General features: G+C 69.5%; 53 protein-coding genes and 2 pseudogenes (1 of these 55 running past the window's edge). 23 read left to right on the top strand and 32 right to left on the bottom strand.

Going from position 1 to position 56,798, the window contains the following annotated elements:
• From dapA to FCI23_RS63230, 3 genes and pseudogenes are all read right to left on the bottom strand, one after another.
• A protein-coding gene (gene dapA / locus FCI23_RS35745; protein ID WP_136728336.1) for a 4-hydroxy-tetrahydrodipicolinate synthase crosses the window boundary here: on the bottom strand, positions 1-125 show its start. 775 nt of this gene lie to the left of the window's left edge; 125 of the gene's 900 nt are visible here — the first part of the coding sequence; the start codon lies at positions 123-125; its stop codon lies beyond the left edge, outside the window.
• A 161-nt stretch (positions 126-286) separates the two neighbouring features.
• Positions 287-1,408, bottom strand: a complete 1,122-nt coding sequence (gene thyX, locus FCI23_RS64050) for an FAD-dependent thymidylate synthase (RefSeq protein WP_407646072.1) — start codon at positions 1,406-1,408, stop codon at positions 287-289.
• Between the two features lie 45 nt (positions 1,409-1,453).
• Positions 1,454-1,741, bottom strand: a pseudogene (locus FCI23_RS63230) (FAD-dependent thymidylate synthase); the annotation flags it as partial.
• Positions 1,742-1,910: 169 nt separating this feature from the next.
• On the opposite strand from FCI23_RS63230, the gene FCI23_RS35735 reads away from it, so the two are divergent.
• Positions 1,911-2,456: a hypothetical protein gene (locus tag FCI23_RS35735; protein WP_136728334.1), complete on the top strand. Its 546-nt coding sequence runs from the start codon at positions 1,911-1,913 to the stop codon at positions 2,454-2,456.
• Positions 2,457-2,479: 23 nt separating this feature from the next.
• Here the strand turns inward: FCI23_RS35735 and FCI23_RS35730 are convergent, their stop codons facing one another.
• The 6 genes from FCI23_RS35730 to eccD form a co-directional block, all read right to left on the bottom strand.
• Positions 2,480-2,932 carry a tetratricopeptide repeat protein gene (locus FCI23_RS35730; protein ID WP_136728333.1) on the bottom strand — a complete coding sequence of 151 codons (453 nt, stop codon included), beginning with the start codon at positions 2,930-2,932 and terminating at the stop codon, positions 2,480-2,482.
• Between the two features lie 11 nt (positions 2,933-2,943).
• The gene (gene dapB, locus FCI23_RS35725; protein ID WP_136728332.1) at positions 2,944-3,696 is read right to left on the bottom strand and encodes a 4-hydroxy-tetrahydrodipicolinate reductase; all 753 of its coding nucleotides are present in this window, start codon (positions 3,694-3,696) and stop codon (positions 2,944-2,946) included.
• Between the two features lie 18 nt (positions 3,697-3,714).
• Positions 3,715-5,094, bottom strand: a complete 1,380-nt coding sequence (locus FCI23_RS35720) for a M16 family metallopeptidase (protein ID WP_136728331.1) — start codon at positions 5,092-5,094, stop codon at positions 3,715-3,717.
• On the bottom strand, positions 5,091-7,319 hold the full coding sequence (locus FCI23_RS35715; protein ID WP_136728330.1) for a polyribonucleotide nucleotidyltransferase: 2,229 nt from the start codon (positions 7,317-7,319) through the stop codon (positions 5,091-5,093). Before FCI23_RS35715 ends, FCI23_RS35720 begins: the two co-directional genes overlap by 4 nt.
• A gap of 356 nt (positions 7,320-7,675) precedes the next feature.
• Positions 7,676-7,963: a 30S ribosomal protein S15 gene (gene rpsO / locus FCI23_RS35710; RefSeq protein ID WP_136728329.1), complete on the bottom strand. Its 288-nt coding sequence runs from the start codon at positions 7,961-7,963 to the stop codon at positions 7,676-7,678.
• A 342-nt stretch (positions 7,964-8,305) separates the two neighbouring features.
• A complete protein-coding gene (eccD, locus tag FCI23_RS35705; RefSeq protein WP_136728328.1) occupies positions 8,306-9,778 on the bottom strand; it encodes a type VII secretion integral membrane protein EccD in 1,473 nt (490 codons plus the stop codon).
• A 258-nt stretch (positions 9,779-10,036) separates the two neighbouring features.
• Between eccD and eccCa the strand changes: the two genes are divergently transcribed.
• On the top strand, positions 10,037-13,981 hold the full coding sequence (gene eccCa / locus FCI23_RS35700; protein WP_136728327.1) for a type VII secretion protein EccCa: 3,945 nt from the start codon (positions 10,037-10,039) through the stop codon (positions 13,979-13,981).
• A gap of 185 nt (positions 13,982-14,166) precedes the next feature.
• Here eccCa and FCI23_RS35695 read toward each other — a convergent pair whose 3' ends face one another.
• The gene (locus FCI23_RS35695) at positions 14,167-14,622 is read right to left on the bottom strand and encodes a tellurite resistance TerB family protein (protein WP_136728326.1); all 456 of its coding nucleotides are present in this window, start codon (positions 14,620-14,622) and stop codon (positions 14,167-14,169) included.
• 154 nt (positions 14,623-14,776) lie between these two features.
• On the opposite strand from FCI23_RS35695, the gene FCI23_RS35690 reads away from it, so the two are divergent.
• The 9 genes from FCI23_RS35690 to FCI23_RS35650 all read left to right on the top strand — a co-directional run bounded on the left by FCI23_RS35690 (position 14,777) and on the right by FCI23_RS35650 (position 22,327).
• Positions 14,777-16,033, top strand: coding sequence for an SLC13 family permease (locus FCI23_RS35690; RefSeq protein WP_136728325.1), 1,257 nt, complete (start codon positions 14,777-14,779; stop codon positions 16,031-16,033).
• Positions 16,034-16,110: 77 nt separating this feature from the next.
• Positions 16,111-17,016 (top strand): helix-turn-helix domain-containing protein, encoded by a 906-nt coding sequence (locus FCI23_RS35685; RefSeq protein WP_136728324.1) that lies wholly within the window; start codon positions 16,111-16,113, stop codon positions 17,014-17,016.
• 196 nt (positions 17,017-17,212) lie between these two features.
• A complete protein-coding gene (locus FCI23_RS35680) occupies positions 17,213-17,506 on the top strand; it encodes a hypothetical protein (protein WP_246144381.1) in 294 nt (97 codons plus the stop codon).
• Entirely contained in the window at positions 17,503-18,804 is a 1,302-nt protein-coding gene (locus FCI23_RS35675; RefSeq protein ID WP_136728322.1) for a hypothetical protein, read from the top strand. The genes FCI23_RS35680 and FCI23_RS35675 overlap by 4 nt, the downstream gene beginning before the upstream one ends.
• Positions 18,794-19,552 carry a hypothetical protein gene (locus FCI23_RS35670; RefSeq protein WP_136728321.1) on the top strand — a complete coding sequence of 253 codons (759 nt, stop codon included), beginning with the start codon at positions 18,794-18,796 and terminating at the stop codon, positions 19,550-19,552. Before FCI23_RS35675 ends, FCI23_RS35670 begins: the two co-directional genes overlap by 11 nt.
• Before the next feature lie 5 nt (positions 19,553-19,557).
• Positions 19,558-19,803, top strand: a complete 246-nt coding sequence (locus FCI23_RS35665) for a hypothetical protein (RefSeq protein ID WP_136728320.1) — start codon at positions 19,558-19,560, stop codon at positions 19,801-19,803.
• Positions 19,804-20,319: 516 nt separating this feature from the next.
• A complete protein-coding gene (locus FCI23_RS35660; RefSeq protein WP_136728319.1) occupies positions 20,320-20,634 on the top strand; it encodes a hypothetical protein in 315 nt (104 codons plus the stop codon).
• Positions 20,631-21,644: a WXG100 family type VII secretion target gene (locus FCI23_RS35655; protein ID WP_136728318.1), complete on the top strand. Its 1,014-nt coding sequence runs from the start codon at positions 20,631-20,633 to the stop codon at positions 21,642-21,644. Before FCI23_RS35660 ends, FCI23_RS35655 begins: the two co-directional genes overlap by 4 nt.
• 236 nt (positions 21,645-21,880) lie before the next feature.
• Complete coding sequence (locus tag FCI23_RS35650) at positions 21,881-22,327, top strand: hypothetical protein (protein WP_136728317.1); 447 nt, start codon at positions 21,881-21,883, stop codon at positions 22,325-22,327.
• A gap of 157 nt (positions 22,328-22,484) precedes the next feature.
• Here FCI23_RS35650 and FCI23_RS35645 read toward each other — a convergent pair whose 3' ends face one another.
• Positions 22,485-22,934 (bottom strand): ATP-binding protein, encoded by a 450-nt coding sequence (locus tag FCI23_RS35645; protein ID WP_136728316.1) that lies wholly within the window; start codon positions 22,932-22,934, stop codon positions 22,485-22,487.
• Positions 22,935-23,167: 233 nt separating this feature from the next.
• Between FCI23_RS35645 and FCI23_RS35640 the strand changes: the two genes are divergently transcribed.
• Together FCI23_RS35640 and FCI23_RS35635 are read left to right on the top strand one after the other, a co-directional pair.
• Positions 23,168-24,052, top strand: coding sequence for a helix-turn-helix domain-containing protein (locus tag FCI23_RS35640; protein WP_136728315.1), 885 nt, complete (start codon positions 23,168-23,170; stop codon positions 24,050-24,052).
• A 10-nt stretch (positions 24,053-24,062) separates the two neighbouring features.
• A complete protein-coding gene (locus tag FCI23_RS35635; protein WP_136728314.1) occupies positions 24,063-24,263 on the top strand; it encodes a DUF397 domain-containing protein in 201 nt (66 codons plus the stop codon).
• A gap of 78 nt (positions 24,264-24,341) precedes the next feature.
• On the opposite strand, the gene FCI23_RS35630 is transcribed toward FCI23_RS35635, so the two are convergent.
• The 7 genes from FCI23_RS35630 to eccB all read right to left on the bottom strand — a co-directional run bounded on the left by FCI23_RS35630 (position 24,342) and on the right by eccB (position 31,288).
• On the bottom strand, positions 24,342-25,682 hold the full coding sequence (locus FCI23_RS35630) for a S8 family serine peptidase (RefSeq protein ID WP_246144378.1): 1,341 nt from the start codon (positions 25,680-25,682) through the stop codon (positions 24,342-24,344).
• An 86-nt stretch (positions 25,683-25,768) separates the two neighbouring features.
• Complete coding sequence (locus FCI23_RS35625) at positions 25,769-27,109, bottom strand: hypothetical protein (RefSeq protein WP_136728313.1); 1,341 nt, start codon at positions 27,107-27,109, stop codon at positions 25,769-25,771.
• 52 nt (positions 27,110-27,161) lie between these two features.
• The gene (locus tag FCI23_RS35620) at positions 27,162-27,479 is read right to left on the bottom strand and encodes a hypothetical protein (protein ID WP_136728312.1); all 318 of its coding nucleotides are present in this window, start codon (positions 27,477-27,479) and stop codon (positions 27,162-27,164) included.
• Complete coding sequence (gene mycP, locus FCI23_RS35615) at positions 27,476-28,684, bottom strand: type VII secretion-associated serine protease mycosin (protein ID WP_246144377.1); 1,209 nt, start codon at positions 28,682-28,684, stop codon at positions 27,476-27,478. Before mycP ends, FCI23_RS35620 begins: the two co-directional genes overlap by 4 nt.
• 210 nt (positions 28,685-28,894) lie before the next feature.
• A complete protein-coding gene (locus tag FCI23_RS35610) occupies positions 28,895-29,185 on the bottom strand; it encodes a WXG100 family type VII secretion target (RefSeq protein ID WP_136728310.1) in 291 nt (96 codons plus the stop codon).
• A 64-nt stretch (positions 29,186-29,249) separates the two neighbouring features.
• Positions 29,250-29,570, bottom strand: a complete 321-nt coding sequence (locus FCI23_RS35605; protein ID WP_136728309.1) for a WXG100 family type VII secretion target — start codon at positions 29,568-29,570, stop codon at positions 29,250-29,252.
• Positions 29,571-29,752: 182 nt separating this feature from the next.
• Positions 29,753-31,288 carry a type VII secretion protein EccB gene (gene eccB / locus FCI23_RS35600; protein WP_136728308.1) on the bottom strand — a complete coding sequence of 512 codons (1,536 nt, stop codon included), beginning with the start codon at positions 31,286-31,288 and terminating at the stop codon, positions 29,753-29,755.
• Between the two features lie 215 nt (positions 31,289-31,503).
• On the opposite strand from eccB, the gene eccE reads away from it, so the two are divergent.
• The 3 genes from eccE (at position 31,504) to FCI23_RS35585 (ending at position 36,646) form a co-directional block, all read left to right on the top strand.
• Positions 31,504-32,820, top strand: coding sequence for a type VII secretion protein EccE (gene eccE / locus FCI23_RS35595; RefSeq protein WP_136728307.1), 1,317 nt, complete (start codon positions 31,504-31,506; stop codon positions 32,818-32,820).
• On the top strand, positions 32,820-33,653 hold the full coding sequence (locus tag FCI23_RS35590; RefSeq protein ID WP_211265585.1) for a hypothetical protein: 834 nt from the start codon (positions 32,820-32,822) through the stop codon (positions 33,651-33,653). Before eccE ends, FCI23_RS35590 begins: the two co-directional genes overlap by 1 nt.
• Before the next feature lie 341 nt (positions 33,654-33,994).
• On the top strand, positions 33,995-36,646 hold the full coding sequence (locus FCI23_RS35585) for an SCO5717 family growth-regulating ATPase (protein ID WP_407646071.1): 2,652 nt from the start codon (positions 33,995-33,997) through the stop codon (positions 36,644-36,646).
• A 25-nt stretch (positions 36,647-36,671) separates the two neighbouring features.
• Here the strand turns inward: FCI23_RS35585 and FCI23_RS56995 are convergent, their stop codons facing one another.
• A complete protein-coding gene (locus FCI23_RS56995; RefSeq protein ID WP_169317083.1) occupies positions 36,672-36,824 on the bottom strand; it encodes a hypothetical protein in 153 nt (50 codons plus the stop codon).
• 193 nt (positions 36,825-37,017) lie between these two features.
• Here FCI23_RS56995 and FCI23_RS35580 point away from each other — a divergent pair, with 193 nt between their 5' ends.
• Genes FCI23_RS35580 through FCI23_RS35565 form a run of 4 tightly spaced genes read left to right on the top strand, consistent with a single transcriptional unit; the run spans position 37,018 to position 40,755 of the window.
• Complete coding sequence (locus FCI23_RS35580; RefSeq protein WP_136728305.1) at positions 37,018-37,935, top strand: ATP-binding cassette domain-containing protein; 918 nt, start codon at positions 37,018-37,020, stop codon at positions 37,933-37,935.
• Complete coding sequence (locus FCI23_RS35575; protein ID WP_136728304.1) at positions 37,932-38,759, top strand: ABC transporter permease subunit; 828 nt, start codon at positions 37,932-37,934, stop codon at positions 38,757-38,759. The genes FCI23_RS35580 and FCI23_RS35575 overlap by 4 nt, the downstream gene beginning before the upstream one ends.
• Before the next feature lie 56 nt (positions 38,760-38,815).
• Positions 38,816-40,096: a sensor histidine kinase gene (locus tag FCI23_RS35570; protein WP_322973934.1), complete on the top strand. Its 1,281-nt coding sequence runs from the start codon at positions 38,816-38,818 to the stop codon at positions 40,094-40,096.
• A complete protein-coding gene (locus FCI23_RS35565; RefSeq protein ID WP_136728303.1) occupies positions 40,093-40,755 on the top strand; it encodes a response regulator in 663 nt (220 codons plus the stop codon). Before FCI23_RS35570 ends, FCI23_RS35565 begins: the two co-directional genes overlap by 4 nt.
• A 143-nt stretch (positions 40,756-40,898) precedes the next feature.
• On the opposite strand, the gene FCI23_RS35560 is transcribed toward FCI23_RS35565, so the two are convergent.
• From FCI23_RS35560 to rimP, 9 genes are all read right to left on the bottom strand, one after another.
• Positions 40,899-41,864, bottom strand: a complete 966-nt coding sequence (locus tag FCI23_RS35560) for a bifunctional riboflavin kinase/FAD synthetase (RefSeq protein ID WP_136728302.1) — start codon at positions 41,862-41,864, stop codon at positions 40,899-40,901.
• Positions 41,865-42,254: 390 nt separating this feature from the next.
• Entirely contained in the window at positions 42,255-43,433 is a 1,179-nt protein-coding gene (locus tag FCI23_RS63225) for a hypothetical protein (protein ID WP_211265584.1), read from the bottom strand.
• 300 nt (positions 43,434-43,733) lie between these two features.
• Positions 43,734-44,618, bottom strand: a complete 885-nt coding sequence (truB, locus tag FCI23_RS35550) for a tRNA pseudouridine(55) synthase TruB (RefSeq protein ID WP_136728301.1) — start codon at positions 44,616-44,618, stop codon at positions 43,734-43,736.
• Complete coding sequence (gene rbfA, locus FCI23_RS35545) at positions 44,615-45,091, bottom strand: 30S ribosome-binding factor RbfA (RefSeq protein WP_136728300.1); 477 nt, start codon at positions 45,089-45,091, stop codon at positions 44,615-44,617. Before rbfA ends, truB begins: the two co-directional genes overlap by 4 nt.
• A 90-nt stretch (positions 45,092-45,181) precedes the next feature.
• Positions 45,182-45,475: a DUF503 domain-containing protein gene (locus tag FCI23_RS35540; RefSeq protein ID WP_136728299.1), complete on the bottom strand. Its 294-nt coding sequence runs from the start codon at positions 45,473-45,475 to the stop codon at positions 45,182-45,184.
• Positions 45,476-45,600: 125 nt separating this feature from the next.
• A complete protein-coding gene (gene infB / locus FCI23_RS35535; RefSeq protein WP_136728298.1) occupies positions 45,601-48,783 on the bottom strand; it encodes a translation initiation factor IF-2 in 3,183 nt (1,060 codons plus the stop codon).
• Positions 48,784-48,952: 169 nt separating this feature from the next.
• Positions 48,953-49,231, bottom strand: a complete 279-nt coding sequence (locus FCI23_RS35530; protein ID WP_136728297.1) for a YlxR family protein — start codon at positions 49,229-49,231, stop codon at positions 48,953-48,955.
• Positions 49,232-49,297: 66 nt separating this feature from the next.
• Positions 49,298-50,359 (bottom strand): transcription termination factor NusA, encoded by a 1,062-nt coding sequence (gene nusA / locus FCI23_RS35525; RefSeq protein ID WP_136728296.1) that lies wholly within the window; start codon positions 50,357-50,359, stop codon positions 49,298-49,300.
• A 2-nt stretch (positions 50,360-50,361) separates the two neighbouring features.
• The gene (gene rimP, locus FCI23_RS35520) at positions 50,362-50,898 is read right to left on the bottom strand and encodes a ribosome maturation factor RimP (protein ID WP_136728295.1); all 537 of its coding nucleotides are present in this window, start codon (positions 50,896-50,898) and stop codon (positions 50,362-50,364) included.
• A gap of 295 nt (positions 50,899-51,193) precedes the next feature.
• On the opposite strand from rimP, the gene FCI23_RS35515 reads away from it, so the two are divergent.
• Genes FCI23_RS35515 through FCI23_RS35505 form a run of 3 tightly spaced genes read left to right on the top strand, consistent with a single transcriptional unit; the run spans position 51,194 to position 53,153 of the window.
• On the top strand, positions 51,194-51,748 hold the full coding sequence (locus tag FCI23_RS35515) for a hypothetical protein (protein ID WP_136728294.1): 555 nt from the start codon (positions 51,194-51,196) through the stop codon (positions 51,746-51,748).
• 4 nt (positions 51,749-51,752) lie between these two features.
• Positions 51,753-52,184, top strand: a complete 432-nt coding sequence (locus tag FCI23_RS35510) for a ferritin-like domain-containing protein (RefSeq protein WP_136728293.1) — start codon at positions 51,753-51,755, stop codon at positions 52,182-52,184.
• A 51-nt stretch (positions 52,185-52,235) separates the two neighbouring features.
• A complete protein-coding gene (locus tag FCI23_RS35505; RefSeq protein ID WP_136728292.1) occupies positions 52,236-53,153 on the top strand; it encodes an aminoglycoside phosphotransferase family protein in 918 nt (305 codons plus the stop codon).
• A 153-nt stretch (positions 53,154-53,306) separates the two neighbouring features.
• Here FCI23_RS35505 and FCI23_RS35500 read toward each other — a convergent pair whose 3' ends face one another.
• The 4 genes and pseudogenes from FCI23_RS35500 to FCI23_RS35485 form a co-directional block, all read right to left on the bottom strand.
• The gene (locus tag FCI23_RS35500; protein ID WP_136728291.1) at positions 53,307-54,992 is read right to left on the bottom strand and encodes a proline--tRNA ligase; all 1,686 of its coding nucleotides are present in this window, start codon (positions 54,990-54,992) and stop codon (positions 53,307-53,309) included.
• Positions 54,993-55,063: 71 nt separating this feature from the next.
• Entirely contained in the window at positions 55,064-55,597 is a 534-nt protein-coding gene (locus tag FCI23_RS35495) for a GNAT family N-acetyltransferase (RefSeq protein WP_136728290.1), read from the bottom strand.
• Positions 55,598-55,611: 14 nt separating this feature from the next.
• A complete protein-coding gene (locus tag FCI23_RS35490) occupies positions 55,612-56,457 on the bottom strand; it encodes a GNAT family N-acetyltransferase (protein ID WP_136728289.1) in 846 nt (281 codons plus the stop codon).
• Between the two features lie 160 nt (positions 56,458-56,617).
• A pseudogene (locus FCI23_RS35485) lies at positions 56,618-56,798 on the bottom strand (flavodoxin-dependent (E)-4-hydroxy-3-methylbut-2-enyl-diphosphate synthase); the annotation flags it as partial.

Here is a 56,798-nt window from a genome sequence, read left to right as displayed (position 1 = left end):
TCCACCAGATGAGCGGCGAGCCGCTGCGCGCCCTCGAGGTCGAGAGCGCCGTCCGCGGCGAACGGGGTGACCATTGCGGTCAGGACCCGCCCGAAGGGGGTCTGCGGAGTGGAGGTCGGAGCCATAAGGACAACGCTACTCGGTCAAGGTGTGGGGGTGTCCCCTCGGGACCTGCGAAGAGGACTCCGGCGCCGCCTGCTCGGGGGTTCAAGCGGCGCCGGGGTCCGTGTCTGTAGCCTAAATGAACTTCACGAAAGCCCGCAATCGGAACATTGCGGGCGCGACCTCATGGTGCGACGCGGCCCTGAGCGTTGTATGCGGCGTGGGTGAGCGGCATCAGCCCAGCCCAGAGCGTCTCCATCTGCTCAGCCACCATCTCGATCTCGCGCTGGGGGAACGAGGGAGTCTTCGCCCGCTCGTCCTTGGTCCGGAGGGAGAGGAAGTGCATCAGCGACCGGGCATTGCACGTGGCGTACATCGACGAGAACAGGCCCACCGGCAGGACCGCGCGCGCCACCTCACGGGCCACCCCCGCCTCCAGCATCTGCTGGTAGGAGGCATAGGCCTGCCGGTACGCGGCTTCCATTTCCTCGGTCACCAGCTTGTGCTGCTCCGGGGTACCGGGCACGAACTCGTACTTGCCGGGCCTCCCCTGCTGCACCAGGTGCCGGCTTTCCGCGGGAGTGTAGAAGACCGGCTGCAATTCGCGATACCGCCCGCTCTCCTCGTTGTACGAGTTGTGCACGACGATCCCGTCGGCGAGGAAATTGTGCCAGGGCCCCTCCACCGAAAGGTCGTAGGTCATCTCCTCACCGTCGTCAGCGACGGACACGATCATGTCCGGGCGGGCGACTGCCAACTCGCCGCCGCGCTGTGCCAGTGCCTGTTCTGCCGCGCTCTTCCTTTCGTGGCACTCCGGGCAGGCCGGAGCGAGATTCTTCTCATCGAGTGCCTTCATCAGGTCAGCCGCGACCGGCACGACATGGTCGAGTTCCAGCGCCTCGCGGGGGAACAGACGTGAGCACAGGTAGCAGACGTCCATCTCCTTGATCAGGCGCTTGTGCTGCATGGACGCCCATGCCCCGACCCCCTGGCGCAGGCCGGGCGGCACCAGCGCCTCGGACGGACGCACAGCGGCCGCTTGCGCCATGACCGAGTCACCGACTTCCAGCTCTCCCGCCTTCCGCCAGCCATCGGGCGTGAACACGGCGTGATCCTTCGTGCAGCGCAAGGTCCTGCCGCTCACTGTCGTCATACGCAGCAGCGGTTTCACCCCCGACTCGATGACGTCCGCGATCTCTGCCCGCTGAGCCACCAGAGTCCGCTCGTCATAACACCGGACGTGCCGGTCTTGAGCCCCGTGCTGCCGCTGCTCGAACAATTCCTTGATCGGCTTGTGCCGGAGAATTCCATCCTCGCCCTCCAGGGTGATCTCCGTATCGCCGGCGAGACACCATCCCGCGCGATGGCGATGAAACTCCCGGAAGACAAAGATCGGAGCGCTCACGAAGAAGGTCATCGAGTTGTGCTCGAACGGAGTGCCATGCCGGTCGCGCATCAAATAATTGATCAGGCCCTTGGACCGCTCGGGGTCCTTCGTCAGCTCTTCGAGGGACTGCTCTCCGGCTGTGGACACACGCGCCGCCCACAACACGTCCGAGTCCGCCGCGCTGTGCTTGATCAGTTCGACAGTGACGTCGCTACGGAACTGAACTGCGGTTTCGGTGGGGGTGTCGGTCACCGGAGGTCCTTCCTCGTGGGCGTTCGGGGCGGCGCCAAGCCTATGCGCTGGCACTGACAACGCCGCCACTCGGTGCAAAGCGGACAGACGCAGTGCTGCGGCTGGCCGCGCGCACAGGTCCCCGATAGCCTCCGGTCAGAACTTCCCCCGCCCGATAAGGATCCTGAGCGTGCCCCTGCCCTTCCTCGCCGCGGACGGCGGCCACGACCAGCAAGTGACAGACACCCCTTTGCCGTACTCGGCGCAGGACAAGTGGATGCGCCCGTACCGCCCGGGTCCCTGGCGGGTGGCGACGGCGGCGCTGATGCTGATGCTCGCCGCGTATCTGCTCTTCGCCGGCATGATCATCGGAGTGGCGAAGGGGCTGTCCGGCGCCGAGGCCTGTCTGGGCGCGTCCGTCCTGGTGATCGTGAGCGCGCTGCGGCTGCTGCGGGTGGGCTTCTGGGTGAGCGGGCGGGGGCTGCGCCAGTGCCGGCTCTTCAGTACCGTGACCGTGCCGTGGGACCAGGTCGGCAGCGTACGGACGGCTCAGCAGCCGGTGCGGGTACTGGAACTGCCCCGGACCGTGCAGGGGCAGGCGCTGATCGTCACGCGGGCGAACGGGCAGCAGCTGCGCCCGCTCATGACCGATCACAACGCGGACTTCCTGGGCCGCAGGGAGGCCTTCGACATGGCGGCCGACGCCATAGAGGGCCGGGCGGCGGAGCTCCGCTAGCGCCTGCACGGCGGGCCATCACGCTACGGGCGTACGGGCCTGCCGTCGTGCAGGGCGATCGCGCGCTGCATGGCCTTGCGGGCGCGCGGGGTGTCGCGGGCGTCGAAGTAGGCGACGGCGAGCCGGAACCAGCTGCGCCAGTCGTCGGGGGCGGCTTCGGTCTCCGCCTGGCGCTTGGCGAAGACCAGGTCCGCCGAATCGCGGTCGATGCGTCCGCCGGGGGTACGTACGAGCTCGTCGACGGGGAGGCCGCCCTCGGCCTCCAGCTCGCGGGCGAGGCGGCCGGCGTTGCGGGCGAAGGCCGTGGTGTGCCAGAGGAACCAGAGGCCGATGAGCGGCAGGACGAGGACGGCAACGCCGAAGGTGACGGTGACCAGGGTGGCGTCCTGGATCAGCATGACGCCCCGGCTGCCGACGAGGACGAAGTAGAAGAGCAGGACCGCCGCGAGGACGAAGTAAGTGATTTTGGCGCGCATGGCGGCGGTCCTCAGTCCAGGTCCATGAAGTTTTCGAGCCCGAAGGTGAGACCGGGCGCCGAGACGATGCGGCGTACGCCGAGGAGCACTCCGGGCATGAAGGAGCTGCGGTTCATCGAGTCGTGCCGGAGGGTGAAGATCTCCCCGGCGTCGCCGAACAACACCTCCTGGTGGGCGACAAGGCCGCGCAGCCGTACGGCGTGCACCGGCACCCCGTCGACATCCGCGCCACGGGCCCCCTCCAGGGCGGTGGTGGTGGCATCCGGCTGGTCGCCCAGACCGGCCTCGCGGCGGGCCCGGGCGATCAGCTGAGCGGTGCGGACCGCGGTGCCGCTGGGGGCGTCGGCCTTGCCCGGGTGATGCAGCTCGACGACTTCGACGGACTCGAAGAAACGGGCCGCCTGCTGTGCGAAGCGCATGGTGAGGACGGCACCGATGCCGAAGTTCGGGGCGATGAGCACGCCGGTTCCCGGTGCGGAGTCGAGCCGGCCCTTGAGCGTGGCCAGCCGGTCGTCGGTCCAGCCGGTGGTGCCGACGACGGCGTGGATGCCGTTGGTCACGCAGAACTCGAGGTTGCCCATCACCGAGTCCGGATGGGTCAGCTCGACCGCGACCTGGGCTCCGGCCTCGGTGAGCGTCTCCAGCTTGTCACCGCGGCCGAGCGCGGCCACCAGTTCCAGGTCGTCCGCGGCGCCGACAGCCTTGACGGCCTCGGAGCCCATACGGCCGTGGGCGCCGATGACCGCGACGCGGATCTTGCTCATCGTACGAACTTCTTTCGGTTAGGCGACGGATTCCTGCAGCCGGGCGGCCTGCTTGTCCTTCAGGGGCCCGATGACGGCCAGCGACGGACGCTGTCCCAGTACATCGCGGGCTACCGCGCGCACTTCGTCCGGGGTGACGGCGGCGATGCGCTCAAGGGTGGCGTCGACGGACAGCTGCTCCCCCCAGCAGAGCTCGCTCTTGCCGATGCGGTTCATGAGCGCGCCGGTGTCCTCCAGGCTGAGCACCGTGGAACCGGAGAACTGGCCGATGGCGCGGTGCAGCTCCTCGTCGGCCAGGCCGTGCTCAGCGACCTGCTGAAGCTCGTCGCGGCAGATCTTGAGCACTTCATGGACGCGCCGCGGCTGGCAGCCGGCATAGACGCCGAAGAGGCCGCAGTCGGCGAACGAGGAGGTGTACGAGTACACCGAGTAGGCCAGGCCGCGCTTCTCGCGCACTTCCTGGAAGAGCCGGGAGCTCATCCCGCCGCCCAGTGCGGTGTTCAGCACGCCGAGCGCCCAGCGGCGGTCGTCGTGCCGTGAGAGGCCGGGCATGCCGAGGACGACATGGGCCTGCTCGGTGCGGCGCTCCAGCAGCTCGACCCGGCCGGCGGCGCGTATGGAGCGGGCGCCGGACCGCGGGGCGCGGGGGTCGGCGTCCGGGACCCGGAGGGCGCCGGCCTGGTCGAAGGCCTCGCGGACCTGTCGTACGACGGCGGCGTGGTCGAGGTTGCCGGCTGCGGCGACGACGAGACGCGTCGGGTCGTAGTGCTTGCGGTAGAAGCGCGAGACCTGGTCACGGGTGAGGGCGTTGATGGTGTCGACGGTGCCCAGCACCGGGCGGCCCAGCGGGGAGTCGCCGAGGAGGGCGGTGGCGAAGAGGTCGTGGACCTGGTCGCCGGGGTCGTCCTCGGTCATGGCGATCTCTTCGAGGACGACTCCGCGCTCGGCGTCGATGTCCTCCTGCCGGATGAGCGAGCCGGTGAGCATGTCGCTGACGACGTCGATCGCGAGCGGCAGGTCGGTGTCGAGCACACGTGCGTAGTAGCAGGTGTACTCCTTGGCGGTGAAGGCGTTCATCTCGCCGCCCACCGCGTCGATGGAGGAGGAGATGTCGAGGGCGCTGCGCCGATCGGTGCCCTTGAAGAGCAGGTGCTCCAGGTAGTGCGTGGCGCCGTTGAGGACCGGGGTCTCATCGCGGGAGCCGACGCCGACCCAGATGCCGAAGGTCGCGGAGCGTACGGTCGGCAGGGTCTCGGTGACGACGCGGAGGCCGCCGGGGAGGACGCTGCGGCGCACCGTGCCGATGCCGTCGACGGTGCCGGGCAGGACAGTCTGCGTGCGGACGGCCCGCCCCTTGGTGGAGGGGCGGGCCGTCTCACGGGTTGAGCGTGAGGTCACGAGTTCGGCTCGTCCTTGTCGGTGGCGGAGCCGCTGTCGGACTCTTCGCCCTCGATGACCGGAATCAGCGAGAGCTTGCCGCGCTGGTCGATCTCGGCGATCTCGACCTGGACCTTGGAGCCCACGGCGAGAACATCCTCGACGTTCTCGACTCGCTTGCCGCCGGCCAGCTTGCGGATCTGCGAGATATGAAGCAGGCCGTCCTTGCCCGGGAGCAGCGAGACGAAGGCGCCGAACGTCGTCGTCTTCACGACCGTGCCCAGGTAGCGCTCGCCGACCTCGGGCATCGTCGGGTTGGCGATGCCGTTGATGATCGCGCGGGCGGCCTCGGCAGCCGGGCCGTCGGCCGCACCGATGTAGATGGTGCCGTCGTCCTCGATGGTGATCTCGGCGCCGGTGTCCTCCTGGATCTGGTTGATCATCTTGCCCTTGGGGCCGATGACCTCACCGATCTTGTCCACCGGGATCTTGACGGTGATGATGCGCGGGGCGTTCGGCGACATCTCGTCCGGAGTGTCGATCGCCTCCATCATCACGTCGAGGATGTGCAGCCGGGCGTCGCGGGCCTGCTTGAGGGCGGCGGCCAGGACCGAGGCCGGGATGCCGTCGAGCTTGGTGTCCAGCTGCAGCGCGGTGACGAAGTTCTTCGTACCGGCGACCTTGAAGTCCATGTCGCCGAACGCGTCCTCGGCGCCGAGGATGTCGGTCAGCGCGACATAGTGCGTCTCGCCCTCGATCTCCTGGGAGATCAGGCCCATGGCGATACCGGCGACCGGGGCCTTGAGCGGCACACCGGCGTTCAGCAGCGACATCGTGGAGGCGCAGACCGAGCCCATGGACGTCGAGCCGTTGGAGCCGAGCGCCTCGGAGACCTGGCGGATGGCGTACGGGAACTCCTCGCGGGTCGGCAGGACCGGGAGGATCGCCCGCTCGGCGAGCGCACCGTGGCCGATCTCGCGGCGCTTGGGCGAGCCCACGCGGCCGGTCTCACCGACGGAGTACGGCGGGAAGTTGTAGTTGTGCATGTAGCGCTTGCGCGTCTCGGGCGCCAGCGTGTCGAGCTGCTGCTCCATACGGAGCATGTTGAGGGTGGTGACGCCCAGGATCTGGGTCTCGCCACGCTCGAACAGCGCCGAACCGTGCACGCGCGGGATCGCCTCCACCTCGGCGGCGAGCGTACGGATGTCCGTGACGCCACGGCCGTCGATGCGGATCTTGTCCTTGATGACGCGCTCGCGGACCAGCTTCTTGGTCAGCGAGCGGTACGCCGCCGAGATTTCCTTCTCGCGGCCCTCGAACTGCGGGAGCAGCTTCTCGGCGGCCAGCGCCTTGACCCGGTCCAGCTCGGCCTCGCGGGCCTGCTTGCCGGGGATGGTCAGCGCCTGCTTGAGCTCGTCGGTGACGGAGGCCTCGAGCGCCTCGAACACGTCCTCCTGGTAGTCCAGGAAGCGCGGGAAGTCGGCGGTCGGCTTGGCGGCCTTCGCGGCGAGGTCGGCCTGGGCCTTGACCAGCACCTTGATGAACGGCTTGGCGGCTTCGAGGCCAGCGGCCACGACCTCCTCGGTCGGCGCCTCGGCGCCGCCCTCGACCAGCTTGATGGTCCTGGCGGTGGCTTCGGCCTCGACCATCATGATCGCGACGTCGCCGTCGTCCAGGACACGGCCGGCGACGACCATGTCGAAGACGGCGCTCTCCAGCTCGCTGTGGGTCGGGAAGGCCACCCACTGGCCGCTGATCAGCGCGACGCGGACGCCGCCGATCGGGCCGGAGAACGGCAGGCCGGCCAGCTGCGTGGAGGCGGAGGCGGCGTTGATCGCGACCACGTCGTACAGGTGGTCCGGGTTGAGCGCCATGATCGTCGCGACGACCTGGATCTCGTTGCGCAGGCCCTTGGCGAAGGACGGGCGCAGCGGGCGGTCGATCAGGCGGCAGGTGAGGATGGCGTCCTCGGACGGGCGGCCCTCGCGGCGGAAGAACGAGCCGGGGATGCGGCCGGCCGCGTACATGCGCTCCTCGACGTCCACCGTGAGGGGGAAGAAGTCGAGCTGGTCCTTCGGGTGCTTTGAGGCTGTGGTGGCCGACAGCACCATGGTGTCGTCGTCCAGGTAGGCGACGGCGGAGCCGGCGGCCTGACGGGCCAGACGGCCCGTCTCGAAACGGATGGTACGGGTGCCGAAGGCGCCGTTGTCGATCACGGCTTCGGCGTAGTGGGTCTCGTTCTCCACTATGGGGTTTCTCCTCTTCCATGCCCCCGGGCGTTTCCCGTGGGGCCATCGGTGGAGGTGCGTCGCTCCCGCCGGGCCGGTCTTCGATCGAAGCCACCGGGGGACTCGTTCTCCCGGGGACCACTACCGAGGACCGGCTCTGGAGGCGTCAGAGGTTGAAGGGCGACGCGCCTCACTCATGCTCTATGGCGTTATTGGACCAGACTACGCAGCTTCTGCGCACGTCCTGCGCAAGCGGATCATCTGGTGTACAAGGTGTAGCGGATCCAGCGGGGTGCCGGTGCGGCAGCTGTACCGGGCTGTATATGGCGAAGGGAGCGGCCCCATCGCAGGAACCGCTCCCCTTGTGTGGCTTCTTAGCGGACGCCTGCGGCACCGGCGCGGATGCCGAGCCGCTCGCGCAGCTCACGGAAGCGCGTGATGTCCTTCTTGGCCAGGTACTGCAGCAGACGACGGCGCTGGCCGACCAGGATCAGCAGACCCCGGCGGGAGTGGTGGTCGTGCTTGTGGAGCTTCAGGTGCTCGGTGAGGTCCGAGATCCGGCGCGAGAGCATTGCGACCTGGACCTCGGGGGAGCCGGTGTCGCCCTCCTTGGTACCGAACTCGGCGATGATCTGCTTCTTCGTTGCGGCATCGAGCGGCATACGGACTCCTTGGTGTCGGATTGCCTCCGAGCGCCCCTGGTCTGGATCACAGAGGGAACTTCGACTACTCGGAAGGCGGTGCGGGCGCGCTGCGCGCATGCGTAGACGGCCGTCACACAGAGTACCACCGGGGCCTGGACCCGATTACCACGATGCCGGGCTCCGGCGGGCTTACGCGACTGCCGCCGGGACCCGGCGCCGCGCCTTGGCCTCGTCCTCAAACGCCGGACGGGCCGGGAACGGCCGGCGGCGCAGCTTACCTCCGGCGCGGGCGCCGCCGCTGCGGACCGCCGCCTGCCCTGCGGCGCCGGGCAGCCCGGGCCGGGAGCCTGCCACTCAGCGTCAGCCGCTGGTCATGCCACGGGCTTCGGCGTACAGGTCCAGGACGGCCAGCGCGAGCGGGATGAGCGCCAGGAGGATCGCGCCGTCGGCGAGGTCGAGCATGCGACCCCAGAAAGGGGTGACGCCCTTGCTCGGGACGATGAGGGCGATGGCGACGAGGAGGGTGGCGCCGAGGGCGACAGCAGCGGTGAGCCAGATGGTACGGACGTCGAGCGGAGAGCCGTTGTGGTTGACGGTGAGCTCCTGGACGATGTCCGGGGGCGGATTGAGGGAGAGCCCGAGGACGAGGAGGCCGATGGTGATGACACCGGCCACCATGAGGCAGACGACCTGCGCCGTGTAGCGGAAGAGGCGGGCGCGCATCACCGTGGCGAGGCCGACCGTGAGGGCGAGCGCCTGGGCCCAGCCGCTGGAGGAGAAGCCCAGTACGGCACCGGCAGAGCCGACGATCGCGGCGGAGCAGCCCGCGACGAGACCGAGGAGGAGTTCGTGACCGCGGCGGGCCTGGTTGGTGATCCGCTCGAAGTCGACCGGGTCCTCCTCCTGCCGGTCGCCGTCGCCACCACGGTTGCGTCCGGCGATCTGGTCCGGTGAGCGGAAGCCGATGGGCAGTCGGGCGAAGCGCGCGGACCAGCCGGGCAGGAAGCCGATCACTGCGATCATGACGACGGCGGTGATGCCGGCGGCCTCGCGCGGCTGAGCGTCGGTGAGGATGGCCACGAAGGTGGCCATGGTGCCCACGGCGGCTGTGAAGGCGGCGGCGACGAAGGGGGCGTCGCCCTGCGGCAGCATCATGACCAGCAGGACGGCGGCGATCAGTACGGTGACGCAGCCGATGAGGAAGTGCAGCCTGCCCGGTCCCTCGCCGGCGTCGACCGGCATGATGCCGGAGCCGGCGACCAGCAGCAGCGGCAGCGCGGCCAGGCCGAGGGCGACGGAGGAGTACCGGTCGTCGTAGACCCGGGCGCGGACCGACGCGAGGGTGACCAGGACGAGGCCGGCGGCACCGGCGAGAATGCCGGGGAGCCCGTGCATGTCGTGCTTGACCGGCTCGGAGAACCACAGCAGGAACGCCATCAGCGCCAGCAGGACGAAGCCGGCGGTCAGGCCGACACCGCGCATCAGAGTGTCGTTCCAGCTGCGGCGGTCGGTCTCGACGGCGGCGGCGACGGCGTCCACGACATCGTCGAAGACAGCCGGCGGCAGGGAGTCCGCGAAGGGCCGCATGAGCAGCAGTTCGCCGTCGCGGATCTGGTGCTCGGCGAGGGAGAGCCCGTCGTCGAGAACGGTGCCGTCCCGGCGGACCAGGTTGTAGCCGGTCGGCGCGGCTTCCTCCGGGGTCTGGCCCGAGAGCCGGAGGATCTCCGGGTACACATCGGACAGCGGCACGTCCTCGGGGAGTGCGACATCTATCCGGCTGTTGGGCGCCGCGACCGTGACCCTGCAGAATCCGGTTGCTGAAACCGTGCTCACCTGGCGGTTCCCCCTCGTCCGGTGTGTGGGTGGGCCCACTCCTGGTTCAGCGGCGGGGCCCCGTTCCGCGAAGCGTCACCCTACCCCTTGGCGTCAACTCCCCTGGTCCCGCCCGTCCCTGGCAGCGGGCGGTCACCAGTAGTATCGGCGCCTGCCATGTGCGTTAGAAGCCCCGCGCCTTCTCGGCGCGCGGCTTACGGGGGGCCGTCACAACGGGGGCGGTCCGAACTGCGAGTTGCGTGAAGGACTGGTGCATCGGTGAGCGTTGTCGTCATCAAGCGCCCGCCGCGGGTTTTCCCGCCGGAGGTGCCGAGTGAGGAGGTACGGCTGGTAACCCCGCCCGAACTGCCGCGTGGCGAGGATTCCGGGCTGATGATGAACCTGCTGCCCATGCTGGGGATGGGCAGCTCTGTGGTCTTCTTCTTCATGCCGGGCACTCAGGCCATCATGAAGATCATGGGCGGTCTGATGGCCGTCTCCACCGTGGCGATGGTGATCGCGCAGATCGTGCGCTCCCGGCAGGGTCCGTCCGGGCAGATGGCGGAGAACCGCCGCGACTACCTCAAGTACCTGGCGCAGATCCGGCGTCAGGTGAGGCGTACGGCGCACAAGCAGCGCGACGCGCAGTATTACCTGCACCCGGCGCCCGAACAGCTCTGGGCGCTGGTCACCGAGGGCTCGCGTGTGTGGGAACGGCGGTCGACCGACGAAGATTTCGCACAGATCCGGGTCGGTCTCGGCCCGCAGCAGTTGAACACCCCGCTGATCGCCCCGGAGACCGCTCCGGTGGACGAGCTGGAACCGCTGACCGCGCACGCGATGCAGCAGTTCCTCGCCGCACACGGGTCGTTGGACAATCTGCCGCTCGCGGTGGGCCTGCGGTCCTTCTACCACGTGACGATCTCCGGCGACCCGGACACCGTCTACGGCCAGACCCGGTCGATCGTCGGCCAGCTGGCCTCGCTGCACTCCCCGGAGGACCTGGTGATCGCGGTGGTCGCCGCCCCGGGGGCCGTACCGGACTGGGAGTGGACGAAGTGGCTGCCGCACGCCCAGCACCGGGAGTCCGACGGCGCCGGTTCGCGCCGGCTGATCTGCGGTGACCTCGGTGAGGTGGAGGAGCTGCTCGCCGAGGAGCTGGAGGACCGCCCGCGCTTCAACCGGGACGGCCAGCCGGTGCTGGACGAGCCGCATGTCGTCATCGTCCTCGACGGCGGCGGCGTCCCCGCGGACTCCGTGATCGCCTCGGCCGAGGGGCTGCAGGGCGTCACCATCCTGGAAGTCGTACCGGGCGACCTGGACGAGCTGCGGGGTTCGCTGTCCATCCAGGTCCGCCCGGACAAGCTGGTGCTGGAGGCCGGCACCGGGGTGTTCACCGGCGTACCGGACGTCCTGTCGCAGATCCAGGCCGAGTCGCTGGCGCGGCAGCTCGCGCCGCTGCGCCTCGGCGCGGCCGACGCGGACGAACCGCTGCTCGCCAACCTGGACTTCACCGACCTGATGGGCATAGGCGACGCCGGAAGCGTGGATGTCTCGCGCACCTGGCGCCCCCGGACCCTCCATGAGCGCCTCCGCGTCCCGATCGGCCTCGGCGAGACCGGCGAGGCCGTCATGCTGGATCTCAAAGAAGCTTCGCAGGAGGGCATGGGCCCGCACGGGCTCTGCGTCGGCGCCACCGGTTCCGGCAAGTCCGAGCTGCTGCGCACGCTCGTGCTGGGCCTGGCGGTGACCCACTCCTCCGAGACGCTCAACTTCGTACTCGCCGACTTCAAGGGCGGTGCGACCTTCACCGGCATGGGCACTATGCCGCATGTGTCGGCGGTCATCACCAACCTCGCCGACGAGCTCACTCTCGTCGACCGGATGCGTGACTCCATCACCGGTGAGCTGACCCGCCGCCAGGAGCTGCTGCGCCAGGCCGGCAACTACGCGAACATCACCGACTACGAGAAGGCGCGGGCGGCCGGCGCTGCCCTCGACCCGCTGCCCTCGCTCGTCCTGATCATCGACGAGTTCAGCGAGCTGCTCGCCGCCAAGCCCGACTTCATCGAGATGTTCATCCAGATCGGCCGGATCGGCCGTTCGCTGGGTGTGCACATGCTGCTCGCCTCGCAGCGCCTGGAGGAGGGCAAGCTCCGCGGGCTGGACACATTCTTGTCCTATCGCATCGGGCTGCGCACCTTCTCCGCCGCCGAGTCCCGTACCGCGATCGGCGTGCCCGACGCGTACCACCTGCCCAATGTTCCGGGCGCGGGCATCCTCAAGTACGACACCGAGACAATGGTGCAGTTCAAGGCCGCGTATGTGTCGGGCACCTACCGGTCGGGCGGCGCCCGTACGGTGGGCGGCGCCCGGATCGACCGCTCCCCGGTGCTCTTCACAGCCGCCCCGGTGCCGGTACGGATCCTCGCCGAGACCGAACCGGACGCCGATACGCGCAGTGCCCATCTCGACGACGCGCTCTCCGACACGGTGCTGGATGTCATCGTGCAGCGCCTGGAGGGCCAGGGGCCGCCCGCCCACCAGGTGTGGCTGCCGCCGCTGGACGACCCGTTCAGCGTCGACCAGGTCCTCCCGCCGCTGACCGTCAGTCCCGAGCGCGGCCTGCACGCCGACGGCTTCACCGCCGCCGGGAAGCTCGCCGTCCCGGTCGGCCTCGTCGACAAGCCCTTCGAGCAGCGGCGTGACGTCATGTACGCCGACCTGTCCGGCGCTTCCGGCCACGCGCTCGTCGTCGGCGGTCCGCAGTCCGGCAAGTCGACCCTGGTCCGTACGATGGTGGCGTCCTTCGCGCTCACCCACACCCCCCGCGAGGTGCAGTTCTACGCCCTCGACTTCGGCGGCGGCGGCATGCTCGCGCTGGACGGGCTCGCCCACATGGGCGGGGTCGCCTCGCGCCTGGACGCCGAGAAGGTCCGTCGTACAGTCGCCGAGGTACACGGCATTCTGGGCGCCCGCGAGGAATTCTTCCGGGCCAACGCCGTCGACTCCATGGGGACCTTCCGGCAACGCCGGGCAGCCGGCCACTACCCGGACCAGCCCTGGGGCGATGTCTTCCTGATCATCGACGGCTGGGCCACCTTCAAGACCGACTACGAACTCCTCGACCCGGTCATCACCGACATCGCCACCCGCGGTCTCGGCTTCGGCATCCACCTCATCATCACCGCCACCCGCTACACCGAGATGCGGCCGGCGCTGCGTGACCAGGTGCTCAGCCGCCTGGAGCTGCGGCTCGGCGACGCCATGGAGTCCGAGTTCGACCGCAAACGCGCCGAGAACGTGCCGATGGGCAAGCCCGGCCGCGGCCTGTCCCCCGACAAGCTCGACTACCTCGCCGCCCTCCCCCGTACCGACGGCTCGTCGAGCATCGAGGACCTCTCCGACGGCATGGCGCAGCTCGTGGCAGGCGTCAACTCCAACTGGTCCGGCCCCGTCGCGCCCCGCGTCCGTATGCTGCCGACCATGCTCCCGGCCCACGACCTGCCCAAGGGCGGGGACTTCTCCGACCGAGGCATCGCGATCGGCGTCGACGAGCTGACCCTCTCCCCGGTCTTCGTCGACTTCGAGACGGACCCGCTCTTCGTCATCTACGGCGAGAGCGAGTCCGGCAAGTCCTCACTGCTCCGGCTGATCGCCAAGCAGGTCAGCGAGCGCTACGCGCCGGGCAAGGCGCTCTTCGTGGTCTCCGACTTCCGCCGCGCCCTGCTCGGCCAGGTCCCCGAGAGCCATATGTACAAGTACTGCGCCTCCGGGCCGCAGCTCCAGGAGGTCATGGAATCGCTCGCCGGCTCCATGAGCCGCCGTATGCCCGGCTCCGACGTCACACCCGACCAGCTGCGCAACCGCAGCTGGTACTCCGAGCCGGACGCCTTCATCTTCATCGACGACTACGACCTGGTCGCCACCTCCATGGGCAACCCGGTGTCGGTGCTGATGGAGTACCTGCCCTTCGCGCGCGACCTCGGTCTGCGCATCGTCCTGGCGCGCAGCACCTCCGGCGCCTCCCGGTCGTCCTTCGAGCCGGTGCTCACCCGGATCAAGGAGCTCGGCGCCCAGGGCGTCGTCCTGTCGGGCGACCCGAACGAGGGCCCGGTCTTCGGCTCCACGAAGGCGACCCGGATGCCGCCGGGCCGGGGGCAGTTCATCACCCGGCGCCGCGGCGCCCAGCTCATCCAGACCGGTCACCTGCCGGAGAGCTGACGGTACCGCGACCAGCATTGCGGCGGCGGTGCCCCTTCCTACGCGGAGGGGCACCGCCACCGAGCGGCAGTGATCGGGGCCGTGGTCTGCGACACGCCCGAACCGGGCGGTGCGCCCCGTAGCCCGGCGCGATCAGTTGTGCAGGGGCTGGACATCCGAGGGCCGAACGCTCGGAGGCCGAACGCTCAGAGGTCGAACTCGGCCGGCGGCAGGCCCAGGGCGTAGCAGGCCTCACGGACGACGGCCTGCTCGGTCTTGTCGAAGTCACCGTCGGCACCACCGATGATGATGCCGATCTGGATGACGGCTCGTGCCTCGGCAGGCTTCTTCTTGGCCTTGGCGACCTCCTGGAGGACGCTGACCTTGCCGAAGTCGAAGTCGGCGGTGAGCTTGTTCAGGTAGTCGTCGAAGCGCCGCTGCAGATCGTCGGCGGGGAAGTTCTGCAACACCTCGTTGGTGGCGATCAGGCCGGCGACACGGCGGCGCTCCGACGGGTCGATCGAACCGTCCGCGGCGGCGACCAGGGCACAGATCGCCATGCTGGCGTCACGAAAAGCCCCGCTCTTGAGGTCGTTCTTCTTCGTGTTGAGCTGGGTCTGCATCGTCGATGCGGATTCCTTGAGCCGGTCCCACAGAGCCATCCGTGATCTCTCCTCTTGTCATGTAGGTGCTCAGGGAACAACGGACGGGGAAGGCGTACCGTGCCCCGAGGACATCCGAAGATCGACACAGCCTTCGTACACCCCCGGCGTACACCCTCGGAGAGCCGCCGGCGCCGCGCAGGAGGACCTGATTGTGAGCACACCGTTCGCCGAGATTCTTTCCATCGGCCTACTGGTGCTGGTGCTGGTCTGCGCGGTGGTACGTCCCTGGGGCCGGTCGGAGGCCGTCGTCGCCGTCCCGGCGGCCGGTCTGGTGATCGCTACCGGCGCGATCTCGCTGGACCACGCCCGGGCGGAGGCCGAGCGGCTGGGGCCGGTCATCGGCTTCCTGGCGGCGGTGCTGGTGCTGGCGAAGCTCTGTGACGACGAGGGGCTGTTCCGCGCCTGCGGGGCCTGGATGGCCCGGAGCGCGGCGGGCCGGCCGCGGCGGCTGCTGGCACAGGTCTTCGTGGTCGCCTCGGTGATCACGGCGGTGCTCAGCCTGGACGCGACCGTAGTGCTGCTCACCCCGGTGGTGTTCGCCACCGCCGCTCGCCTCGGCGCACGGCCCAAGCCGCATGTCTACGCCTGCACGCACCTGTCCAACACCGCGTCCCTGCTGCTGCCGGTCTCCAACCTCACCAACCTGCTGGCGTTCGCGGCCAGCGGGCTGAGCTTCACCCGTTTCGCCGCTCTGATGGCGCTGCCCTGGCTGGCCTCGATCGGCGTCGAGTACCTGGTCTTCCGCCGTTTCTTCGCCGCCGATCTGAACGCCGGTGCCCAGGCGCCGCCCGGTACCGAAGCGCCCGAGGTGCCGCTGTTCACGCTCGTGGTCGTCGCCTGCACGCTGGCCGGGTTCGTGCTCACCTCCGGTGCCGGGGTGAACCCGGCGTGGGCCGCCCTGGCGGGCGCCGTGGTGCTCGCCGCCCGCGCACTCGCCCAGCGCCGTACGACTCCCGTCGCCGTCCTGCGGTCCGCGGGCGTGCCCTTCCTCTGCTTTGTGCTGAGCCTGGCCATCGTGGTCCGGGCGGTCGTCGACAACGGCCTCGCGCACGGGCTGGACCAGCTGGTCCCGGACGGGACCAGTCTGCCGGAGCTGCTCGCGCTCACCGCGCTGGCCGCCCTCCTCGCAAACGTCATCAACAACCTGCCCGCCGTTCTCGTGCTGCTGCCGCTGGCCGTCCCGGCGGGCCCGGGCGCGGTCCTCGCGGTGCTGCTCGGGGTGAACATCGGCCCCAACCTCACCTACGCCGGCTCACTGGCGACCCTGCTCTGGCGCCGTATCCTGCACGACCACGACACCGACGCCAACCTGGGCGAATTCACCCGGCTGGGGCTGCTCACCGTGCCCGCGGCCCTCGGCGTCTCGGTCGTGGCCCTGTGGGCGGGGCTGAACCTCATCGGAACCTGAGCCCCCGTACCGGCCCCGTAAAACCGGCTCCGAGCTCCTCTTGAGTCTCCAGCCGCTGTCAGGTCCACACTGCGGACATGAACGACGACGGCCCCGAACCGCTCACCATCGGCCGGCTCGCCCGCCGTACCGGCATGCCGGTGCGCACCATCCGGTACTGGTCCGACATCGGCGCCCTGCCCCCGGCCGGCCGCAGCAGCGGCGGCTACCGGCTCTACGACGCCGAGTCCGTCGCCCGGCTTGAGCTCATCCGCACGCTGCGGGAACTGGGGCTCGGCCTGGAGGACGTACGCCGGGTGCTGGAGCGGGAGACCACCGTCGCGGCCGTCGCCGCCGTCCAGGTGAAGGCCCTGGACGTACAGATCCATACGCTGCGGCTGCGCCGCGCGGTGCTCAGCACCGTGGCGAAGCGGCAGTCCGACACCGAGGAGATGACCCTCTTGAACAAGCTCGCACGGCTGTCCGCCGAGGAACGCCGCCAGATCATCGAGGAATTCACCAGCGAGGTCTTCGGCGGAGTGGACGCCGACCCGGAGATCAAGGAGCGGATGCGTCACACCGCCGTCGAGCTGCCCGACGATCCCACCCCCGAGCAGGTGGACGCCTGGGTGGAGCTCGCCGAGCTGGTTGGTGACCCGGGGTTCCGGCAGCGTATGCGCGGCATGGCCGAGTTCAACGCCGCCCAGGGACGGGAGCCCGGCGGGTACCAGTGGTTCGCCAAGAAGGTCACCTGGCTGGTCGGCGGGGCGCGCGAGCGCGGTGTCGCCCCGGACTCCCCCGAGGCCGCCGACGTACTCGGCCGGCTGCTCGGCGGAACCGACTCCCACCGCCACGCCGAGATCCTCCAGCGCCTGGAAACGGGCGCGGACAGCGACGCCGAGCGCTACCGCCAGCTGCTGGCCGTCGTCAACGGGCAGCCGCCCCAGCCCTCCCACACCCCGGATTACGTGTGGCTCATCACCGCTCTGCGCGCCCACGGCTGAGCCGGGGCTGGGGTTTCGTGCGTCGCCTTCTCCTCGCCCTCCCAAAACCTTCACAGGATGAGCGCAAGGTCGGCTACGGGCCGACGCAAACGCGCCGCACACCTCACGGCATCCCGGCCGGACGCACCGATAAGATTTCCCCGAAAAACAGACGGGACGATCGGTTCGGGAGGACCGTATGGGGGATCAATTCTCCGTGGACACCGGTGAGCTGGGGAATTTTCTCCGTACCCTGGAGGAAGCCCATTCGTCGCTGGACGAAGTACGCAAGAAGATGCAGGACGTGACGCCCGACGGCATCGGCACCAAAGACCTCGACTCCGCCTGTAACGACTTCCAGGAGCACTGGAAGTACGGCTCTGAACAGTTAGCCGAACAAACCGGCAAATTCGCCGATGCCGTCGGGCAGAGCAAGTCCAATTACGAAGAAATCGAAATCGCCCTCGAAGGAGCGTTCAAGCGGGCCGCCGCAAAGGGCGTTGCCAAGTGACCCAGCCCTACCCCAATCTCGGCTTCAACCCCACACCCGGCACCCTCGACGCCGTCACCGGTATGCAGACCAAACTCGCGTCCTCCGCCGAAACCCTCGAACAGGCCTACCGCATGGTGGAGCGGCTCCGGGCCGGCGTCTCCTGGGAGGGCGACGCCGCCGTCGCCTTCCGCGAGCAGCTCGACGGCTCACTCAGCAACAACCTCAAGAACGCCCACGCCTCCCTCCTCAAGGCCGCCACCACCCTCGGCGGCTGGCAGCAGGACCTCTCCGGCTTCCAGGACCGCGCCAAAACCCTCGAAGGCGACGCCAAAGCCGCCCACGACAAGCTCACCACGGCCCGGGACCGCGAGAGGGCCGCACAGGCCGACCCCGACCTCAAACTCGCCGGGCAGAAGTTCGCCACCGACAGCGAGCTGCAGAGCGCCCAGTCCCGCCTCGACAGGGCCGCCGAAGCGCTCAGCAGCGCCAACCGTGCCGTCACCAACGCCCAGAGCGATCTCAACGGCATCATCAAACGCGCCCACGACTTGGCAGAGGAACACTCCGCCACCGCCCGCGGCAAAGCCCGTACCCTCCGCGACGCCACCGACAAACTCGCCCCGGAAGAGCCCGGTTGGTTCAGCGAGGCGACGGACTGGCTCAGCGACAATCTCACCGACGTCGTGGGTGCCATCGCCGCTGTGGCCGGACTCCTCGCCCTGATCCTCAGCGGACCGGTCGGCATCGCCCTCTTCCTCCTCGTCGCCGCCGCGGCGAGCGCCGCCACGCTGGCCACGCGGATCGCCGATCCCGTGTTCCGCGCGTCGATCGCGGACGGCTTCACCAAGGGCGAGTTCGACGCCGACTTCTGGAGCAACGCCGTCGGCGCGGCGGGCGACGCGCTCGGTGTTGTCCCCGGCGCCGGCGCGGTGGCGCGCGGAGTCAACGGCGCCGTACGGTCCGCAGGCGCGGCGACCGAAGCCCTCACCCTGGGCGAGCGGATGGCGAGCGCCGACAGCAAGACCTTGCTGGCCGCCAACCGCATCGCGAAGTCCGACAACCCGGTCACCCTGATGCTGGTCAAGGGCGCTGCCGACCCCGCGGGAGCGGCCGAGGTCATCGACTTCGGCGTCTCCGGCGCGGGAACTCTCACCAGCATGTACGGGGTAGCCCAGGACGCCTTCCCGGTCCTCCAGAACGATGGCGTCAACAAGACCTGCACCGCCATGGACGCCGCCCGCGCAGGCACCTTCGACGGTGCGGGCAATGGCAGTACCGCCCTGAAGACACTGAAGGTGCTGATCAATGCTCGCTGAATCAACTTCCGAGAACCGGCACTCCGAGGACGGCCCCGCGAGCGGCGTCGGACACGAGTACGGGGACGGGTACCAGTTCGCCGTCGACGACTCGGCGACGCGGCCCGGCTGCGACCTCTGGTTCGCCCTGCCGCCCGGTTTCGTGGACATCCCCTACACCGCGCTCCTCGCCGAGCCGGACACCGACCAGGCCCACCAACTGCTCGACGCGGTGCACACGCTGCTGGAGCTGGTGCCGCGGGACAAGCACGAAGCGTTCCTCGCCGGCCTGGCGGAAGCCCAGGTCATGAGCGAGCTGCTGCGCCGGCAGGGCACCGTCCACTGCTCCATGGGCCTTCACGAGGGCGACGACGAGGCGCTGCTGCACTCCGTCCTCACCATCATGTGGCTGCACACTCCCTGGACCCCGCCCAAACTCGGCGCGGCCAAGGCCGCACTCGCCCTCGAAAGCGCCGACACGCTGGAACTGGCCGATCTGCCCTGCGGACCGGCCGCCATCACCGAGAGCCTGGTGGAGGCGGAAGGACAGCAGCTCTTCCGGCTGACGGGGTACGTTCCACACCCGGACGGACGCCGGATCGCGGTTCTCACCCTCAGCACCACCGCTGTGTCGGCGGCCGGGCACTACCGGGACATCCTCAGCGGCCTGGTCCGTATGGTCAGCTTCGACAACCCGCTCCCCCAGCAGCTCCGCGACCGGATCCCCGAGTCCGAGGTCGCAGCCTCGGTCCGGGCCGTCTTCGGCTAATCCGCATGCGGGCGACCGGCTGCAAAACGGCATGGGACCACCCGGCGGGCCCGGGGGACGAGGCGCGGTTCGCCGGTGATCGTCACTTCATCGGCGTCGTCGCGGTGCCGGGACCGCGACGACGCCGGCGCTCCGCTCAACCCGAAGCCGTCGGCCACGCGTTGTCCACCCGCAACCGCGAAGTCGGCAACGACGCCCTCGACCGTGCCGGCGCGGTAGGCGCTCTTACCGGCAAGGACCACGATCAGTAAAGGACGATGACAGATGGCCGACCGCGGGAAAGCCTGACGGACATCACGAAGGCGAGGCTGAACACCCCGCTACGGTGACGGCGATCGCGGCGGCGACGGCGGCGGGCGGGCCGGAGGCGGCTGCCGCTACGCCGGCGGCCAGGGCGAGGAGGCCGGCGGAGAGCTGGAGACGGCTGTTGCGCCGTTGGCGGGACCATGCTTGCCGGGTCTCGGGGTGGTCCAGGGCCCACCTGGATCTTCGAGCGGCCCGCGCACCAGTGGACGTAGATCTCGATGATGTCGACCACGGTGAAGGTTCTCCTTGCCATCCGGTGCGTCCGTCGACCTCTCGGCCCGTAGGCCGAGGGACGGCTACGACGGCAAGCCCCCACATCACCACGGAAGGCACCGCCCCCAGAGGGAGCGAACCGGGACGATTCCCTTACATCCCCGAGGGGAACTGCTGGCAGTATTATTTGTGTCCGTTGGTACGGTGATGCACCAGGGCCGCGCTCTGTAATCTGAAAGGCAACCGCCATGGGGGAAGCAGGCTTTCGGGTGCACCCGGACGCGCTCACCAGATACGCCACCGTGATCGACGCCCAGCGGGAAGAGATTTCGTACGTCCGGTCCAAGCTCGCCGCTGTCACAGTGCCGTCAGATGCGTTCGGCCATCTGCCGGACGCGCAACTCCTGTACCAGGCGTATCACGAGCACGCCGAGGCCGAGCAGCAGAATCTCTCCGACCTGCTGGAGGCGTTGAAGGCCACAGTTCATGGCCTCACGATCTCAGCAGAGGCCTACAGAGACCACGAGCACCAGCTCGAATCCGGATTCGGAGGCGGCCGATGAGCTCCGGATCGAAAGGCCCCGTCGAGCAAGCCGCCGACGCGTACAAGTGGGCGCGCAACTTCGTTGCGCAGCCCCTGATCCCGTTGCCGCAGCTCAATAATCCGGTGTCGGACGGGCTCGACGCGGGCCTGGACCACATCGTCAAGGCCGCCCTCGACTCCACCGGCATGATGGATGAGCTGGAAAAGGTGACGGGGAAGCTCGACGTACTCACCCACGCCGCCCAGGAGTGGCAGGCCCGGGCCCAGACCATGCAGGGCGTGGCGAAAGCCCTGCGCGGCGGCGCGGTCGGGCTGTCCGACCAGTGGGAAGGTAGTGCCTCCAATGCCTTCGGGGCCCACATGGGCGAGGTCGTCACAGCAATCGACTGCACAGCGGCCGACATGTTCGCTACCGCGAAACTCATCAACCAGGCGGCCGAGGAATGCAAGATGGCCGAGGAGACGGTTATCGAGATCATCCGCGAGGCGATCGAAATGATGATCGTCTCGCTCGCCGCGATGGTGGCGGTCGACATCATCACGCTGGGTCTCGCGACCCTCGCCGACGCTCTGGTGGCGGACGCCGAGATCGCGGTGTTCATCGCGCGGGTGGCCCGGGTCTCCGACGAACTGGCCGCTAAACTTGAGGAGTTGATGAGGATTGTCAAGGAGATCCGGACGGCCAGCGAGTCTACCGAAGAGACATTCGGGACCGCGTTGAAGGCCACCAACGACGTCCGAAAGCTCGGCGGCATGGTGGGCAGGAACAAGGCCCTGTTCGCTCTGGTCAAGAAACCGTCGCTGGAGAGCCTCGGGCACGTCGCGGCCACTCAGGGCGTCAGACACTACAACGAGATCATTAAGGGCGGCGTCGAGCTGGTCACCGGTGCCGACGACCCGGTCGGCGCGACCAAGGACGGGCTCACCGGCGACACCAACATCGATGCCACGGCCCGGCAGATCGACGGCAACCCGGGCGACGCTCCATACCCGGTACCGAGGGGCACGGCAAGGGAGGTCTTCGGGTGACAGACGGACCATTCAGCGGGCTGCCTCCCGCTTTCGCACCGCCCAGCCCCAATGGGAAACCGTCGTACATAGACGTGGTGGCCCCTTGGGTTCACCCACAAGAGCGGCTCCACGCAGTACTGCGCGTGCGGTTGTGCGGCATGATTCGCCATCGGGTGCCGCGCAGGCGCCGGCCGGTCAAACCAGCGCGTTCGAAGCCAATGGGGCCGCTGCACAAAGCTGTGGCCACGATCGTCATGCCGTTGTCCGTACTCCTCAATCTCGGCGGAGCCGCAGCGGAATTCCTGAGCGCGACTCTCTACGCCTTCTTCCGGGCCCTCGTCATCCCCTTGCGCGGACGCCCCCTCAAGGGCGGATGGTCCAGCCAGGCCGGCCAATTCGTGATCTCGGTACGCACTGGCCCCTCGTACACCACCGGCTACGACAACGAGCGCACCCTGATGGCCTTCACCGACCGGCGGGTCCTCCTGGTCCACGACGGCGCACGCGGCGCCGAGTCCCTCGGTGAGTTCGGGCGCGAGCAGCTGCACCAGGCCGAAATCCGACACTGGACGTTCTCCAACCGCGTGGACCTGTACTTCGCCGACGGCTCGCTGGCCGCTGTGGAAGTCACCACACCCCAGGCTGAAGCCCTACAGGCCCTCAGCCGCGGCGAACTCCCCGCCCCGTGGCCGGGCGCCTGAAGCGGTTACCCGCCTTCTGCCGCCGGTACGAAGTGTGCCGGCCCGTTTCGGCACCGGCGCTTGTGGTGAGCCGTACATAAACGCGACCCACCAGCGGGGCGCCTGGACGGGCGCCCCCAGGCCGCCACCGGGCGGGTTGCGAGGGACACCACCGCGTTCATCGCATGGGGCCCTCCGCCGCCAACCCGATCACGACGGACTTGCCCCTTGCCGCCCGGGGCAACACCGTCCACACGTCGGCGAGAGCATCAATGAGCAGGAGACCGCGTCCGCCGCAGCCCCCGGGCCAGGACGAAGCCGGAGTGAGGATGACGTCCTCACCCGCGTCGGAGACGGCGAGCCACAGATAGTTGTCAGCACGCCACAAGGTCGCCTCGATCACATACTCGCGAGCGGGCAGCGCCCCGTGCAGGATCGCATTGGTGACGAGTTCGGACGCCAAGAGAGCCAGGTCGTCAGTACGGTCGGCAGCTCGGAAGGTGCGACTTGCGGAGGTGCAGATGTCACCACGAGCCCGGCTCACGGACTCGGGCTGGGCCGGATAGACCCAGCGGACTGGAACGGCAGGAACGGGATCGGGCGGCCGGACAGTGGGTTGCTGGCGCATCTTGTAGCAGGGGGGCTCCGAGTCCCTCATCTCGGCCTCTCGGCCAAAGCTAACTTGGCGTGACCGTAGGGAACTTCAGGTATTTCGGACGTCACTGAAGGTAGTCACACGCATGCGATAGTTACAACCGTGAGATCGGGATTACGCTCATGTGGGTGACGCCAGCGGCACACGCGCGGATGGCGGGCTGACCGCGCGACAGACTGATTGCGTCATGAAGGAGGGATGACCGCATGGCAGCAAGGATCAGCCCCAGCGAGCGCCACCGCCGACTCGGGGCAGAGCTCCGGAAGCTGCGCACCAAGGCCGGGATGTCAGGCGATGAGGCCAGCGCCCTGCTGGACGCCGACCGCACCCGGATCAGCCATATCGAGGCCGGCAGGATGAACGTGCCTCGCAACGGGCTGTACAGGCTGCTTCGTTCTTACGGTTGCCCCGACGGTCCGCTCTTCGACGGGCTCATGGCCATGGCCCACGGCCGCGGCAAGGGATGGTGGGACGAATACGCCGACGTGATGGAACGCCGGGCCCTGGACCTGGCTGAGACGGAGGCGCGAGCCACCAATATCCGCATCCACGAGCCGCTCTTCATCCCTGGGATGCTTCAGACCGAACCTTATGCTCGGGCCCTACTCCTGGGCATCGAGCGCGACGTCGAACACATCGAGCGGTACGTGCAGTTCCGTATGGCCCGGCAACACGTCCTCGCAGGCGAGGCCCCCATGCCTTACCACGCGGTCGTCCACGAGTCGGCGCTGCGCGTACGGATCGGCACCGAGAAAGTCATGCGGGAGCAACTGCTCCGGCTGCTTGAAGTGGCCCGGCTGCCCAACGTCACTTTGCAGGTCTTCCCCTTTGAGATGGGCGGCTATTCCGGCTTCAGCCGACCTTTCGCACTCTTCGGTGGCCCCACTCCAGAACTGGACACCCTGCACCTGTCGCACGCGCAAGACTCGATGTTCACTGGAGATGGAGACCGCATCAGTGAGTACGCCAGAATGTTTGACCGGCTGCAGTCCTTGGCGTTCGCCCCCGCCAACCCAACGGTCGCACCCGAGAGACAAGTAAACAGGGATTCGCTGAGCCTGATCCAGCACATCCTCCACGACCTGCAATAAGGAGAGTTCCATGTCACAACCAGCATGGCGCAAGTCTTCGTTCAGCAGCGGAGCCCAGGAGGAATGTGTCGAGGTAGCCCCTGGCCCCGACGGGCTGATCCTGTTCCGCGAGAGCGACCGCCCCGGCGAGATCGTCACCACGACGATCCCGAGGTGGGCGGCACTCATCTACAGCATCAAGGCTGGACGCTTCGACACACTCATAGTGTGAACAGCCTATGGCTGCCAGGGTGACAAGCGACGCCACTTGGCCGAGCATCACCTACAAAATGCTTCCGGTCGATCCCTCTTATTGCTGATTGGGCCACTGGCCGGGAGCTTGGGTGGGCTGCTGGTATGGGTTCGACTGGGGCTGCGCGTATGGGTTGTGCTGCTGAGGAGGCTGTTGACCGTACGGCGGATAGCCAGGGGTGGGTCCGAAACCGCCCGGGGCCCCGGGGCCGCCGCCATTGTTCCTGTCGCCCTTGTTACGGCGGGAGATCTTGACGATCATGAAGATGATGAGGCCCAGGACGACCAGGGCACCGAGGCCGAGGGCTGCCACGATGAGTGTGTGCTTGCTGCTGCTTTCGCTGGACGCGGAGTCCTGACCCGAGGTCGTGCCGTCGGGCGTGGCTGAGACCGACGGGGTCTTCAGCGACGCGGGGACGGAGAGGGGGCCATATTTTGACCCCGCTGGGATGTCCTTGGTCAATGCGGCGAGGGGTTGGATGAAGCCGTAGCCATAGTGCTCATCAGGGAGTGAAAGACCCTTCTCCCCCGCAGGAAGGCCTGCCGTCTTGGTTAGACGACTGACGATCTGACCAGCAGTGAGATGGGGAAACTTTGAGCGAAGTAGGGCTGCAGCAGCAGATACAAATGCAGTAGCATCAGATGTGCCCGTCCCGGAACGGTACGAGGAATTTGTCTTACCGCCCGCAGAGACAATATACGTAGCCGGAGCCGTCACCAAAACCGACGGGCCGTAGTTCGAACTTTCCCAAATAAGACCAGAGTTTTTCACGCCGCCGACGGCTAGCACCCCGGGATAGCTGGCCGGGTAGAGCGGACGATTCGGTCCTGTCCCGTCGTTGCCAGTTCCTGCCACAACTAGAACGTCATGCCCTAGTGCATATGCAATTGCCTCATCCTGATCAGGACTTTCATGAGGGCCCGCCATCGAGATATTGATCACAGATGCACCGTGATCCACAGCATATCGGATCGGTGCCCCTGCGTCACCCCCACCGGTACCATCGTCTCGAATAGGAAGAATCTTCGCTTCCGGAGCCAGGCCCATGACGCCATCTTGACCACCAGAGCCATGGCCATGGCCAGCAATGATCGATGCCATTTGAGTTCCATGACTGTCTCCGGATGCTGGTGCAGTGGAGCCGCCGTCAATGAAATCTTTACCTGTCAGGACACTTCCCTTCAGGTCGATATGCTGAGCATTCACTCCATCGTCGATGACGGCCACGGTGACGCCCTTACCCTTGGAAATCTTCCAAATGGCTGCGGCATCAAACGCCTCGAGTGGCCATTGATCCTTCCTGGTCTGGTCGGCCGAAGCAACGGGGGCCGAGGCAAGAACCAGAACGCCAGCCAATACCACACCACCTGCCACGTGTAGCGTTCGCATGAAGCCCATCCGCGTGTCCTCTCTCAGGCCTTGCGGGAACGCGGCCAAGCGGCCGCGCACCAGCGTTGTTCTACATTCCCTCATGCGCCGACTGGCTATTCGATTACACGAGGAGCTACGTTACGCTCCGGCGTCCAGGTCTCCTCGTCCTCGACGAGGTAGTCGGGCCGGTCGTGCTCACGCCGCTCTTCTTCTTCGGACCGCTCGGACGAGCCACGACCCATGGCCCCCCTACCGGCCTTGCCTGCTTTGCCGACGTCTGTGGCACCGCGGCTCTTGTGGAGGCCTGAACCGCCCTGTGTCCCCTTGCCTGTTCCAGTTTCCCCCTTGGCCGCGCCCACGACGCCACCACGCTGGCGGGCGAGGCCGCCACCCCTGACTCCGGCGCCGCCGGCTGCGCCCCCGCCACCGAGGCTTCCAAGCACACCCGGAAGACCGCCGGGCACGCTGCCACCAGTGCCACCGCCGACCGAGCGTACCGAGCCCACTCCACTCCCTACGCCCGTGGTGCCTCCGCCAACTCCAGAACCACCCGAGATACCGTCGATCCCGGTTCCTACCTGTGGTTTAGTGCCTGCGACCGGCTTCTGTACCCCACCGGTGATCCCCGTTTCACGCGGTGAAGCCGGCGCCTCACGGGGCGACGTCACAGACTTGTTCGTGGTGACTGTCCTCGGAGTGCCACCGCTTCCGCTGTAGCGACTAGAAGTTGTACTCCGCGGACTGGATACGGACGGTGACGTAGGAATGACGACGGGGACAGGGGCAGCTCCTCCTGGCTCACCTGGATAGTCATCGCTCTTGTTGATAGTTGTTTGCTTCCACGACCCCATGCTCTTCGTCTGCGAGTTGTACGCCGCCCCCAACTGCTCCATCTTGACGGCCATCTCAAGCTGGGCTTCCTTGCCCTTGGAGAGCTTGTCACGGTTGCTATCCAGGGCCTGCTGGGTGCTCACGCCCTTGGCAAGGTCGGCCTTGAGGCCTGAGTCATCGCGGCCGTCATCGGTGACGTAGTCCCAGGCACTCGATAGGGCGCTGGGCTTCTCCATAGAGTCGACTTGGGGCTTGATGGTCTCGAGCGCGCCAGCTGCGTTCTCCATCGCGACGGAGGTGTAGTGGGCGTACTGGGCACCGTCGGAGATCTGCTTGCTGATCTGCTTGGCCTTGGCCGCGAAGCTGTCGGCGGCCTTGCCCTCCCAGTGCTGCATGATGTGATCTACCGCGGCGTCGAATACGGACTTGACGCCGTCCGCCCCGACCAACTGGTCGTGCACGATCTGCCAGCCTCTGGAGGCCGAGCGCACGTCCTTGACCGATGCGTTAGCAAGCATGGCCTTCATCTCGTCCATGTCTTTGCTGCCCGCGAAGTCCGTGGTGTGTTCCCCGACGTAACACTGTGTCGGGGCCTGGTATTGGTACTCGACACCGTCACTCATGAATCACAGCCCCCTTGTTGGCCCATGCGGCGTTCGTCACTGTGTGCATCAGTCAGTTCCCGCCGGACATACCGGACTGGGCGTTGTACTCGGAGTCCGAGTACGCGCCGTGAGCGGTCTTCGTCTTCTTACCGAACTCGTCCATGACGCTGTGGAGGTGCTGGACGACCTCCTCAATGTGCTGCTTCATATCCGTGTGGGCGTTAGTGAGCGCATGGGCCTCATCGAATGCGCTGCCCAGGGCACCCGGCGGCAGGTACGTGTCGTCTCTGGCGCAGGCGTTGGCCTTGCCGAGGTCACGGATCACACCGTTGAGCTTGGTGATGGTGCCTTCGAGTTCGCTGAGATCGACCTTGTACTGATCACTCATGATGTGACCTCCCCGTTTTTCCTTCCAACATCGATGCCTTGCTTGCGACGCCAGTCGCCCATCACAACGCCGCCGCCGATCAGGAGGGCGACCAGGCCGCCGGCGCCGGCTACGGCGTACACGGCGTAGCGCTGGTTGCGCTCATCTTCGGATTCACCCAAAAGGACGGTCGCGGCCTGCACCTTGGTGTTGCCGTTGGCTTGGGCGACCGGGTCGGGGGTGGGGGCGGCTTGGGGGGTTGTGGTGTCGTCGTTTACGGCGGCTACGGGGTCAACGACGCCCCAGCCGAGGTAGTTGTCGCGGGTGCGGATGGTGCGGTCGGCGGTTTGCTCGATTTGGGTGATGACTTGGCGGTAGGACCACTTGGGGTGCCTGGCGCGGATGAGGGCGGCGACGCCGGAGACGTAGGGGGCGGAGAAGGAGGTGCCTTGGTCGACGCAGTGGCCGCCGCCGGGGACGGTGGAGACCATGTCGACGCCGGGGGCGGCGACGCCGACGAAGGGGCCCGGCTGGGAGAAGGAGGCGGGGGCGTTGTTGCGGTCGGAGGCGGCTACGGCGAGGACGCCGTCGTAGGAGGCGGGGTAGGTGAGTTTGACCTTGTCGGAGGCGCCGCCGTTGCCAGCGGAGGCGACGATGAGGACGTCTTGGCGTTCCGCGTACTTGACCGCCTGCTCGAGGCTGGAGTTGGCGGGCATGGCCTGGGAGGTGTCTTGGGAGATGTTGATGACCTTGGCGCCGGAGTCGACGGCGTACTTGATGGCCTTGACCATGGTGGCGACGGTGCCGCCGCCTTGGTTGTCGTTCTGGCGGATGGGGAGAATGGTGGCGCCGGGGGCGAGGCCGACGAAGCCGGTGCCGGGCAGGGGGCGGGCGGCGATGATGCCGGCGACTTTGGTGCCGTGGCCGACGGGGTCGGTGGTGCCGTCGCCGCCGGGGGTGATGTAGTCGGTGCCGCCGGGGGTGCCCTGGGAGCTGTCCTTGCGGCTGACGGCCTGGGACAGCTGGACGTTCTTGTCGTCGACGCCGGTGTCAATGACTGCGACGAGGACTCCGAGGCCCGTGGTGTTCTGCCAGAGCTGTTTGAAGAGGATGCGCTGGAGGGACCAGGGGGTGCCCTTGATGACATCGGAGGCGAAGGAGCACTGGGTGTTGGCGATCTGGAACCGGGCGGTGCCATCGCCGTTGCCGGCCAGGACGGTCCGCACAGTCGGTACGGAAAGTGCGGCTGCTTGATCGGATGGGGCAATGCCTGTCGCGGCGACGGCCGTCACTACGGCTGCGATGGCGGCGGAGCGCCTCGATCCCGGTCCCACGGTTGTTCTTCTTCCTCCCGTTGTGTGCGGTTGGTTTCACAACCGCCGGTGAGGGCGAGCACACCGGTGCTCACCCTCACAACCCCCTGATTGGGCTGGTCGTCAGCCCCAGATCTGCTGGTTCTTCGACTCGGTCGCCTGGTAGTTCTGGGCGGCGGTGTCGAGGGCCTTGGCGATCTGCTCGAGCGTCTGGTGCAGTGAGGCGGCGCGCTGGTCCCACTCGGACTGCTTGGCCTGGTAGGCCTCCTGTGCGGAGCCTTCCCAGGTGGTGGCGATCTTCTTGACGCCGGCCTCGAGGTCGTCCAGCTGGCGCTTGATGTTTCCGGCCGTCTGACGAACGTCAGTCGAGGCCTGGGAGATGGTCTGGAAATTGACCAGGATCTGCCCGGACATACGGTGTCTCCTCAGATGTCGGTGGCGGATGAAACCAGCCGCGCGGCGATGCGCGCGGAATCGATCATCCGAAGGGGGAACTGGACGCGACGTTGTTGATCGACGCCCGCTGCTCCTCTTCCGAGGCTGAGTAGTTCTTGGTGCTCGCGTCGACGGCTTCCTTGATGTCATTCAGGACCTGGTTGAGCTTGGTGGCGTCCTGATTGACCTGGGACTGCAGGTTGTTGTACGCAGTAGCCGCCGAGCCCTTCCAGCCGGAGGTGATCGTGTCGATCACCGACTGGAGGCGACGGATCTCGCCCTGGATCGAGGTGTTGACCGTGGAGATGCGGGTGCTGAATGCAACCATCTCCTCCTCGGTCATGGTGAACTGCTGTCCAGCCATGTGAGCGCGTCCCCCATGAGACGTAGAAGATGTAACACCAGTCGTCCGCGGCACTGCCCCGGTCGCCCGGTCGACATCCCGTGTCGATGTCTGTCCTAACTTTAGCCATATCCCGTGACATCGCGAACAGTTACTCCGATACGTATCGGGATCCTGACCTCCATCACCAAACCCTCACGGCTCTAGAAACCTTGGGTCTGCCCGGCGCTCTTGACGTCCAACGCGGGGCCGAGCGCGAGCAGGTCCGACCAGACCTTGGGCACCGGTACGGGGGTGTTCTTCTCGTAGCCGAGCTTGGCCTGGGCGGCGTTGGTCTGGTCCTGCCCGTTGGCGGCCGCCGTGGAGCCGGAAGTCTGGTTGGTGTGCGGGTTGTACGAGACCGAGTAGCGCAGGCCGGTGTCGGTCACCAGGTAGACCGAGCCGCCGCCGGACTCGGTGCCGGTGACCTGCTGGTAGAAGAGGCCGCTGCCGGGCGATACGTAGGTCCTCGTGCCGCTCTGGACCACGTCCTTGGGGTAGTCCGTGCCGGCCCAGGTGGTCATCACGGGCTCCTTGGTCGTGGGGTCCGTGGTGCCGTGGTAAACGCTGCAGGACACCTTGCGGGCACCGGTGTCCTGTTTGTTGGCCTGGATCACGGAGTTCTGGGGCCAGATCCTGCCCATCTGGGTCATGGTGTTGTCGTCCTGCGGGTTGATGTCGCTGAGTGCGACCGGCACCGCGGCGGGGGCGCCGGTGTACAGGCTCCTGGTCTGGGCGCTGCCGAGCAGCATCTGGGCGGTGAAGTCGGTGATGGGGGCCACCTTGTCCTTGAGCACGACGTACTGCTTGTACGTGGTGCCGGCCCCGGCCTTCAGGACCAGGCCGACCTTCGCGTATTTCGGGGCGAGGCTGGCGGCCGTGGAGGTCCCGCCCACTCCGTCGATCTGGGGGAAGGTCACTGTGCCCCCCTGATTCAGGGTGGCCAGCCAGTCGTCGGTGACCGTCTGGGGCTTGGCGTCCGGGCCGAAGACCACGCTGCTGAGCAGGTTGTGCTGCTGCTCCGACTGCTGCTGCTCGCCCAGCAGGTAGGCGGTGCCGTCGGCGGACACCAGATACTGGGCCTTGCTGGTCGCGCTCTGGACGTAGAGCGCTTCCTTGTCGGTGAGCCGGTTCGGCCCCTCGACCTTCACCTGGTCGTGCTTGTTGAGGACGAACACGGCCTTCTGCGGCGCCTGGTCGGTGCCGGCGCCCGCGGTCTCGCACAGGGCCCAGTACTTGGGCGTCTTGGCGTCACTCTGGCTGGGCATCCGGTCGGGGGCGTAGGGGATGCCTATGGTGGCGCCCTGCTGGATGCCGCTGTTGTCGAGCACGGACTCCTTGACCTTGATGACGCCGTATTTCTTGGGGTCGAGCAGGAGCCGGGCGGAGGCGAGATTGAGGACCGGGTGGAGCATCTTGGTCTTGCCGGACATGAGGACGACGTAGCGGGTGGTGGACTCGTCGCCGACGATGACCTTCGCGTTGGCCTCGTCCCAGCCCTTGGGGGCGGTCGGCTTGAGCACGCCCCACGCACTGAATCCGACCACGATCATCACAGCCACGACGAGACTTGGCCCGACGGTCTTCAGCGGGCGCGGGGCCGCTTCTTCGGAACCGTGCGGGGACGGCTGGAGGAACGCGGCCACTGTTCGCTTGCGCGCGAAAGAGTAGGCGTTCAGCTCATCCCTACGTGTCGCCATTGCTGCGTCAACTCCCCGTGTGTCGCCTTGTTGTTCCGTGCCGCGCTCCGCGTCGCTCGCCGTGCCGCGACGGGCCCCGGACCGCTCTGCGCCGGTGGCGGCGGGGGCCGGTGGGCCCCCTACTATGCCGTGTGACGATCGGACCGTACGGTACGGGGTAGCGGGAGGCCGCTGCCAACCGCAACCGGCGATAACAGAGGGGTTGTACGGGGGAAATGTCCAGTGCGACGAGGTCCCGGCGCCGCAGCAGCCAGGACGACCAGCCACCACAGCACCAGGGACAGCAGTACGCGGCGCCGTCGAGGGCTGCTGCCGCGCCGACGCTGTTGAGGAGGCCCGGGAACATCGGGCCGGTACGGGTCCATCAGCTTGTCCTCATAGAGCTGGCGTTGGCGCTGCTGTTCGTGGGCTGGCTGATTCATCCCATAGGGCTGGCGGTGGCGGCCGTCATAGCCGTGCCCTTGGTGCTGTCCGGGCTGCTGCGGCGGCGGGGCCGTCCGATGCCCGAGTGGATGGCGTCGGCGCGGGCGCTGCGCGCGCGGCAGAAACGGAACGCGGTACAGGTGCCGCCGGGCACGGAGCCGGGGTTCGTACCGGCGGTGGAGTGCGATCCGGCGCTGCGGACGTACGCGTTCACGGGCCGGGGGCAGCGCGAGATCGGGATGGTCGGGGACGGGACGTTCCTGACGGCGGTGGTGCAGGTGCAGGCGGTGGACGAGCCGCTGCGGCCGGCCCGCGGCGCGCGGCCGTTGCCGCTGGATGTGCTGCACGGACTGCTGGAGGTGGACGACATCCGGCTGGCGTCGGTGCAGGTGGTACAGCACACGCAGCCGGCACCCGCGCCGCATCTGCCGGAGCAGGCGGTGGCGGCCCGGTCGTACGCGCCGTTGCAGGCGCAAACGCGGACGCCGGGGCTGCGGCTGACGTGGGTGGCGTTGAAGTTCGACCCGGAACTGGCGCCGGAGGCCGTGAAGGCACGCGGTGGCGGGATGACGGGTGCGCGGAAGTCGCTGTTGAGGGTGGCCGACCAGCTGGCGAGCAGGCTGGTCGGAGTCGGGCTTCAGGCACGGGTGCTGTCGGAGTCGGAGATCGTCCAGGCCGTGGCGACGTCGAGTTGCGTGAACCCGCTGGCGACGACGGGCGGCGCTGCGCTGGACGGCAGCCGGTCGGCGCGGCGTACGTCGGAGACGGCCCGGGCGTGGCGGTGCGACGACCGGTGGCACACCACGTACTGGATCGGGCGCTGGCCGCAGATGGGCACCGGTGCGGCGCCGCTGCCCGACCTCGTCGGGTTGCTGACGTCCTCGCCGGCGCTGGCCAGTACCTTCTCGGTGACGATGGCGCCGGGTGGCCGGAATACGCCGGTGATGTCCGGGTACGTACGGCTGACCGGCCGCAGTGAGAACGAACTGGTCCAGGCGCGGCAGCAGTTGGAGCGGCAGTCGGCGGCGGCCAAGGTCACTCTCGTACGGCTGGACCGCGAGCAGGTGCCGGGAATCCTCGCGACGCTGCCCCTGGGAGGTACCCGCTGATGTCTTCTCCGACTGTTCCCGCTTTTACGGGTGGTTCCGCGGGCGCCGGAAGGCGGCGTCCCGGCGGCCGTCCCGGCCATCTGCCGCACCTGCCCGACGAGCGGGGCGGCGCCGAGCCGGGCCAGCGGCGGGGGTTGCGGGCGGCGTTCGGGCTGCTAGGGCCGCGCCGGGACCGGCACACGATGGGGGTGGACCAGCTGGCGGGGTTGTCGCTGCCGGTGGGTGATGACGGAGTCGTCATCGGGATCGACGCCGGTAATCAGCCCGCTGTGCTGGGGTTGAGCAGGCCGGCCCGGCTGGATGTGCTGCTGGTCGGCAGCATGTGGCTGGCGCAGGTGCTCGCACTTCGTACGGTGGCGACCGGTGCCCGGGTGGCGGTGGAGACCGCGCGGCCGCAGGCGTGGACGCCGATGGCGCAGGCGGCCGGTGGCGGGCAGCAGTGTGTGACGGTGCACGAGGTGGGGCGGATAGCTCCGCAGGGGCCGTCGGTGGCAAGCCCGGTACTGATCGTGCGTGACTGTGGTGCCCGGCCGCCGCGCAGCCGGGTCGCGGCGGCGTCGTGGCAGTCGATGCTGACGGTGCTTCCGTATCTTGGGCCGACGGCGCCGAGGCTGCTGAGCAGCGCGGATGTCGTGGGGTTGCAGCGGGTGTCGCCGCAGGAGGCTGAGGCCATCGGCCAGATAATGAGGCTGTCGCCCTCGGATGTGGCGGCACTGCCGACTCTCAGCGACAACGTGACACTGTGGTGTACTCGGAGGCACCGGCAGTTCGTCATGACCCAGCCGACGGAGGCGGAGTCCGGTCTGCTGGGGCCTGCGCGGCGCGTCGACTAGGCGTGTCCGGCTGGCGGGCGGGGTTTCCCGGTCGTGGCCACTGGCCTGCCGTGGATGGTGGGTGAGGGGGCGGGGCTCGGGCGGGGGATGCGTTCATGACCATCCCCCAGGTCTAGGTTGCTCGCCTTCGCGGCGGGTGACGCCCCGTCCGCTGTGACGGCGGGAGGCCCGGCGCGGGCGGGCGGTACCGGTTGTCTCCAGGCGGGTCTTGTCTGGTTTCGTTGGGTAGGAGTGCTTGTTGTACTCGCGGGGGGAAAGATTAGGCTCTTCTGATGAGCCGTGGCCGCCCCGCCGCGTCATGATGCCGGCGCAGCGGCTGCGCTGGGCACGGGGAATCGCGTATGCCTGCGGAGCTACGGAGGCGGCGCACACATCGGTTTGGACCAGGAGGCAGCACAGTGAGCAGCGATCAGGACGACATCCGCGCCGGCGGCGCCGCCCCGGACGGGGATCAGTCCGACGCCGAACTCACGGGCGAGTTCCAGATCGACTACTCGCCGCCGTCCTGGTACACGGACCAGGCGGCCAGCAGTGGCGCGGCCTCTGCTTCTGCCGCTTCTGACGCTTCTTCTACGCCCGCTACGGCGCCGGGTCCGCCGCCGCCCGTCGGTCCGCCGGTGCCGGTTCCGGTTCAGACGGCGCGTCCGGCTCCCGAGTTGGGCACGGCACCTTCCTGGACTCCGGCGGCTCCAGTGGTCGCACCTCCCACGCCGGGGATTGCGGCTCCGGCGGCTCCGGCCTCACCCGTACCGCCCGCGCCGCCGGTTCAGGCCGCCGAACCCCCGGCCGCTGCTCCCGGGTTCCCCCCGCTGCGGCCCCCGGTTGCCGCGCCCGCTTCCGCCCCGGTGCCCGCTGCGCGGGATGGCGAGGCGCCGGCTGCCTTCGGCGATGTGACTGAGCCGTCGGCGCGGTCAGCTCCGGAAGAGCCCGAGGCGCAGCCGCACCCGGAACCGGTCGGTTCCGGTACTGAACCGGTGTCCGGGCCGGCCGTTGAACCGGCCATTGCCGAGTCGGCCGGCCGGCAGTGGACGCCGCCGGCCCCGCAGGGCCAGGTGCCGCCGCTGCCACCGGAGTTCCACGCCGCCGCCCCGCAGCCCGGCGCCCCGGACCAGCCCGCCCTGCCACCGCCCCCCGGGTACGGGTACCCGCCCCCTACCCAGGGCGCCCCGTGGGGCGAGCAGCCCCCGCCGGGATACGGCTACCCCGCGCCTCCCGCGCAGCCGCTGCCCCCACAGACCCCCGCCCCCAACCAGCCCGCACCGCCACCGGGGTACGGGTACCCGCCCCCCGCCCAGGGCGCCCCGTGGGGCGAGCAGGCCCCGCCGCCACCGCCCGATTACGGCTACCCCGCGCCCCCCGCGCAGCCGCTGCCCCCACAGACCCCCGCCCCCAACCAGCCCGCACCGCCACCGCCCGGCTACGGCTATCCGCCCCCCGCCCAGGGCGCCCAGGCACCCGGCCAGCCGTACCCGGGATACCCGGGCCAGCCGTACCAAGGCCAGCCCTCGTACCCCGGCCGGCCCGGCCCGGGCGCGCCGATGCCTCCGCCGACCGCTGACAACCCGGCGTACGGCTACCCGCAGCAGAGCGCCCCGGCCTCGCACCCGGGCGGCCCGCCCGCAGCGGCGCCGGAAGGTTACGGGTACCCGCAGCCCGGCGATGGGTCCGCGCCGCCCCCTACCGCGCCCGCCCAGCCCACAGCGCAGCCACCGGCCCAGCCCGTCGACCCCCGCAGTGACGGCCGTGGTTGGTCGACCGGGGCGGCCAGTACGGGGCAGCCGCAGCAGCAGCGCGCGGTGCCCGGCGCGCCCCTCGGCTACAACGCGGCCGTGGAGCTGTCCTCCGACCGTCTGCTGCGCCAGCAGCCGAAGGCCCGTAGGAACAATGCCCAGCCCTCCCGCTTCAAGATCGGCGCCAAGAAGGAGGAGCAGGAGCGCCAGCAGAAGCTGCAGCTGATCCGCACCCCGGTGATGTCCTGCTACCGGATCGCGGTGATCAGTCTCAAGGGCGGCGTCGGCAAGACGACCACAACGACCGCTCTCGGCGCGACGCTCGCCTCCGAGCGCCAGGACAAGATCCTCGCGATCGACGCCAATCCGGACGCAGGCACGCTCGGCCGCCGGGTCCGCCGTGAGACCGGGGCGACCATCCGTGATCTCGTTCAGGCACTGCCGCGTCTGCACAGCTACATGGACATCCGCCGCTTCACCTCGCAGGCCCCGTCCGGTCTGGAGATCATCGCCAACGACGTGGACCCGGCCGTCTCGACGACGTTCAACGACCAGGACTACCGCCAGGTGATCGACCTGCTCGGCCGCCAGTACCCGATCATCCTCACCGACTCGGGTACCGGCCTCCTCTACAGCGCCATGCGCGGCGTTCTTGACCTCGCCGACCAGCTGATCGTGGTCTCGACCCCGTCCGTGGACGGTGCGAGCAGCGCCAGCACCACCCTCGACTGGCTTAGCGCGCATGGCTACGCCGATCTCGTGCAGCGCAGCATCACTGTCATTTCGGGTGTCCGCGAGACCGGCAAGATGATCAAGGTGGAGGACATCGTCAGCCACTTCCAGACCCGCTGCCGCGGCGTGGTCGTCGTTCCCTTCGACGAGCACCTCGCCGCCGGCGCCGAGGTTGACCTGAGCATGATGCGGCCCAAGACCCGCGAGGCGTATTTCAACCTCTCCGCCCTCGTGGCCGAGGACTTCGTCCGCGCCCAGCAGGTGCAGGGCGTCTGGCCCGGCGACGCCGGCGGCTACCCGCCCCAGCCCCAGCCCCAGCCGCAGCCGTACGGCCAGCCGAACCCATACCCGCAGCAGCAGCCGCAACAACAGCCGTACGGCCAGCCGCCCCAGCAGCAGGGTCCGCCCCAGGGCTGGACCCAGCAGGCCCCGCCCCCGCCCCTCCCGCAGCAGCAGCCGCAGCCCGAGCAGCCCGAGCAGCCGCCCCTTCATCCCGGCCAGATCCCGCCCGGCTGGACGCAGCAGCAGTAACCAACAGGGCCCAACCGTAAAGCGGCTACGACTTGATGATCGACTCGAAGGTGTATCGCTGGTCCGGCTCGAGCCGGACCAGCGCCATCGGCTTGCCCTCCGGATTGCCGTCGGCGCCCAGGGAAATCGGGCCGCTGATGCCGGCCACGGTCTCCCCGTCGTTCAGCCGCGCGAGCATCCGAAGCTCGCTGCCGGCGTTCGTCGCTCCTTTGTAAGCGGCGGCGCACGTCGCGGGCGTCGTCCGGTGCCGGGGAGCCCGCCCCGTACACCAACAGGAGTACACCCCTTCAGCTCCCAGTCGCAGCGGCGGGGCGCCGGTTTCCTCCCTCAGGCCGTCGTGCCGACCCGATGACGGCACATAGCGTGGGGGCATGATCGAAGCGCACTCACTTACCAAGCGGTACGGCGAGAAAGCCGCCGTCACGGACCTGAGCTTTACCGTCCGGCCAGGCATCGTCACCGGCTTCCTCGGGCCGAACGGTGCCGGGAAATCGACAACCATGAGGATGATCGTCGGTCTGGACACACCCAGCTCCGGCAACGTCGTGATCAACGGCAAGCGGTACGAGGACCACCAGGCGCCGCTGCACGAGGTCGGCGCGATGCTGGAGGCCCGGTCGATCCACACCGGCCGTACCGCGTACAACCACCTCCTGGCGCTCGCCGTCACGACCGGCATACCGCGCAGCCGGGTCGACGAGGTGATCGACATCGTCGGCCTGCGTGAGGTGTCCCGTAAGCGGGCAGGCGGCTTCTCACTCGGCATGGGCCAGCGGCTCGGCATCGCCAGCGCACTGCTCGGCGACCCTGCGACGGTCGTGCTCGACGAGCCGGTGAACGGGCTGGACCCCGAGGGCATCCTGTGGATCCGCAACCTCCTCAAGAGTCTGGCGGCCGAAGGCCGTACCGTGCTGGTCTCCTCGCACCTGATGAACGAGATGGCGGTGACCGCCGAGCATCTGATCGTGATCGGGCGGGGCCGGCTGATCGCGGACACCTCGGTGGAGGAGTTCACACGCAGCGCGGCCGGCAACTCGGTGTTCGTACGGACCGATGAGGCGGAGAAACTGCGTACGCTGCTGGCCGGGCCGGACGTGTCCGTGGCCTCGGCCGAGCGCGGGGCGCTGGAGGTGTCCGGGCTGACCAGTGAGCGGATCGGCCGGATCGCCGCGGACAACGCGATCGCGCTGTCCGAACTCACCCCCCAGATGGCCTCGTTGGAGGAGGCGTTCATGGAGCTGACCCGGGACGCCGTGGAGTACCAGAGCCCCGTGGGGAGTGCGGTATGAGCACGCTCGAAGCAGTACAGGACCGGAGCCAGGGCCAGGGCCAGAACCCCGCGCGCGGCCGGGTCACCCAGGGGCACGTGATCCACTCCGAGTGGATCAAGCTCCGTACGCTGCGGTCCACCGGCTACACCTTCCTCGCCGCCGTCGTGGCACTCATAGGCTTCGGCCTGCTCTTCTCCGCCGTCACCGCGAACCGCTGGTCGACCCTGCCCCCCGACGAGGTGGGCAACCCGGCGCTGATCAGCCTGCGCGGCTACTTCCTCGCGCAGCTCGCGATCGGCGTCCTCGGCGTCCTCGTCATCAGCGGCGAGTACGCGACCGGCATGATCCGGGCCACCCTCGCCGCCGTACCGAAGCGGCTGCCGGTGCTGTGGGCCAAGGCCCTGGTCTTCACCGCCGCGACCTGGGTGCTCATGACCGTCGCCACGCTCGTCGCCTTCCTCGCCGGGCAGGCCCTCCTCGGCTCGCACGGGACCTCGCTCGGCGACCCCGGCGTCACCCGCGAGGTGCTGGGCACCGGCCTGTACCTGACCGTGGTCGGGCTGTTCGGCGTCGCCATCGGCGCGCTGGTACGGAACACCGCGGGCGGTATCGCCACCGTGTTCGGGGTGCTGCTGGTGGTACCGGTGCTGGCGGAAGCGCTGCCGACCTCCTGGTCGGACCACATCAACCAGTACCTGCCGAGCAATGCGGGGCAGGCGCTCATCTCGCTCCACCAGCAGGCGCATACTTTGGCCCCATGGACCGGATTCGCCGTTTTCTGCGGGTACGCGGCGCTCGCCCTCGCCGGGGCGGCGGTGGCGCTGAAGCGGCGCGACGCGTGAGCCTCCGGCGGTCCGGCAGGATCGGGGCGGCGGCACCGGCGCACCCGGCAGGCCCCGTGGATCCCCAGCCGGCGGAACAGTCCTCCGCCGGACCGCGGTCCGGCGACTACTCGCGCAAACGCCGGGCGGGCCGGAAATTCCTGGCCCGCCCGGCGCGGCCGGGCCCGCGGCCCGCCCTCACAGGGTGGGTGCGGCGCCCGTTCGTCGCGGACGCGGCCCTGGCAACGGCACTGTTCGCCGCCGCCACCGCGGCCATCCGCCACAGTCTGCCCGACCGGCCCTGGCTGATGGTCTTCCAGGTGGCGCTGGTGCTGCCGCTGGTGTGGGGGCGCCGGGCCCCACTGGCCGTGTTCGGTGTCATCGCGGCGGCGGCCCTGGCGCAATGGCTCACCGATGTGCGGATACTGCCGGCCGACCTCGCGCTGCTCGTCGCGCTCTACTGCGTGGCCGCGCACTCCGACCGGCGCCGTCTGCTGCTCGCCGGGGCTGTCCTCGAAACCGGCATCGTGATGTTCTCCGTTCGGTGGACGCTCCATGAGCGGATCGCCGGCTCCCTCGTCTCGCTGACCGCGCTGGGCACCGCGGCAGCCGTCATCGGGATGAACATGCGGACCCGGCGCGCGTACCTCGCGTCCCTGGAGGACCGGGCCGTACGGCTGGAGCGCGAGCGCGACCAGCAGTCCCGGCTCGCGGTGGCCGGGGAGCGGGCGCGGATCGCGCGGGAGATGCACGACATCGTCACGCACAACCTGTCGGTCATGGTCGCGCTCGCCGACGGCGCCGTCTTCGCACAGCAGCGGTCCCCCGAGAGGGCCACCACCGCCATGCAGCAGATCTCCGGCACGGGTCGCCAGGCCCTCACCGACATGCGGCGCTTCCTGGGGGTCCTACGGGACGACGAGCCGGACGCGCTGCGCCACCCCATGCCCGGCCTCCCGCAACTGGAATCCTTGGCCGGCCAAGTGCGGGCCGCCGGGCTGCCGACCCGCCTGGAGTTGGACGGCGACCCCGGCCTCGTACCGGCCGCCGCGCAGCTCACCGTCTACCGACTGGTGCAGGAAGCCTTGACCAATACCCTCAAACACACTCCCCCGGGTACCAGCGCCCAGGTCCGGGTGGCCTGCTCCGCCGACGCGGTCAGCCTTGTCGTCACCGACGACGGCCGGGCGGCAGATACCACCGCCGCTCCCGGCTCCGGGCACGGCCTCGCCGGTATGCGCGAGCGCACGGCCGCCTTCGGCGGCAGCCTCGACGCCGGACCGCGCCCCGGCGGCGGCTGGCGGGTCGCGGCCCGCCTCGGGCTCGGCGTCACCGCCGCCGAGGAGGGCGCCGCGTGACGATCCGGGTCCTGCTCGTCGACGACGAGCCGCTGCTGCGTCTGGCCTTCACCATGGTGCTGGAGGCCCAGCCCGACATGGTGCCGGTCGGCGAAGCCGGAGACGGCGCCCAGGCCGCACGGCTGGCGCAGCGGCTGCGCCCCGACGTCGTTCTCATGGACGTCCGGATGCCCGGCACCGACGGCATCGAGGGCACTGCCCTGATCACCGCGAGCTGCCCCGAGACCCGCGTGCTCATCCTCACCACCTTCGACCTCGACGAATACGCCTTCGCCGGGCTGAAAGCCGGGGCTTCCGGCTTCCTGCTCAAGAACGCCCTGCCCGAGGAACTCCTCGCCGCCATCCGCAGCGTTTCCGCCGGCGACGCTGTCGTCTCGCCCCGGATCACCCGGCGCCTCCTCGAAACCTTCGCCCACCAGCTCCCCAGCGGCGACAGCTCAACGGACGACCAGCGCCTGGAGCGGCTCACCGCCCGCGAGCGCGAGGTCCTCGTCGAGGTCGGCCGAGGCCTGTCCAACACCGAGATCGCCGCCGGCCTGCACCTCGCCGAGGCCACCGTCAAAACGCACCTCAGCCGGATCCTGCTGAAGCTGGAGCTTCGCGACCGCGTCCAGGCAGTGGTCTTCGCGTACGAGACCCGGCTGGTCCGGCCGGCCTAGGGCCTGTGTGCCAAAGCCCGCCGGCCGCCCGGAGGGCGGGCCCCTTGGCGGCTGGTGCGTGCGATCGCAAGGCGGAGGACCGGCATCGTCTTCATAGCCGGGCTACTCGGATCGCGGGGCAGGCGGGATCTGTCAGACAGGGCCTAGGACCGCCGGCCCTCGTGTTCTTCGGCCGCCACCAATTCGCGGGCCCGCTTCACATCGTCGGCCATCCGCTCCAGGAGCGCGTCGATCGTGTCGAACTTCTCCATGCCGCGCAGGTACGCCAGGAAGCCGACGCCTGCATGCAGCCCGTACAGCTCCAGGCCCTCGCGGTCGATCGCGTACGCCTCCACAGTGCGGGCCGTGCCGTCGAACGTCGGGTTGGTGCCGACCGAGATCGCGGCCGGCATCGCCTCGCCCGCCACGTCCAGCCATCCCGCGTACACCCCGTCCGCCGGGATGGCGGTGTGCGGCACGGTCTCGACGTTCGCGGTCGGATAGCCCAGCTCACGGCCGCGCTGCGCGCCCCGCACGACGACGCCCTCGACGCGGTGCGGACGGCCGAGGATCTCCATCGCGCCGGCGACGTCGCCCTGGGCGATCAGGCGGCGGGTGAGGGTGGAGGAGAACGGTTGGCCGCCACCGGCCTCACCGGTGACATACAGGTCGACGATGTCGACGTCGTAGTCGTACTTGAGGCCCATGGCGGAGAGGAATTCGACGTCCCCGGCGGCCTTGTGCCCGAAGCGGAAGTTCGGGCCCTCGACGACGGCGCGCGCGTGCAGCGCGTCGACGAGGACGGTGCGGATGAAGTCGCCCGGCGACAGCCGCGAGAACTCCGAGGTGAAGGGGAGGATGAGGAGGGCGTCCACCCCCAGCTCCGCCATCAGCTCCGCCCGGCGGTGGTGCGCGGTAAGCAGCGGCGGGTGGCTGCCGGGGCGCACCACCTCGCTCGGGTGCGGGTCGAAGGTGACGATCACCGACGGCAGGCCCAGCTCCCGGGCGCGCTCCACGGCGCGTCCGATGATCAGCTGGTGGCCGCGGTGCACACCGTCGTACGAGCCGATGGTGACGACGCTGCGTCCCCAGTCACCGGGAACGTCCTCCAAGCCCCGCCAGCGCTGCACTGTGTCTGCTCCTCGCATTGTGCTTCCGCAATGTGCCGCTCCAAGACTGCCATGCCTTTGTGTCGTGCTTGCGGCGCGGGGGGTTTTCGCAGCCGGTGGGGGGTGCTTCGCACTGCGCCGCGCGCAGTCGGCGGGTCCGCCGGTCAGCGGGCCGCTACCGGCGGCGGGGCGGCTCCGAGGGACGTCCCGGCCGGGTGCGTCGGAATCGAGCCAGCCGCGCAATTGGCGGTGAAGCCGGGAGAACCGGTCGCGAGCTGGACGAGGCGGCGGTCGAAGCAGGCGGCGCCCTCGGTGGAGCGGCCGAGGAGGAGTCCGACGCGGTGGACCAGGTCACGGGTGCTGAGGGCGGGACAGCGGGCACAGCCGTCGGCGGCGGCGCGCAGCAGGGTGTCAGGACGTCCGGGTCGGATTCGAACTCCAGGAGGGCATCCAGGAGCTCCTGCCGGAGCGGCCGGGAGGCGTGGGTGCCGGGAGCGGCGAGGACCGGGCGAGGGCCCGGCGCACCTCCGGGGGATGGGCTCGGAGGATGCCGGTGACGAGCGGCCGCAGGACCGAGCGCACGGCGGGGCCGTGTTCCAGGCGCTGGTCGAGGTAGGCGGCGGTGTGGGTGGCGCCCTCGGGGCGGTGGTCGAAGTGGTCCTGTACGAGGGCGGCTGCCCGGCGGGCGAGCGCCGGGGCGGTCACTTCGGCGAGCTCCCGCAGCACCTCGCCCGCGCCCGCACCGGGCTCGCGCAGCCGGGTCCGGAAGGCTGCGAGCACCGGCTCCGGGTGGGTCCCCAGGGCCGCGGCAAGCGCGCCGGCCGGTAGCTGCGGGTCACCGGCGGCGAAGGGCGCGAGCGCGTCCGGGAGGTGCCGTGAGCGGGTCGCCGGGTCGCGTACGAGGAGTCCGGGCGCGGCGCCGTGCAGGGTGCGGTCGGCCGGGCGGCCGAGGATGGCCAGGGCGGCGTGGCGCAGCAGCTCGCGGTCTGCTGCCGAGGTGATGCGGGGCCGCCCGGAGCCCGTACGAGGCTGCCACGGCATGCCGCTCGAGCCGCTCCTCGTGCGCCCAGCGGTCGGTCGCGGTGTAGTCGCGGTGCAGGTGACGGGTACTGTGCCGGAGATCGCCGCGTCCGTCCAGATACGGGCCCCCAGCCGCACCCGGCGGTCGCGGTGCGCGGGCCCGCCGACGGCGACCGGCAGCGGGGGCACGGCCAGCCCCTCGATGGCCACTAGGGCCTGTCCGGCCGATCTCCGTGGGAGAAGGAGCGGGGTCTGGCGCCTGTGATCGCAAGGCGGAGGAGGGAGGCGACGCGGAGCGTCGTCGACTGACGACAACGCCGCGAGCGCTGGTGCCAGGGCACGCGACGCCGCGGAGATCGGCCGGACAGACCCTAGGGCGAGCCCCAGTTCGGGCAGCGGGGTGATCGCGGGCACTTCGACGAGGCCGGTCTGGTCGCCGTGGGCGTGCAGTACGAGCTGTACGGGGCCTTCGGCGGCCTCATGGCTCGTCAGCAGCGTCCCGGAAGTGCCCGATGCGTACGCGAGAAACCCCGTGCCGCGCAGCCGCCCGGCCAGGTCGCAGAGGTGCACAAGCGCCTTGTCCGCGCCGGCCTCCCCCGCGAGTCACCCACTGGATCACCCGCTGCCGACAGTAGGGGCCGGATGATCGCCACAACAGCTCCGACGGCGAACGCGCCCCCATGCACCCCTCCATTCACTCCGAGCGCCCGGCCATCGGGGTGAATTGATGTTGGGAGGTGGATAAGCACCACGGGGAGGGGAGTTGTGGGCCGCCGCCGTTCAGGGGAGGAACGGCGGCGTCCCACGGCGTTCACAACAGCCGGGCCGGAATAGGTCTTGTCCCGGACCGGCCACCCAATAGGGCATGCGTCAGCCGAAGTTGGCGAGGATCCTGGTCTCACCGCGCTTTCCCTCCACAAGCGCGAGGAACCGGTCCTCCGGACCGAAGACGGCCGTCGGCCCTTCCCCCAGGCCGGCGGCCGTTATCCGGACTCCGTGCCCCAGCAGCCGGGCCTGGTCCGCGTCGACATCCCAGCGCGGGAAGGCGGCGGCCGCCGCCTCGCCGATCGGCAGCACCTCGAAGGACTCCTCCAGCTGTTCGAGCGTACGGGCCCGCTCCAGCCCGTACGGGCCGACGCGGGTGCGCCGGAGTGCCGTGAGGTGCCCGCCGGTGCCCAGGTCCGCGCCGAGGTCTCGGGCGAGGGCACGGATGTACGTACCGGAGGAGCACTCGACGGTGACGTCCAGGTCGAGCAGCCCGGCCGCCCCGTCCGCCTCCCCGGCCGGGGTGATGCCCTGGACGGTGAAGGAGGAGACAGTGACCGGACGGGCGGCCAGCTCGAACTCCTCGCCCTCACGCACCCGGGTGTAGGAGCGCACGCCGTTGACCTTGATGGCGCTCACCTTGGAGGGCACCTGAAGGATGTCCCCGGTGAGCTTGGCGATTCCGGCGTCGATCGCCTGGCGGGTGACGCCGGCGGCGGAGGCGCTCGCCGTGATGTCGCCCTCGCGGTCGTCGGTGACGGTGGTCTGGCCGAGCCGGATCGTCGCCACATACTCCTTCCGGGTGAGGGCGAGGTGCCCGAGGAGCCGGGTGGCCTTCTCGACGCCGATGACGAGTACTCCGGTCGCCATCGGGTCGAGGGTGCCCGCGTGGCCCACCCGCCGGGTCCCGGCGAGGCGGCGCATACGGGACACCACTCCGTGCGAGGTCAGCCCGGCAGGCTTGTCGACAATGACAAGGCCGTCCTTCATGCGTCCTCGTCGTCGTCGTCGACAGCGGCCGCGGTGGCGATGTCGTCGTCCTCGTCCACCGGCTTCCGGTACGGGTCGGCGTCGCCCGCGTAGGCCGCGTCGGTGGCCGTCTTGCGGACCTCCTCGTCGGAGGCGCGGACCTTGGCGAGCAGGTCGTCGATGGTGCGCGCGGTGTCAGGGAGTGCGTCGGCGACGAACGCCAGGCTCGGGGTGAAGCGCACCCCGGTCTGCCGTCCGACCTCGGAGCGCAGGACGCCCTTGGCGCTCTCCAGGGCCGCCGCCGAGGCGGCCCGCTCCTCGTCGTCGCCGAAGACCGTGTAGAAGACGGTCGCCTCCCGGAGGTCACCGGTGACCCGGGTGTCGGTGATCGTCACATACCCCAGCCGCGGGTCCTTGATCCGCCGCTGCAGGGTCTCCGCGACCACGACCCGGATGCGGTCCGCCAGCTTGCGCGCCCGCGCGGTGTCGGTCATGGGTGCTCTTCTCTCGTCTTCGGCTCGGTCGTCTTCGGGTCAGTCGTCTTCGGACCGGTCATCTGGGATCGGTCATCTTGGGATCGGTCATCAGTCATCATCCCCGTGGATCCGCTGCCGGGCGGACAGCAGCTCCACCTCGGGCCGGGCGATCATCCAGCGTTCGCACCGGTCGAGTACGTCCTGGACGTGCGCGAGTTCCCCGGACACGACCGCGATGCCGATCTCGGCCCTGCGGTAGAGGTCCTGGTCCCCCACCTCCGCCACACTGACCGCGAATTTGCGGTGCAGCTCGGCGACGATGGGCCGGACCACGGAGCGCTTCTCCTTCAGCGAGCGTACGTCGCCGAGAAGCAGATCAAAGGACAGAGTCCCTGCATACATGGGCATCAGAGCAAGCCGCCCTGTGAGGCCTCGTCGTGAACAGTAACCTCAACACTAAGGGCAACGGCCGGGGCCGATCGACGGAATTTCCTCCGCCGATCGGCCCCGGTCGCACCTACACACGATCAGCCGCGCGGCTTCTCGCGCATCTCGTAGGTCGCGATGACGTCGTCGATCTTGATGTCGTTGTAGTTGCCGAGGTTGATACCGCCCTCGTAACCCTCACGAATCTCGGTGACGTCGTCCTTGAAGCGCCGCAGACCCTCGATGTTGAGGTTCTCCGCGATGACCTTGCCGTCGCGCAGGAGGCGGGCCTTGGTGTTCCGCCTGACCTCGCCGGAGCGGATGAGCACACCGGCGATGTTGCCGAGCTTGCTGGACCGGTAGACCTCGCGGATCTCCGCGGTACCGAGCTCGACCTCCTCGAACTCCGGCTTGAGCATGCCCTTGAGCGCCGCTTCGATCTCCTCGATGGCCTGGTAGATCACCGAGTAGTAGCGGACGTCGACACCCTCGCGCTCGGCCATCTGCGTGGCACGGCCCTCGGCCCGCACGTTGAAGCCCATCACGATGGCGTCGGAGCCCGCCGCCAGGTTGATGTCGGACTCGGTGACCGCACCCACACCGCGGTGCAGGACACGGATGTCCACCTCGTCGCCGACGTCGAGCTGGAGCAGCGAGGACTCCAGGGCCTCGACCGAACCGGACGCGTCGCCCTTGATGATGAGGTTGAGCTGCTGCACCTCGCCGGCCTTGAGGGCCTTGTCCAGGTCCTCCAGGGAGATCCGGATGCCCTTGCGGGCGAACGCCGCGTTCCGCTCACGAGCGGCACGCTTCTCGGCGATCTGGCGGGCGGTGCGGTCCTCGTCGACAACCAGGAAGTTGTCGCCGGCGCCGGGCACATTGGTCAGACCAAGCACCATGACCGGGGTCGAGGGACCGGCCTCATCGAGATTGTTGCCGTTGTCGTCGAGCATCGCCCGGACCCTGCCGTACGCGTCGCCGACAACCATCGTGTCGCCGACCCGCAGGGTGCCGCGCTGGACGAGCACGGTGGCCACGGCGCCGCGGCCGCGGTCGAGGTGAGCCTCGATCGCGATGCCCTGCGCGTCCTGCTCCGGGTTGGCCCGCAGGTCGAGCGAGGCGTCCGCGGTGAGGACCACGGCCTCCAGCAGACTGTCGATGTTCAGACTCTGCTTGGCGGAGATGTCGACGAACATGGTGTCGCCGCCGTACTCCTCGGCCACCAGGCCGAACTCGGTCAGCTGACCGCGCACCTTCGTCGGGTCCGCGCCCTCGACGTCGATCTTGTTGACCGCGACCACGATCGGCACATTGGCCGCCTTGGCGTGGTTCAGCGCCTCGATCGTCTGGGGCATCACACCGTCGTTCGCCGCCACCACGAGGATCGCGATGTCGGTGGACTTGGCACCACGGGCACGCATGGCGGTGAACGCCTCGTGGCCCGGGGTGTCGATGAAGGTGATCCTGCGCTCTTCGCCGTTGACCTCGGCCGCGACCTGATAGGCACCGATGTGCTGAGTGATGCCACCGGCCTCGCCCGCGACCACGTTGGTCTTGCGGATCGCGTCCAGCAGGCGGGTCTTGCCGTGGTCGACGTGACCCATGACGGTGACCACCGGCGGACGGGAGACGAGCGCTTCCTCGCCGCCCTCGTTCTCGCCGAACTCGATGTCGAAGGACTCGAGCAGCTCGCGGTCCTCCTCCTCCGGGCTGACGATCTCCAGGACGTAGTTCATCTCGTCGGCGAGCAGCTGCAGCGTCTCGTCGGAGACCGACTGGGTCGCCGTGACCATCTCACCGAGGTTGAGCATCACCTGGACGAGCGACGCCGGGTTGGCGCCGATCTTCTCGGCGAAGTCGGTCAGCGAGGCACCGCGCGAAAGACGGACCTGCTGGCCGTTGCCGCGGGGCAGCAGCACACCGCCCACGGACGGGGCCTGCATGGCCTCGTACTCCTGGCGCCGCTGACGCTTGCTCTTACGGCCACGGGCCGGACGACCGCCGGGACCGCGACCGAACGCGCCCTGCGTGCCACCACGGGCACCCGGACCGCCGGGACGGCCGCCGAAGCCACCGGGACGCGGGCCGAAGCCACCGCCGCCGCCGGGAGCGCCGCCACCGGGACGCGGGCCGCCGAAGCCGCCACCGCCACCAGGACGACCGCCACCGCCGCCGCCACCGGGGCGACCGGCGAAGCCGCCGCCACCGCCGCCGGGACGACCGGCACCGCCGCCGCCACCGCCCGGACGCGCGCCGGGACCGCCCGGACGTGCACCGGGACCGGCCGGACGACCCGGGGCACCGCCGGCAGCGGGACGCTGCGGCATCATGCCCGGGTTCGGACGCGGACCGGAAGACTGCGGACGGGGCATGCCACCCGGGCTCGGACGCGAACCGCCGGGGCCACCGGGGCCGCCACCGGGACGGGGAGCGCCACCAGGGCCGCCGGCACCACGAGGTGCGCCGGGAGCGCCCTGGCCGCCGGGACGGGGACCGCGGTCGGGACGGTCACCACCGGGACCGCCCTGGCCGGGACGCGAGGCACCACCGGGGCGCGGCATGCCGGTGGAGCCGGAGGACGTGAAGGGGTTGTTGCCCGGACGGGGACCCGCCGGACGGGCACCGCCGGTTCGCCCGGAGGGACCCGGGTGCGCACCCTGGCCACCGGGACGGGAGCCACGGTCACCACGGTCGCCGGGACGGCCGCCGTCACGACGGTCGCCGCCCTGCTGGCCGGCGGGCGCCGGACGGGCCGGGCGCGGGCCGGGCGTGGCACCGGAACGCGGTGCCGCCGGACGCTCCTGGGCCGGGGAGGCCGCAGGCGCGGACGGCGGCGCGGTGAACTCCGCCTGCGGCACCGGGGTGACCGGGCCGGGACGGGACGGCGCCGCGGGGGCAACCGGTGCCGGGGTCTCGGCGACCGGCGCCGGAGTCTCGGCGACGGGAGCCGGCGCGGCCGGGGCCGGCTTCGGACCGGGGCGCGGGCCGGGCGTGGGCGCGGAGCCCACCGTCGGCCTCGGACCCGGCGCACCGGGACGAGCCGTCGCACCCGGAGTGGGGGCGCCCGGCCTGGCGGGGCGGGGTGCCCCGGGCTTGGCAGCGGACTTGCCGGCGCCGCCACCACCCGGTCCCTGCAATGCGTCAGTCAGTTTGCGAACAACCGGCGCCTCGATCGTCGAGGACGCCGAACGTACGAATTCGCCAAGTTCTTGGAGCTTGGCCATGACGACCTTGCTCTCAACGCCGAACTCCTTGGCGAGTTCGTATACCCGGACCTTAGCCACTTCGCTCCTTCTAGGTCCGGGGTGATCGTCCGCCGGACCGTCGCTACTTCATGGGCGTACTCATCGCGTGCTCATCGAGTGCTCATCGCAATCTCGACCTACTTCCAACTCGCGGGGGTACCTGACCGCACGGTGACCCGTGCCGTTCACTTCTTGCTTCTTACGCTTACTACGGTGTCGACTGCTCGGCATACCGGCGCAAGTCCGCGATGTCGAGCGCCTCCTGGCCCCTGAAGGCCCGGGAGAACGCCCGGCGGCGGACCGCCAGATCGAGACAGACGGTGCCGGGATGCACATACGCACCCCGACCGGGCAGCGTACCGCGAAGGTCGAGGACGCATGCACCCCCGACCGCCACCACACGCAGCAAGTGCTGTTTGGCCGCTCGCTCCCGGCAGCCGATGCAGGTGCGCTCGGGGCATGCTGGTTCTCGCGTCCGGCCAGACACTCTTAAGTCTACCTCCCCGCGCCGACCTCACCCCTTCGGGTTATTCGACGCACGGTTGTTCTTTGATTACCGTTCGGTGTCGGACCTGGAGTCGGACCGGCTGTCGGACCTGGAGTCGGAGCGCGAGTCGGACCGGGGGTCGGGCTGGTCCTCCGGCTGGATGTCCGGCCGGATGTCGATGCGCCAGCCGGTCAGCCGCGCCGCCAGCCGGGCATTCTGCCCTTCCTTGCCGATGGCCAGCGACAACTGGTAGTCCGGCACCGTCACCCGGGCGGACCGCGCCGCCAGGTCCACGACCTCGACTTTGCTCACCCTGGCGGGTGACAGGGCGTTGCCCACCATCTCCGCCGGGTCGTCCGCCCAGTCGACGATGTCGATCTTCTCGCCGTTCAGCTCCGCCATCACCGCGCGGACCCGGGCGCCCATCGGCCCGATGCACGCGCCCTTGGCGTTCAGCCCGGACCGGGTGGACCGCACCGCGATCTTCGTACGGTGCCCGGCCTCGCGGGCGATCGCCGAGATCTCGACCGACCCGTCCGCGATCTCCGGCACTTCGAGGGCGAAGAGCTTCTTCACCAGGTTCGGGTGCGTACGGGAGAGCGTCACCGACGGGCCCCGCACGCCCTTCGCCACCCGTACGACGTACGAGCGCAGACGTGTGCCGTGCTTGTACTCCTCACCCGGGACCTGTTCCTGCACCGGCAGGATCGCCTCCAGCCTGCCGACATCGACCAGGACGTTCTTGGGGTCCTTGCCCTGCTGGACCACGCCGGTGACGATGTCGCCCTCACGGCCCGCGAACTCCCCGAAGGTGATCTCGTCCTCGGCGTCGCGCAGCCGCTGCAGGATCACCTGCTTCGCGGTGGTCGCCGCGATCCGGCCGAAACCGGACGGGGTGTCGTCGAACTCGCGGGGCTTCTCGCCCTCGGCGACCTCGGACAGGTCCTCCTTCGCCCACACCGTGACGTGGCCGTTGGTGCGGTCCAGCTCCACCCGGGCGTTGCGGTGACTGCCCGGCTCCCGGTGGTACGCGATGAGGAGCGCCGACTCGATCGCCTCGACCAGCAGGTCGAACGAGATCTCCTTCTCCCGTACCAGACCCCGCAGGGCACTCATGTCGATGTCCACAGCTACGCCTCCTCAGTGCTCTCGTCGCCGGCGATGTCCGCTGCGTCGTCGTCTTCGTTCTTCTCTTTGCGGCTGAACTCGATCTCCACCCGGGCCTTCGCGATGTCCGCGAACGCCGCACGGGCGGGCTTGGGCTTACGTCCCTTGACCCCCGGGACCTCCAGATCCAGCCCCTCGTCATCCAGCGCGACAATCCGCGCGACCAGCTCACCGCCATCACGCAGCGTGAGCTTCACCAGGCGGCCCTCATTGCGCCGGAAGTGCCGCGGCTCGGTCAGCGGACGGTCCACACCCGGCGAGGTGACCTCCAGTACGTACTCGCCCGCCCCCATGGCGTCGGTCTCGTCGAGTGCCTTGGAGATCTCCCGGCTCAGCTCGGCGACCGTGTCCAGCTCCACGCCGTCATCCGCGTCCACCACGACCATCAGCTGCCGCCGCTTGCCCGCCGCCGTCACTTTGATCTCTTCGAGATCCAGCCCCGTCTTGGCGACGAGCGGCTCCAGGAGTCCGCGCAGCCTCTCGCTCTGGGTGGTGCTCATCCGGGTGACTCCTCGGCCGCGTGTGCTGTTGTGTGGAAGGTCGCGTGTCGGTCAAAGCGTATCGGTTCCGACCGCTGAACGACGATTCCCAACCTTCGCCCACCGCCCGCGGAACCTCTCCCGACGGGCATCCCCGGACGGAGTCGCGGGGAGGACGGCAGCCATAGCGGCACAGACCGGGGTGCCGGAGCCAACCGCGCCCACGCCCTCGCGGGGGTACGCGGGATACGCCCAGGCGGCGCGGGTAATGTGCCCCGCAGTGATCATCCGCACACGCCCAGGAAAGGGACATTCCATGCAACCGGCGAGACGCGCCGTACTGCTCACCGCCGGGCTCGGCGCGATCGCCGGGGCATCCGGGTGTTCGGAAGGCGCCGCCCAGGGCGCGGACACGCCGGGCAGCCCGAAGACCACAGCCGCACCGGAAACCGTGCTGCGGGCCCGGGCGGCGAAAGACAGTACGGAATTGCTGGCGCGGTACGACGCCACCACCACCGCCCACCCCGGGCTCGCGGTACAGCTCCGACCGCTACGTGCCGAGGTGGCCCGGCACGCCGAAGCCTTCGGAGCGGCGTCCGCCCCGTCACCCTCACCCTCAGCGTCCGCATCCGCATCCCCCTCTCCCTCCCCGTCCCCGTCACGCGGTGCCGATCCGGGCGATGCCGGCAAGGGCGTCTCCGTGCTCGCCGACGCCGAGCAGCGGCTCGCCGACGCCCGGACCACCGCGCTGCTCGACGCGTCCCCCGAGCTCGCCCGGCTGCTCGCGTCCGTGGCCGCCGCCGGGGCAGGGCACGTCCTGCTGCTCCGGGCGGCGCTCCAGAAGCTCCAGAAGTCGCAGAAGGGGAACTGAACCCATGGCCAAGGAGCCGCTCACCGCTGTCCAGGCCGCACTCGCCGCCGAGCACGCCGCCATATACGGCTACGGCGTCGTCGGCGCCCGGATCGGCGAGGCCCGGCGGGGCGAGGCCCAGCAGGCCTACAACGCACACCGTGCCCGCCGCGACTCGCTTCGGCGGACGGTGCGCGACCTCGGCGGCACCCCGGCCGCCGCCGCGCCCGCCTACGCCCTGCCCTTCGCCGTGCCGGACGCCACCGCCGCCGTGCGGCTCGCCACCGTGCTGGAGGAGCGGGTCGCCACCGTCTACGCCGACCTCGTCCGCTCAGCCACCGCCGATCTGCGGCGCGAGGCCGCGGGCGCGCTGCGCGACGCCGCGGTGCGGGCCGTGGGCTGGCGCGGCGGGAGCGTAGCCTTCCCGGGGTTGGCCGAAAGGGCCGACACGGCATAGATCTATGGATCTGCACAGACCTGCACAGACCTGCGGAGGGACAGCTCAACCATGGCTTCAGTACGGCTCGAACCACCCGAGCGTCTGGTGCGCACGGTTGGCGCCTGGGCGGGCGACACCGGCCGCGCCTGGCTCGCGAGCCTTCCCGGGCGGGCGGCGGAGTACCTGGAACGGTGGGAGCTGCGGGCCGAGCGCGTGTTCGATCCGGGCGGCCAGATCAGCATGATCGTCCTCGTCCGGCAGTCGGACGGCAGCCCTGCCGTCCTCAAGCTCGGCATGGTGACCATGGAAACGCGGCATGAGCACGCTGCCCTCTCCCACTGGGACGGCCGTGGCGCGGTGCGTCTGCTGCGGGCCGGTCCGGAAGAGGGCGTACTGCTGCTGGAGCGGCTGCATGGCGATGTCTCGCTGCGGTCGCTGCCGGAGCCCAAAGCCATGCTGGAGGCCACCGCGACGCTGCAACGGCTCTGGGTGCCGATGTCTGCCGAGCACCCCTTCGGGACCGTCGCGGAGTACACCGCGGAGCTCGTCGAGACGTTGCGCTCCCGGCGCGAGCAGCCGTGGGCCGCCGATCTACGGCCGCTGATCGACGACGCGATCGGCACGCGGGAGCGGCTGCTCGCCGCCCCCGCGGAGGATGTGCTGCTGCACGGCGACTACCACCACGGCAATGTGCTCGCCGGCGACCGCACGCCCTGGCTGGCCATCGACCCCAAGCCCTTGGTCGGCGACCGCGCCTACGACCTGGCCTGGCTCGTCCGCGACCGCCTCGAGACCCTCGCCGCCTCCCCCGGCCCCCAGTCAGCCGCCCGGCGCCGCGTGGCCAAGCTTTCCGACGCGCTCGACGTCGACCAGGAACGGCTGCGCGGCTGGACCCTCTTCCGCACCGTCGAGGCCGGCGTCTGGTCGTTCACGGTCGGCGACCGCGAGGGCGGCGAGCTACTGCTGGAGTTCGCCGGCTGGCTGTAGGGGGTCTCCCGCCGCCCACCCACCCGTTACCCGGCACGGCGAGGCCAGCAGCCCGGCGGCCCGGCACTGTCCGGCGTGCCTCAGCACCGGGACATGACTGTCCCGGGTAATGGGTGGCTGGGAGGAGCCCGCCGCCGCAGGCGCGGGGCAGCGTCAGGCCGAGAGCCGCGCGATCGCCTCGTCGACGGACAGCTCCTCACGCGCCCCGGTCCGGCGGTCCTTGAGCTCGACGACGCCGGAGGCGGCCCCGCGGCCGACGATGAGGATGGTGGGGACACCGATCAGCTCCGCGTCGGTGAACTTGACGCCGGGTGAGACACCGGCCCGGTCGTCGACCAGCACCCGGACGCCCGCGGCGTGCAGCTTGCCCGCCAGATCGAGCGCCAACTCGGTCTGCACGGCCTTGCCGGCCGCGACGATGTGCACGTCGGCGGGCGCGACCTCGCGGGGCCAGCACAGACCGGCGCCGTCGTGGGTCTGCTCAGCGAGGGCGGCGACCGCACGGGAGACGCCGATGCCGTAGGAGCCCATGGTGACGCGGACGGGCTTGCCCTGCTGCCCCAGCACATCGAGCTCGAAGGCGTCGGCGTATTTGCGGCCGAGCTGGAAGATGTGGCCGATCTCGATCGCGCGGTCGAGGGCCAGGCCGGCGCCGCAGACCGGGCAGGGGTCGCCCGGCTGGACGATGACGACATCGAGGTAGCGGTCGACGTCGAAGTCGCGGCCGGCGACGACATTGAGTGCGTGGCGGTCCGGGGCGTTCGCTCCGGTGACCCAGGAGGTGCCGGGGGCGATGCGCGGGTCGGCGAGATACGGGATGCCGAGGCCCTGCGGGCCGACGTAGCCGCGTACGAGATCGGGACGGCCGGTGAAGTCCTCGGCGGTGACCAGCTCGACGGTGGCGGGGGCGAGATGTTCGGCGAGCTTTCCGAGGTCGACCTCACGGTCGCCGGGGACACCGATGGCGGTGATCTCGCCGTCGACCTTGACGAGGAGGTTCTTGAGAACCGCGGACGCCGGGACGCCGAGGTGGGCCGCGAGTGCCTCGACGGTGGGGGTGTCGGGGGTGTCGACCTCCTTGAGCGCCGGGTGGTCCACGTCCTTGACGGGCCCGACCACGGTCGTCACGGCCTCGGAGTTCGCTGCGTACTCGCAGGCCGGGCAGTCGACGAAGGTGTCCTCGCCGGCGGCGGCCGGGGCGAGGAACTCCTCGGAGGCGGAGCCGCCCATCGCGCCGGAGATCGCGGAGACCACCCGGAAGTCGAAGCCGAGCCGGGTGAAGATGCGGATATAGGCGGCGCGGTGCAGGTCGTAGGACTCCGCCAGGCCCTCGTCGGTGGTGTCGAAGGAGTACGAGTCCTTCATCTGGAACTCGCGCCCGCGCAGCACCCCGGAACGGGGCCTGGCCTCGTCCCGGTATTTGGTCTGGATCTGGTACAGGATGACCGGAAGGTCCTTGTAGGACGTGCACTGGTCCTTAACCGTCTGGGTGAAGATCTCCTCGTGCGTGGGGCCCAGGAGATAGTCCGCGCCCTTGCGGTCCTTGAGGCGGAAGAGCAGGTCACCGTACTCCGACCAACGGCCGCTGGTCTCGTACGGCTCACGGGGCAGCAGCGCCGGGAGGAGCACCTCCTGGCCGCCGATGGCGTCCATTTCCTCACGGATGACGCGTGAGATGTTCTCCAGCACCTTCTTGCCGAGCGGCAGCCAGATCCACATCCCGGCCGAGGAACGGCGCACATAGCCGGCGCGGACCAGCAGTTTGTGGCTGGCGGTCTCGGCGTCGGCCGGGTCGTCGCGCAGCGTCTTGAGCATCAGACGGGACATGCGCAGGACCATGGGGCACTCCAGGGGAAGCTGTACGACGTGTCCGGCGAGGATATCGGCCTGTGGCCGGGGAGCCGAAACGCTTATCGGCGGAGCGGCAGCGGGGCGCCCATGACGGCGTACGGGGTCGCGGCGCTCGGGAAGTGCACCGGGCGCGCCAGATCGGTGTAGCCGAGGGTGCGGTAGAGGGCGCGGGCGGGGCTCTCCACATCGATGGCGGAGAGGATGCTGCGGGGTTCGGCGGCGGTGTCGGTGATGGTGGTGATCAGGGTCCGGCCGATACGGCGGCCCTGGTACGCGGGCAGGACGTGCAGTTCGGTGATGACGAAGGAGTCGTTGAGCCACTGCTCCGTGCCAGTGCGGCGCATATAGGGCTCGACGACGGTGGACCACCAGTGGGCACGGTCGTTGGGCATTCCGTAGACAAAGCCGACCAGGCGGTTCGCGGCTGTGGTGGCCCCGAGCGCGCGCGCCCCGGGGTACATGAGGTGGCGGAGCACGATCTGGCGGCGGATGGCGATCTCGTCGTCGTCGAGACCGAAGGCGAGGGCCTGTACGGCCAGTGCCTCATCGACCCGGGCAGCGAGGTCGAGCGGGCCGACCAGCACGTCATCCATGGGCGGGGACGTTACTAGAACAGGACGCTCATGAATGCGCCGACCTCGGTGAAGCCGACGCGTTCGTACGACGCGCGGGCCGGGGTGTTGAAGTCGTTGACGTAGAGACTGGCGATCGGCGCGACATCGCGGAGCGCGTAGTGCAGGACTGCCGCCATGCCGGATTCGGAGAGCCGGCGGCCGCGGTGTTCGGGGGCGACCCACACGCCCTGGATCTGGCAGGCGTGCCGGGTGACGGCGCCGATCTCGGCCTTGAACACCACCCGGCCGTCTTGTATCCGCGCGAACGACCGCCCATTGGTGACGAGTTCGGCGACCCGTGCCTGGTAGAGCAGGCCGCCGTCCCCGGCGAGCGGGGAGACGCCGACCTCTTCGGTGAACATCGCGACACACGCCGGCATGATCACGTCTATCTCGTCCCGCCGCACGCGTCGTACCAGCGGGTCGGGCGTGATATCCGCCGGCAGCGCCCGGGTGACCATCAGCGGCTGGCGGGAGCGGACCTCGCGGGCCGGGCCCCAACTCGGTTCCAGCAGCGACCACAACTCGGCGGTCGGCCCGGCGGGACCGACGATCGAGGAACACCTGCGGCCGGAACGGCGGGCCCGTTCCGCGAACGCCCGGATCGCGTCCGGCCCGGCGCATACGGGCACGAGGTTCGCCCCTGCGTAGCAGAGGCTGGTGAGCCGCCCGCCCGCATACCAGCCCCACATCTCGCCGCCCAGCCGCCATGGGTCGAGCCCGGCGACATTGACCCGGGAGGCGACAAACGCATTCGCCACCGGGTCGCGCCCCAGCACCTCAAGGGCGGCCTCGAGGTCGCCTGGCTCCAGGACCTTGATGGTCGTCGTCGTCAACACGTGGGCGCCTCACCGTACGGGCCGCAGCGCAGCGGGCAGCTGATCCCCGCACTTTACCTTGCGGGGCGCGGGTTGTGCTTCGGCGGCGCTTACCGCTGTCCTTGCGCCCCGTGGACCGGTAGCCGCGGGGCGGGCTGGGGATCTCCGAACCGCGGGCGGATCAGCTGATGCTCACCTGGGGCTCGCCGGAGGCGATGCCGTCGGCCTCCATCTGCTCGGCGATCTTCATCGCCTCTTCGATCAGGGTCTCGACGATCTTCGACTCCGGGACGGTCTTGATCACCTCGCCCTTGACGAAGATCTGCCCCTTGCCATTACCGGACGCCACCCCGAGATCAGCC

The organism is Actinacidiphila oryziradicis (genome assembly GCF_005047355.1).
Classification (GTDB): domain Bacteria; phylum Actinomycetota; class Actinomycetes; order Streptomycetales; family Streptomycetaceae; genus Actinacidiphila; species Actinacidiphila oryziradicis.
The sequence above is the reverse complement of the archived record's forward strand: the minus strand, read 5'-3'. Positions and strand labels throughout refer to the sequence as shown.

What these genes read in the sequence shown, in the direction of transcription:
- rbfA (WP_136728300.1), bottom strand. Translation starts at nt 45,091, where the DNA reads ATGACCGACACCGCGCGGGCGCGCAAGCTGGCGGACCGCATCCGGGTC.
- eccE (WP_136728307.1), top strand. Translation starts at nt 31,504, where the DNA reads ATGTCCAGTGCGACGAGGTCCCGGCGCCGCAGCAGCCAGGACGACCAG.
- FCI23_RS35645 (WP_136728316.1), bottom strand. Translation starts at nt 22,934, where the DNA reads ATGCGCCAGCAACCCACTGTCCGGCCGCCCGATCCCGTTCCTGCCGTT.
- FCI23_RS35575 (WP_136728304.1), top strand. Translation starts at nt 37,932, where the DNA reads ATGAGCACGCTCGAAGCAGTACAGGACCGGAGCCAGGGCCAGGGCCAG.
- FCI23_RS35655 (WP_136728318.1), top strand. Translation starts at nt 20,631, where the DNA reads ATGAGCTCCGGATCGAAAGGCCCCGTCGAGCAAGCCGCCGACGCGTAC.
- FCI23_RS35630 (WP_246144378.1), bottom strand. Translation starts at nt 25,682, where the DNA reads ATGGGCTTCATGCGAACGCTACACGTGGCAGGTGGTGTGGTATTGGCT.
- rpsO (WP_136728329.1), bottom strand. Translation starts at nt 7,963, where the DNA reads ATGCCGCTCGATGCCGCAACGAAGAAGCAGATCATCGCCGAGTTCGGT.
- FCI23_RS35515 (WP_136728294.1), top strand. Translation starts at nt 51,194, where the DNA reads ATGCAACCGGCGAGACGCGCCGTACTGCTCACCGCCGGGCTCGGCGCG.
- FCI23_RS35665 (WP_136728320.1), top strand. Translation starts at nt 19,558, where the DNA reads ATGCGGGCGACCGGCTGCAAAACGGCATGGGACCACCCGGCGGGCCCG.
- dapB (WP_136728332.1), bottom strand. Translation starts at nt 3,696, where the DNA reads ATGAGCAAGATCCGCGTCGCGGTCATCGGCGCCCACGGCCGTATGGGC.
- FCI23_RS35590 (WP_211265585.1), top strand. Translation starts at nt 32,820, where the DNA reads ATGTCTTCTCCGACTGTTCCCGCTTTTACGGGTGGTTCCGCGGGCGCC.
- FCI23_RS35695 (WP_136728326.1), bottom strand. Translation starts at nt 14,622, where the DNA reads ATGGCTCTGTGGGACCGGCTCAAGGAATCCGCATCGACGATGCAGACC.
- FCI23_RS35635 (WP_136728314.1), top strand. Translation starts at nt 24,063, where the DNA reads ATGTCACAACCAGCATGGCGCAAGTCTTCGTTCAGCAGCGGAGCCCAG.
- FCI23_RS35670 (WP_136728321.1), top strand. Translation starts at nt 18,794, where the DNA reads ATGCTCGCTGAATCAACTTCCGAGAACCGGCACTCCGAGGACGGCCCC.
- FCI23_RS35660 (WP_136728319.1), top strand. Translation starts at nt 20,320, where the DNA reads ATGGGGGAAGCAGGCTTTCGGGTGCACCCGGACGCGCTCACCAGATAC.
- FCI23_RS35650 (WP_136728317.1), top strand. Translation starts at nt 21,881, where the DNA reads ATGCCGTTGTCCGTACTCCTCAATCTCGGCGGAGCCGCAGCGGAATTC.
- FCI23_RS35495 (WP_136728290.1), bottom strand. Translation starts at nt 55,597, where the DNA reads ATGGATGACGTGCTGGTCGGCCCGCTCGACCTCGCTGCCCGGGTCGAT.
- FCI23_RS35580 (WP_136728305.1), top strand. Translation starts at nt 37,018, where the DNA reads ATGATCGAAGCGCACTCACTTACCAAGCGGTACGGCGAGAAAGCCGCC.
- FCI23_RS56995 (WP_169317083.1), bottom strand. Translation starts at nt 36,824, where the DNA reads ATGCTCGCGCGGCTGAACGACGGGGAGACCGTGGCCGGCATCAGCGGC.
- FCI23_RS35500 (WP_136728291.1), bottom strand. Translation starts at nt 54,992, where the DNA reads ATGGTCCTGCGCATGTCCCGTCTGATGCTCAAGACGCTGCGCGACGAC.
- FCI23_RS35620 (WP_136728312.1), bottom strand. Translation starts at nt 27,479, where the DNA reads ATGAGTGATCAGTACAAGGTCGATCTCAGCGAACTCGAAGGCACCATC.
- eccB (WP_136728308.1), bottom strand. Translation starts at nt 31,288, where the DNA reads ATGGCGACACGTAGGGATGAGCTGAACGCCTACTCTTTCGCGCGCAAG.
- FCI23_RS35505 (WP_136728292.1), top strand. Translation starts at nt 52,236, where the DNA reads ATGGCTTCAGTACGGCTCGAACCACCCGAGCGTCTGGTGCGCACGGTT.
- FCI23_RS35730 (WP_136728333.1), bottom strand. Translation starts at nt 2,932, where the DNA reads ATGCGCGCCAAAATCACTTACTTCGTCCTCGCGGCGGTCCTGCTCTTC.
- FCI23_RS35585 (WP_407646071.1), top strand. Translation starts at nt 33,995, where the DNA reads ATGCCTGCGGAGCTACGGAGGCGGCGCACACATCGGTTTGGACCAGGA.
- FCI23_RS35685 (WP_136728324.1), top strand. Translation starts at nt 16,111, where the DNA reads ATGAACGACGACGGCCCCGAACCGCTCACCATCGGCCGGCTCGCCCGC.
- FCI23_RS35610 (WP_136728310.1), bottom strand. Translation starts at nt 29,185, where the DNA reads ATGTCCGGGCAGATCCTGGTCAATTTCCAGACCATCTCCCAGGCCTCG.
- truB (WP_136728301.1), bottom strand. Translation starts at nt 44,618, where the DNA reads ATGAAGGACGGCCTTGTCATTGTCGACAAGCCTGCCGGGCTGACCTCG.
- FCI23_RS35605 (WP_136728309.1), bottom strand. Translation starts at nt 29,570, where the DNA reads ATGGCTGGACAGCAGTTCACCATGACCGAGGAGGAGATGGTTGCATTC.
- FCI23_RS35640 (WP_136728315.1), top strand. Translation starts at nt 23,168, where the DNA reads ATGGCAGCAAGGATCAGCCCCAGCGAGCGCCACCGCCGACTCGGGGCA.
- FCI23_RS35625 (WP_136728313.1), bottom strand. Translation starts at nt 27,109, where the DNA reads ATGAGTGACGGTGTCGAGTACCAATACCAGGCCCCGACACAGTGTTAC.
- FCI23_RS35540 (WP_136728299.1), bottom strand. Translation starts at nt 45,475, where the DNA reads ATGTATGCAGGGACTCTGTCCTTTGATCTGCTTCTCGGCGACGTACGC.
- rimP (WP_136728295.1), bottom strand. Translation starts at nt 50,898, where the DNA reads ATGAGCACCACCCAGAGCGAGAGGCTGCGCGGACTCCTGGAGCCGCTC.
- FCI23_RS35510 (WP_136728293.1), top strand. Translation starts at nt 51,753, where the DNA reads ATGGCCAAGGAGCCGCTCACCGCTGTCCAGGCCGCACTCGCCGCCGAG.